Genomic DNA, 48549 nt, shown 5'->3' on the forward strand with positions numbered 1-48549 from the left:
TCCTGTTTATTGATGAGATTCATACGCTTATGGGGGCTGGCGGTGCGGCTGGCACCGGCGATGCGGCCAACCTTCTGAAGCCTGCTTTGGCGAGGGGAACCCTGCGCACGGTGGGGGCGACGACATGGATGGAGTATGCGAAATACTTTGAGAAAGACCCGGCGATGACCCGGCGCTTCCAGCCGATCACCATCGACGAGCCCTCGATTGACCGCGCCTGTTACATGCTGCGCGGTATACTTGCGCCGATGGAAAAGCACCACGGCGTCCGAATTTCCGATGAGGCCGTGGTCGCCGCCGTTAACCTTTCGGCGCGGTATATCCCGTCCCGGCAACTGCCCGACAAGGCGGTTTCCCTACTCGATACCGCCTGCGCTCGGGTGGCGATCAGCCAATCGACCACGCCGGCCAAAGTGCAAGATCTGCGGGTGAAAATTCAGGCCCTGATCTCAGAAATCGCCGCCAAGGAATCGCAGCGCGATCTGGGTGAGGTTAACGAAGACCGCATCAAGGAAGCGCAGGCCGAACAGGCGGTGGCAGAGGCCGAACTGGCCGTCACCGAGGCGATGTATACCGGCGAAAAGACGATGGTCGATGAGATTTTGGCCCTGCGCGCCTCACTCACCGAAGACGGCGCCGATACCGTGGCGTTGCGTGGTCAGCTTGCGGGCAAAATGACCGGGCTGGAGGAAACCAAGCCGGATGATCGGATGGTTTACAGTCATGTTGACGAGCAATCGGTAGCCTCAATCATCTCGGATTGGACCGGGATTCCCGCCGGGCGGATGGTTTCGGACGAATTGCAGATGATCCTGACCTTGGGGGACCGTCTGAAAGAACGGGTGATCGGGCAGGATCACGGGCTAGAGATAATCGCCAAGCGGATCGAAACCTCATCCGCCAAGCTATCGAACCCGAACAAACCGATTGGCGTGTTCATGCTCTGCGGGCCGTCGGGCGTGGGCAAAACCGAAACCGCGCTGGCTTTGGCCGAGGCGGTTTATGGCGGTGAGCAGAATATCATCACCATTAACATGAGCGAATTCCAAGAAGCGCATACGGTTTCGCTGCTGAAAGGCGCGCCTCCCGGCTATGTCGGCTATGGCGAGGGCGGGCGGCTGACCGAGGCGGTGCGGCGCAAACCGCATTCGGTGGTGCTGCTGGATGAGATCGAAAAGGCGCACTCTGACGTGCATGAGTTGTTCTTCCAAGTCTTCGACAAGGGCATCATGGAAGATGGCTCGGGCCGCCCGATCAACTTCAAGAACACCTTGATTTTGTTGACTTCTAACGTTGGCACCGAGGTGATTATGGATATGGCCGAGAAGGGCGAAACCAAGCCAGCGGTCGAAGATTTGACCGAGGCGATGAAGCCCTACCTGACCCGCGTGTTCCCGCCCGCCCTGCTGGGCCGCATCGTAACGATCCCGTATTTCCCGCTGTCTACCGATGTTCTGGCGGGCATTGTGAAGCTGAAATTAAAGGCGATTGTCCGCCGAATGAAGGAAAACCATGGCGCAGTGATGACGGTCTCGCCTGAGGTGATGGCCTATATCGTCGAGCAGTGCAAAGACCCGGATTCGGGTGGCCGCATGGTCGATAACATCATCACCAACACGATTTTGCCCGACCTGAGCCGTGAAGTTTTGTCGCGGATGGTGTCCCAGACCGAGATGAAAACCGTGGAGATTGTGATGAAAGACGGCAAAATTGGTTACGAATTTAATTAACCTATAATGATGCGCGCAAGCACACGACCTTTCGGTAGGTTTGTGCTTGCACGCCCCCGAGCTATTGCCCGCCTAAATTGGCGTGCCCAAAAGCCCCGCGATGATCTTCTGATAGGCCAAAACCTCGGGCGGAGTTGCAGCCACAGCGGGCAGCGAGCCACCGCCCTTCCGGCCCATTTTCAGCTCAGCCCATTCCTTGACATACCCAATCGTGCGGCCCGCGAGGAACGGGTTGGCTTTGATCACGCCGCCGCCCATCACATCGACGACAAACTGATCATCCGTCGCGCTCAGCACCATATTCGCGCCCTCGGCCCCAAGGAAATGGCACAGATAGAGCCGCCCCGCCGTAATTTCATGCCCGCGCGCCCGCAGATAGCTTTCGCCTTCGCGCGCCAAAGCCGTGACCATTTCGCGGCTGATCGTGGGGTCGTTGCGCAAAGCCAGCAGGCTGGCGCGGTCCATTGTGCTCGCCAAATCCGGCCGATATTGGGCCATCATCCTGACCCATGTGCTCTCAATAAACTGCCCCAAGCCAGTCGCCGACGACAGCGGGTTCTTCGCGTCGGCCTTACCGCCCGATTCAACGCGGATGATCTGATCCACCAGAATCTCCACCGCCGAACCGCCGCCTTCCGCCACCACAGTCACCCCACCAACCAGCGGATCAACCGCCTCACCGTTCTCGTACAATTCAAAATGCAGATGCGGCCCGGTCGATTGCCCGGTGGTGCCAATATAACCGATCAACTGGCCAGCGGTAACCACAACCCCGGCTTTGATGCCCTCGGCAAACGCGCTCAGATGCGCATAGCGGGTTTCCAGATTGCCGGGATGGGTGATCTTGATCAGGTTGCCATAAGTGCCGCCATCGCCCGCCGACAGAATACTGCCACCAAACGCCGCCATCACCGGAGTGCCAACCGGAGCCGCCCAATCAGTGCCCTTATGCAGCTTCAGCACCTTCAAGATCGGGTGCATTCGGGGGCCGAACCGTGAAGTTAAAACCCCTTTCGCGGGCGTCACAAATCCTGCCCGCAAGCTTACACCCCCACCCGCTGCACCGCCGCCAGAACTGGTTCCCGGGCCAAAACAGCTATAGTCTTCTTTCCCTGCAGGCTTGTAGACGTGACATTCCAGCACCTTGCCCTCACCCTTGATCGCGGCATAAAGCACCTGACCGGGGCCGGACCCCTCCGTGCCCGCATCGCGTGAATACAGCAACGTCATCTTATCGCCCGGTGCCGCGAAGCTATCCATATCAAAGGCTTGGCTCATCATCACGATGGTTTCGGCAACCACGGCAGACGGCACACCGTTGCGGATCGCTGCAGAATAGAACGCATCGAGCATCCGGTATTTCCGGCTGGTATCGACATCCGCCGCCACCTGATCGCCAGCAAAGCTGAACAGATCTTCCTCGACCCACGGATCGGCGGAGCTGACCACTGTGCCCGTATCATTCAGCGCGACCGAGCCGAAATAGTCGGTCTTGGTGTAAAGCGAAGCCTGCACCGGCACCATCACACCAGACCGATTGGCCGCCCGCATCGCCAGAATTTTCCCCGGCCCAAGGCTGCCAAATTCCGGCACTAATAGCACAGCCGCATCGGCAAATCGCTTCGCCGCCGCCGCCTCCATGCCATTCGCCACCATCAGCCCGGTCAGATCGGTGGTGTCCTTCAGCCGCAGAAACGTATCCTGATAGGGCGGCTTGCGCTGCGTTTCTGGCAGGATAAAATTAACGCTGGTGGTGTTCTCAATGCGGGTTTTGACGTAGGTTTCGGGCGTAGTAGAGCCGTCCATATTCTCACCCCAACTCGCCTCGCCGTCCGCGACAACCACGGTTTCGGCGGGCTGTTCAGCCGGGGCTTGCGGCTTTGGCACCACGGTGGGCGCAGACCGCTGCGCCTGAAAATAGGCGAAATCCTCACGACTTGACGGGAGGGTGGTGATCAGCCTTTCCTCCCCAGTGATCAGATCATCGGTCAGCAGCGACAGATCGTTGCTCACCCGGTCTGCCGGAATATCTATCGGTCGCAGTACTTTACGTGTTTTCTGCGCCGCCCCGGTATCGAAGCGCAACACCATCGGATCGCCGGCCAGATCAACAAAAGCTGAGACATAGGCGGCGGGGGCAGCGTCATCCGCCACCTCCAGAGGATCATCCGGCGTGCCAACCGTCACCACCCCGCCCAGATACAGAGCCACCGCCACGCCGCACAAAGCCAGCAATCCCGCAACCCAAAGCACCACAGGCACCGCCACGGCATTGCGCCGCCGCTGCGCTGACCGCGCCCGCGCCGCCTTGAATCGGGGGTCGATTTCCATGCCAACCTTGTTGGAAAAAACTAAAATATCGTAGATGAACGCCGCCAACCTAACGCAGCAAAACCCAACTGGCTAGCTGGCCAAAATCAATAAAACTTAGCTAAAATTGTCATCCTCTCTGCTCAAATATCCTCCGGGGGTGAGGCGAAGCCGAGGGGGCAGAATGCACCCTACTGCGTGGCCGCCAGAAACAACGTCCATCGCTGAGTCTTCAGCGTATCGACCTCAATAAACCCCGCCGAAATATCCCCCCTAGACCAACATTCCGAAATCCCGCGAATGGAAAACTTACGCGGTGAGACACACATCTGCGTAGTGCCGTTCATAATCGGCTGACCAAACACGTCTTGCGCATAAAGGTAAATATAACGGCTGCTCAGTTCTTCCTTGATGACGTTGGCGCATTGGTTCGGGCCAATCGTCCACCAGCCTTCGGTCTGAAAGTCACCCTCAACATCCTGCCCAATCGCGACGTTCACCACGTCAAAGCTCTGGTTGCACACAGCAAATTCCGCCGCCGCCGGGCTGGCAAGGCAAATTCCAATGAAAATGATCAAGGCGCGCATCATTTGCCTAGTATAGCCGCGCTGCGTCGCTGCGCAAAGTGGCAAGCGGCGACTTAATCTGTCGTAACGCATCGGGCAGCCCGAACATCCTCGGCCACCCATCCGAAACCAAGGAGCCGACCTGCAGAGCAAAGCCATCCGCGCGAGGCGCATCGAGGGCCGTGATCTCGGCATAAGGTCCGGATAGAACGTCGGGTTCTCCCTCGATGTCCGCAAGTCATTCCGATACCGACTGTGCCACGCGCAGCTTGGTTGGCGTCGCCATGCGCGCAGCTCAAAGTGGCATCGAAATCGCGCTGACTCGCTGTCTCCTAGCGTGCATCCTGCCCCATCATTCAAGGTACTCAAGATCCGACTCCGCCGCGGATTGGTTGGGAAGGCCCGTTTTGTCCGAGAACCCCCACGTTTCGCTCCCAAAAAGCCTTGGCCTGGGCCGCCACCTTGGATGCCGATCGCGTCGCTTATTGCGCGCGTCTACGGGAGCTAAACGGCGTGCCGCACAAATACCACGACCCCGACGCTTCCGGTCAAATGCGCCGGATGCCTCTGGTCTCAATCTTGCTGCCGGGTTTGGCTAAGTGATCCTTATAGACTAATAGTCACCCTGCCCAGCAAAGCCCACCGCCCGCAATCAAGGCGCGAATGCGCCCGCCGCTTGTGTGCCGTGCCGCTTGGAACTTCTGCGGCATTGGTTGAGGCAGAATGTGCGTAGAACTGACGTAGCAGCGCCCACCCGGCGCTCAGGCGCTGCCCTTTGTTGCGCCATTTTTAAGCCCACTGAGCACCCTTTTTCAATTTTTGTCATGCTGCGAAAAATAGCCAAAGTATTAAAGATCCAATAACGAAGGCAGCTTAACCCATTGAAATATAATAAGCAGCGTTTTGTCCATGCGTGGACACATCCAAACTCCCCTATTCCTGACCCCAAGCATCCATAGCCGCCACGGCTTCTTCGGCCGTCTCGACAAACTCAAACAGCTTCAAATCCGCAGCCGAGATCACCCCCGCCTCGGCGAGCATTTCCCAGTCGATCAACCGCTCCCAAAACGCGCGGCCAAACAGAAGGAACGGGATGGGCTTCATCCGACCGGTCTGGATCAAAGTCAGGCTTTCAAACATCTCATCCAGCGTGCCAAACCCGCCCGGAAACACACAAATCGCCCGCGCCCGCATCAGGAAATGCATCTTCCGGATCGCAAAGTAATGGAAGTTGAACGACAAATCCGGCGTCACATATTGGTTCGGAGCCTGCTCGTGCGGCAGCACGATGTTCAGCCCGATCGACTGGCCTCCCGCATCGTCGGCACCACGGTTCCCTGCCTCCATCACGCCCGGCCCGCCTCCGGTGCAGATGACGTTTTCATGCCCGTAGCTTTGCAGGCTGCGTTCAGTAATCAGGCGGGCGAAAGTGCGGGCCTCGGTGTAGTATTTGGTGAGGTCGGCCAGCATCGGCGTCTTCGCGGTGGCGGCGTGGACGGGGTCGGGGATACGGGCACCGCCGAAGAGGACGACGGTAGATTTGATGCCGAGTTCATCGAGGATCAACTGGGGTTTCAAGAGTTCCAGTTGCAGGCGGACGGGGCGGAGTTCTTCGCGGGTCAGGAAATCTTGGTCAGCGAAGGCAAGCCTGTAGGCGGGGGCACGGGTTTGGGGGGTGTCGGGAATTCGGTTGGTGGCGGCTACATCCTGGACGGAGTCGCGTAAGGGGTTGGGGCGGGATTCTTCGGACATCGGGGTGGCCTTGATTGGGGCTGTTGTGGGGAGGGGTAGTTGATTTTGTGAGGGTTTGGAAGGGCGCCTATTTTGCGTGCCCACGTGTGGACGCTAATAAAATTGTTTAAAATCAAGGCTACGTTTTGAAATTAAGGCAATATTAGCTTTTGCGGTAGTGCACTTGGTTTCGCAAAAGCAGGTCTGAGATGCCGCTGGGCAAGGCTGCGCCAGCGACATCTGAAACGCAACGGAGCTTTACAGCAGGCGCACTGCCATGCCGCCGTCAACCGCCATTGCCGAGCCGGTTACGAAGCTGGCGCGGTCTGAGAGCAGGAACAATGCGGCTTGTGCGATCTCGGTCGGGGTAGCCATGCGCTTCATCGGATGCAGGCCCGCGATGAAGTCGTGGGTGGCGGTATCTTCGCCTGCCAATGCGGTTTTAGTGCCGCCGGGCAGGATGGCGTTGACTCGGATGCCTGCTGCGGCGTGATCCGAGGCCAAAGATTGCACTAAGCCCAGCAACCCCGCTTTTGACGCGGCATAGGCGGCCATTCCGGGCAAGCCGCCATTGCTGAAACCGACGAAGGTTGCGGTGAACACCAAGGCACCGCCTCCGTTTCTGCTCAGCGCGGGCAGCTGCGCTTTAGCGGCGTAGAATGCGGCGGTGAGGTTAGTCGCGAGGACGTTGTGCCAGTTTGAGGCTTCCATTACGGCGACTGGCCCCATGTCACCGACGATCCCGGCGTTGTTGAAGGCTCCGTCTAGATGCCCGAAGTGGGTTTCGGCCAATTCGACTAAGGACACCGCATAGGCTTCGTCGGTGACATTGCCGGCAAGGCTGATGGCGCGCCCGCCCTGCTGAGTGATTGCATCGACCACTTGCTGCAATTCGGTCGCGCGGCGGGCGCCTAACACAAGATTTGCACCCTCTGCTGCGAACAGCATAGCGGCGGCCTCGCCTATGCCGCTGCTTGCCCCGGTAATCGGGATAGTTTTGCCTTTAAGTTCCATAGTCATGCCTTTCTATTGCATGACGGCGAACTACAGTCTGAGCGCGCGTAACGGCGACCCGTTTCATGCGGGTCAGCCTCAAGCCCCTCACAATAAGCAGGAAACGGGTCGCGGGTCGGTTGCGCGGCGGTGCCGTGCTCAAGCCATCTGGCGCGCGCTACCCCAAGCGATTGCATGGCGAGGCCGTGGCCGTTATAGGGCTGCAACGCTTTTGGGGAGAGTTGTGATGACCTATGCTGCGCTGGAGACTGCGATTGACGCTGCTTGGGAGGACCGGGAAAGCATCTCGACCACCACCAAAGGTGCTGCGCGGGACGCCATTGAAGCCACTTTGACGGCGCTGGATACAGGCGCGTTGCGGGTGGCGGAGAAGCGTGGCAACGATTGGCACGTCAACCAATGGGCGAAAAAAGCCGTGCTGATGTCGTTCCGGCTGACCGATATGTCTGAGGTCTCGGGCGGCAATGGCGGCTCTAACTGGTGGGACAAGGTTCCATCGAAGTTTCAGGGCTGGACCGAGGCTGACTGGCGCAAGGCTGGCTTCCGCGCTGTGCCGGGGTCAATTGTGCGGCGCTCGGCTTACATCGGCAAAGGTGTGGTTCTGATGCCGTCTTTCGTCAACGTCGGGGCGTTTGTCGATGAAGGCTCGATGGTTGACGGTTGGGCGACAGTTGGATCGTGTGCGCAGATCGGCAAGCATGTGCATCTGTCGGGTGGCGTGGGCATTGGTGGCGTGTTGGAGCCGATGCAGGCTGGGCCGACGATCATTGAGGACAACTGCTTTATCGGGGCGCGATCTGAAGTGGTTGAGGGCTGCATTATCCGCGAAGGCTCGGTTTTGGGAATGGGTGTGTTTATCGGCCAATCGACAAAGATCGTTGATCGGGAAACCGGGGCTGTGATGTATGGCGAAGTGCCTGCGGGTTCGGTTGTGGTGGCGGGTTCGATGCCGTCGAAGAATGGCGTGAACCTGTATTGCGCGGTGATTGTGAAGAAAGTCGATGCCAAGACCCGCAGCAAGACTTCGATCAACGAATTGCTGCGGGACTAAGGCGAAGCTCGGGCTGGAACCAAGCCGCGATATACCGGCAGCGGTTGTTGTGCTATAATTGCGCAACCTAGCCCCGGTGAGGTCGCATATGATGAGCGATTTGCTTACTGATAATATAGCGCCTCCCGCTGTTGCGGGGGTGTTGGTTGCCGCTGAAACCGATCGCTTCGGCACTCCGTTTGCATTTCTGGATGCTTGGTTCAACGTGGTGCTGTCGGGCAAGGATACCAGCGGCGCCGCCTGCAGTGTCGATACCAATCGCAAGCTGCGTGGTGGGCCGCCGTTGCACATCCATCCCGATCAGGACGAGTGGTTTTTCGTGCGCGAGGGCGCTTTCGATATTCGCGTGGGCGAGACAATGCATCACCTGAAACCGGGGGATTCGCTGCTTGCTCCGCGTGGGGTGCCGCACGCGTTTGCCAATACCACCGAGACGGGGCGGATGCTGGTGACGTTCTTTCCGGCGGGGCAGATGGAGGATTTTTTCCATATCGCGAGCGCTATGACTTCGCCCACACCGCAACAGATGGCGGAGGTATTTGCGGCGCATGGTATGAAGGTGGTCGGGCCGGGGTTGGTGCCGCGCTGAACCGGGCAGTTTTCGGTCACATTTCCGCCGGGTTTGCTGCGGTCTGGCAAGGGTTTTCTCTGCCATGCGTTGCGCGTAGAAGGGGCAATCCCGTTTCCGCCAAATCCTTGGCCGCCAGAGGTAAGCCGATGACCGAAGTTACCAAACGCCCGCAGCAGGTTTACACTCTCGCCGTCGAAGTTGGCCGCAAGCCGGGTGATGGTTTGCCCGAGAAATCGACTGGCGCGGCGCTGATGTGCTATGCCAGTGGGATTGATGAGGCCGAAGCGGTGCGCGAAACCGTGGCGATTTTGAAGCAGGCCGATCTCGCGCCGTTGGATGTGTCGGGCTACGGCACGCTGGATGAACGGTTGGCGGCAGGGGACGAGGTTGACGACGAGGAACGCGCGCTGATGGCGCGGGCTTTGGCCGAGAACTCGGTCGTGGTGGCCCAGATGACGCCATTTTTTGATTGAATGATTTCAAGGATTTAGCCTGAAAACTGCCCTATTTATGAGCGGTTTATGTTTAATTCTGGCGACACTGCAAAAGTCGCCATATTGCCGCCGTATTTTCATGTTGCTTCGCTTAGGTGTGCAACCAGTTTTTAAGCAGGTAGTGATGCCGTACCGGATTTTACTGAAAACCGCCCGCCATGTTTTGTGCAACACGCGGAGCGTCAAGGCGAAGGGCGGCGGTCGCCCGCGTGCCGATACCACAAACAGCGTTGAAGTCCGTAGCGTCAAAGGGCTTTTGCTGTTTTACCGCCCCGCAAGCGTAGCGCTCAAAATCTGATACGCTGCTGGCTGGCACGTTGGCTGACGCTGGATGCGGCTTATTCAGGCGGCGCGGCGGGGTGTGCGGCCAAGCAAGGTCATCAGCGTAAGCACCTCGTAGGTCTGCAGGCAGCGCAACGGCGAATCGCAGGTCTGGTCGTGGCCGATGGCAAGCAGGCAGCCGTTCGTTTCGATGAGGGCGGGGGAGCCGAGGTCTAGAGCGACCGATCCGGTGATGGCGCGGCGCTGGTCTGACAGTGCGGTGCGGCCATCTGTTACGCTACCGGCGGGCATCAGGACGGCATCGGTGCCGAACAGGTATTCAACCTCGTGGCCACCGATCGCCAGCAACTGATCGGCGGACACCAGCAGGTCTTGGGTGTGGCCGAAGAACGGCGCACGCAGCAGGACGGGCGCGAAACTGCCTCGGGCCGGAAGGGCGAGGCGCTGGGCGGCTCGCAGCGGGATCGGGCCGCGATCTTGGGTGAGCAGAATGTCGCCCGGTTTCAGATGGCCTGCAAGCACCGGGCCAAGGCTGGTTTCAATCGTAGTGCGCAGGCCGATCCAAGGCGCGGCGTTGGGCGGAGCTGCGCCTTCGGTAAAGCCAAGCCATAGCACCGCGCTGGGACGCGGCTGGGTGCAGAGGGATTGCAGATCGGACAGCGGAATCGGCAGCGGATTGCAGCCATGCGCGGTGATTTTCAGGGGGTGCTCGCTGGCCAAGATTTCAAACGACAGGCTCCATTGCCGGGCGGGTGCGTCGAACTGGAACGACAGGCGGGCGGTGCCACGGCCTTGCGGCAACGGGCCGGGCAGCACGTGGCGGGCGACAGCGCTGCCTTGGCGGTGCAGCAGAATTATGCCTGTGTCGCGGTCGTGGAAGATCGCGAAGTGCGCGGCCACCCGACGTTGGCTTGATAGTCCAGCAAGAGGCTGACGTTTTCCAGCGGCAAGGCGAGTTCCATCACGAACAGGCCGTGGTGCAGCAGAGCATCGGGGACCGCAGGGTTAAGAAGGCCGCGATCGGACAGCGCCACCCAACCTTGCTGCGGGGGTGGCGGCATCGGCATGGCTGATTGACCCGAGGATATCGGGGAAGCTGTCGGTTTCGTCGGGGTTCGCAAGCCGCCCGTTATCATTTTGCCTCGGTTGCCATTGCGCTGCGCGTTGCCGCTTTAAGGGCTCGTTGGCCCCAGCACATGGTATTGACGTTAGGGTAAGGCGGATTGAGGTCGCGCGGCCATTTTATTTTGAGCCGGCGGGTGCGGGCGAGCAAGATGGTGGCGGTGCGGCCACAGATTTGCTGGCGTTGCATTGGTTCGGGCAAGGCGGTATCCCGAAGCGGCATGAAATTTCAGCGAGAAGGCTCCCGTCATGGTTGTTTATGCACCGGTTGATCCGGAAAAACTGACGGCTGATCTGATCCGCTGTGCTTCGGTGACGCCTGATGAGGGTGGCGCGTTGGTGCTGCTTTCGAAAGTGTTGGAAGCTGCGGGCTTTGCCTGCACCCGGGTGGATCGCGGTGGCATTGCGAACCTTTATGCGCGCTGGGGTGTGGCGGGGGCGAATAAATCGTTTGGGTTCAACGGACATACCGATGTGGTGCCGGTGGGCGATCTCGCGGCTTGGACCAAAGACCCGTTCGGCGCGGAAGTTGTCGATGGCTGGATGTACGGTCGGGGTGCTACCGATATGAAATCCGGAGTGGCTGCGTTTGCGGCGGCGGCGGTGGATTTCGTGCGGCAAACGCCCCCCGATGGCGCGGTGATTTTGGCGATTACCGGCGATGAGGAGGCCGACGCTGTCGATGGCACGGTGGCCCTGCTGGACTGGATGGCAAGCCATGGCGAGCGGATGACGCATTGCTTGGTGGGCGAGCCGACGTGTCCGAACGAGCTAGGCGATATGATGAAGATCGGACGGCGCGGCAGCATGACCTGCTATTTCACCGCCGTTGGCGTGCAAGGTCATTCGGCCTATCCGCATCGTGCCAAGAACCCGATGAGCGCCTTGGTGGCGCTGATGGCGCGGCTGGAGGCGGAGCCTTTAGATCAGGGGACGGCGCATTTTGATGCCTCGACCTTGGCGATCACCACAATTGATTGCGGCAACAAGGCGACAAACGTGATCCCGGCGCGGGGGACGGCCACGGTGAACATCCGGTTTAATGACAGTCATTCGGGGGCGTCATTGACCGCGTGGTTGCAGGGCCATGCAAGTGCGGTGCAGGCGGAGACGGGGGTAGAGATTGCGCTGCGGGTGACGATCTCGGGCGAAAGTTTTCTGACACCGCCGGGAGATTTCTCGGCTTTGGTGGCGAAAGCCGTACAGGCGGAAACCGGGCGGGTGCCGGAGTATTCGACCAGTGGCGGCACCTCGGATGCGCGGTTTATCAAGGATCACTGCCCGGTGGTGGAGTTTGGTTTGGTCGGCCGCACCATGCATCAGGTCGATGAGCGGGTCGAGGTGGCACAAATCCATGCGCTGAAAGCCATCTACACGCGGGTTTTGCGAGATTATTTTGCGTGAGGTTGGGCCGGAAGTTGCAGGTGATCCAAGTAAGGCGTGCTGATGCCGCTTACCCTGTTAGGGGGTTGCGGCATCAGCACTTTGACCAAACTACAGAGGTAAATTTGGCCACCGAAGCGGAATATCTGATCTTTTCGGCGTAATTGCGGCGGGGTTATTTGCCGGAGCCTGCGGTCTCAGACCCGTTGCGGGTCAGGTAGTAGGCCAGCAGGATTGGGAAGAACGTCGCGGCGAAGACTATCATGGCGACGACATTGGTGACGGGGCGTTGGCGCGGGCGGATTAATTCCTCCAGCATCCAGATCGGCAGGGTGGCTTGTTGGCCTGCGGTGAAGGTGGTGACGATGACTTCGTCAAACGACAGCGCAAAGGCTAGCATTCCTCCGGCCAGCAGGGCTGTGCCGAGGTTCGGGAGCAATATGTGGCGAAAGGTTTGGAAGGCGTTGGCGCCGAGGTCGGCCGATGCCTCTAGGATGCCGCCCGACAAGCGGCGGAAGCGGGCGACGGCGTTGTTGTAGACGATGACGATGCAGAAGGTGGCGTGGCCTAGGATGATGGTGAGTGTCGAGAACGGGATATCCATTAGACCGAAGGCGGAACGCAGGCTCATGCCGGTGATGACGCCGGGGAGGGCGATGGGCAGGATTATCAACAGGGATATTTGCTCACGTCCGAAGAAGCGGGCTTGCGCCATCGCGGCGGAAATCAGGGTGCCGAGGATCATCGCGAGCAGGGTCGCGGCGGTGGCGACTTGCAGCGACAGGGTGAGGGCTTGCCAGATATCGGCACGCTCCCATGCGGCGGCGAACCATTTCAGGGTCAGGCCGGGGGGCGGGAAGGCGTAGGTGCGTTCCTCGGTGGTGAAGGCGTAGAGAAAGATGATCAGGATTGGCAGGTGCAAGAACAGCAGCACCGCGGTCGCGGCGGCTTTTAAGGCGAAGGGGGTGCGGTTGGGGTTGGCGTCAGAGGGCATCGAAAGCTCCGGCGCGTTTGGCGAGGCTGAGGTAGATCAGCATGATCACGATGGGGATTACCGCGAAGGCGGCGGCTAGGGGGGTGTTTCCGGCGGTGCCCTGCAGTTGGTAGACTGCCATGCCGATGAAATTGGCCGAGTTGCCGACGATTTGCGGGATGATGTAATCGCCCATGGTGAGCGAGAAGGTGAAGATTGAGCCGGCGATTATTCCGGGCATCGCGAGCGGTAGGATCACGGTGCGGAAGGTTTGGGCCTTTGTCGCGCCGAGGTCTTGGGAGGCTTCAAGCATTGAGGTGGGGACGCGTTCGAGGGCTGCCTGCATCGGCAGGATCATGTAGGGCAGCCAGACATAGGTGAAGACAAGGAACATGCCGATGTAGCTGGTGGAGAGCGAGTTGCCGCCTATTCCCGGTAGCGCAAGGGCGGCGTCGAGGACGAAGTTGGTGTGGGTTTGGGTGGCGGCCCAGGTCAGGATGCCCTCTTTGGCGAGGATCAGTTTCCAGGCGTAGACTTTGACGAGGTAAGACGACCACAGTGGCAGCATGATGCCAAGGTAGAACACGGCTTTCCAGCGGCCTTTGGCGTAGCGGGCGGCGTAATAGGCGATGGGGAACGCGAGGATGGCGGAGCCTAGGGTGACGGCGGCGGACATCAGCAGGGTGCGCAGGATGATGTCGTAGTTTTGAGGGCGGAGCAGTTCGCCGTAGGTTTTCAGGGTGAACTCGCGGACGACCATGCCGGAGAATTCGTCGATGGAGTAGAAGGATTGCAGGAGCAGGGCGGCGAGCGATCCAAGGTAGATCACGCCGAGCCAGAGCAGCGGCGGGGTGATCAGCAGGGCAAGCAGTAGGTTGGGCTTGCGCCAGAACAAGGTGGTGAGGCGGTCGGCGAGCGATTTGGCGGGGAGGATGGCGGTCATGGGGTGGCGCAGCCTGAACGCGACGCCTGACGGCGGGGGGGTTGGCTGCGGTGGGAGCCTCCGGCGGGGATATTTATCGCCAATGTGAAATTGGGGCGCATCAGGCTTGGTCCATGATGTGCAGGGCGTTGGCGGGGAAGCTGAGGCGGATTTGTTGGCCGGGTTCGGGGAGTTCGGTGCCTGTGGGCAGGATGGCGGCGATGTCTTGGCCTTGGGTGGTGATGGCAATGCGGTGGCCCGAGCCTAGGTAGCGCAAGGATGTGACGGTGCCTTGCAGGGGGCCGGCGGGGTCTAGGTGCAGGGTTTCGGGGCGCAGGCTCGACCATTTGGCGGGGCCGCCGAGTGATTGGGTGAGGGCGGGGGGCAGGACGTTGGAGGAGCCTACGAAATCGGCGACGAAGCGGGTTTTCGGTTGGGCGTAGATCTCAGCGGGGGTGCCGATTTGGGCGATTTTGCCTTCGTTGAACACGGCGAGGCTATCGGCCATTGAGAGGGCTTCGTGTTGGTCGTGGGTGACGAAAACGAAGGTGATGCCAAGGCGTTTTTGCAGTGATTTCAGCTCGTCCTGCATGGCTTCCCGCAGTTTTAGGTCGAGCGCGCCGAGGGGTTCATCCAGCAGCAGCACTTTCGGCTCATTCACCAAAGCGCGGGCGAGGGCGACGCGTTGGCGTTGGCCGCCAGACAGTTGGCCGGGTTTGCGGCTGCCGTAGGCGTCGAGGTGGACGAGGGCCAGCATTTCCTCGGCTTTGGCATAGCGCTGGGCGCGGGCCATGCCTTTGACCATCAACCCGTAGGCGACGTTGTCGCGGACGTTCATATGGGGAAACAAGGCGTAGTCTTGGAACACCGTGTTGACGTTGCGCAGGTGGGGCGGGGTGTTGGAGACGTTCTCGCCGAAGATGCAAATCTCGCCAGCGGTGGGGGATTCGAAGCCGGAGATCAGCCGCAGGCAGGTGGTTTTGCCAGAACCGGACGGGCCGAGCATGGCGAAGAATGCGCCCTCGGCTATGGTCAGATCGACGCCATCGACGGCTTTGATGGGGGCTGTCGTGGGGCCGAAATGGCGCGACACGCTGCGAAATTCTACGGCTGCGGGCATAGAGTTAGGGCCTTTATCCGCGGAAGCGGTGAGGGTGGCGCGATATAAAAGCCGCGCCGGTTTGGGCATAAGTTGGGTGCGTGATGCCACGCACCCTAAGCTTGGTTCAGCGACCGCCGATCACGCCGATGTAGTCCGAGACCCAACGGTAATACGGCACGCAGGCGGCTTCACCTTGGGCGCAGTTTGCGGTGGGGGTGGTCCAGAACTTGATCTTGTCGAAATCATCCAGACCGTTGGCGGTGCAGCCCTCTGCCGTCTGCATTCCCGATTTATCGGTGCAGGCGGCGGGCACAACTGGGTTACCGCCGAACCAAACCGACAGATCGGATTGCAGGTTGGAGTTCAGCGTATGCTCCATCCATTTATAGGCGCAGTTCGGGTTGGCAGCATCGGTCGCCAGCATCGACGTGTCGGCCCAGCCAGTTGCGCCTTCTTGTGGGATGGTCGAGGCGATTGGCAATTTCTCGGCCTGCAACATGCCAACTTGGAACGGCCACGAACCGGAGGCCACAACGCCCTCATTCTTGAAGTCATCCATCTGGATATAGGCGTCGTGCCAGTAGCGGCTGACCAGAGTGCGCTGGGTGCGCAGCAGGTCGAGCGCCGCTTTGTATTGATCTTCGTTCAACTCGTAAGGCGAGGTGATTTTCAGCTCGGGCTTGTGGAACATCAGGTATTGCGCGGCGTCGGCGATGTGGATCGGGCCGTCGTAAGCCTGCACCCGGCCTTCGTTGGTCTTGCCATCGGGCAGGTCCATCTTCTCAAACACCACGTTCCACGACTTCGGCGCTTCTTTGAACACCTCGGTGTTATACATCAGCACGTTCGGCCCCCAGAGGTAGGGCACGCCGTAATGCACGCCATCAACGGTGAACCATTTGGCATCTTGCAGACGTGGATCGACCTTCGACCAAGACGGGATCAGCGCAGTGTTGATAGCCTGCACGCGCTTACCAGCAACCAGCCGCAGCGAGGCGTCGCCCGAAGCCGTCACCAGATCGAAGCCGCCTTCATTCATCAGCGCGACCATTTCATCCGAAGTGTTGGCGGTCTTGACGTTGACCTTACAGCCGGACTCGGTCTCAAATTTCGTCACCCAGTCATAGGCTTTGTCGGTTTCGCCGCGCTCGATATAGCCCGGCCACGCGACGATATTGACTTGGCCTTCGGAGGCACCAACCTCGGTCATTTGTGCAAAAGCCGGGGTGATTGCGGTGGCGAGGCTGGCAATAAGTGCGGCAGCGGTCGCCGCTTTGTTGGTTTTGGTCATTGAAAGCTCCCTGTGGATTGGCGCAAGCCGGGTTCCCGGTCATGTCATCAGGGTAACGGCGTGCGGCTGTTTCGCAACAAAAAATCGCTTGGACGGGGTGGTTTTTTGATCAAACGATAAAGTGGGGGGTGCGGTATGACGGGTTGACCGGGGGCTAGCCCCCGGACCCCCAGGATATTTGTGCAGAGAGGATGACCGGAAGCGTTAGCCTTTGGCGAGTTCGGCTGCGAGGGCGGCGTGGTGTTGGCGCACGAGTGCTTCGTAAGCTGCGAGTTTTTGCGGGGTGAAATGGTGTTCTTCTGCCAGTAGATTGACGGTGCCGAGCACTTCGCCATCTTCCACCAGCGGGATGTTGACGCAGGAGCCAAGACCCAGTGAGGTGATAAGAGCGTGGTCAAAGAAATACTTGGCAAACTCGGGCGTGGTGTTGGCCACGAAGGTTTGCTGGCCTGTGATGCAGTAGTCATACCAGCCGTCGCGGGTCAGCGGCTTGGTGCCGGACACTGGATATTCCAGCGGATGCGAGGTGTAGGCGCGGCGGGCAACGTCGTGTTTGATGTCTTGCACGGTGACGGTGAACAGGCGGGTGCCAAGGGCGGCGCAGGCTTGGTGTAATGTATCGTAAACATGGGGCATCGGAGTCTCCGTAGGGTTCAGGCGGGCATGTGGCCCGACAGCAGGGCGATCATATCAGAGCGGGTGATCAACCCGACGAGCGTGCGGCCGTCCAGGATCGGAACGGCTTGCTGGCTGCCATCGGCAAGCAGCGTGATCAGTTCTGCGAGGGGTGTGGCGGGCGTGGCGAAGCGCGTGTCAGGGTCGGCGAGCATCTGAGCGGTGAGGCTCGGGTCAGCGCGACCCACGAGGGCTGCTTGCGAGACGAGGCCGCCGAAGCTGCCATCTGAGTTGCGAATCGGCAGGGTCTTAAAGCGATGGCTGCGAAAGTTTTCGGCGAGGTCGGGCAGGGGTGTTTCGGGGGCGACCTGGATCAGGTCGCGAGACATCATCTGTGCTGCGCTGGCGGGGCCAAGATTGCGGGCGTTGGCTTCGGTCTCGGCAGTTTCAATCAGCCGGGCGAGGTCTTCGACGCCAAGGTTGGAGCCAAGACGCAGGCGGGTCAGGGTGGCCGCGAGGACTTCAGGCGATGGAATGAAGCGGCGGTCAGGCGCGGGGTCTTTGGTGCCATGTTGCGGCGGCTCGGCGGTGAGGCGGAAAGGGTAGCGGCGGCCCGTGGCATGTGCCCAAGCGATGCCGAGGGCAATGAGGGCGATGCTGCCGCTCGCGACTGGGAGCAGGAGGTAGTGCAGACCGGGGAGGGAGTCGGGATGGGCGGAAAGCACGGTTGCGAGGGCGACGGCTCCGCCCGGTGGGTGCATGGCACGCAGGGCGGCCATGGCGAGGACGGCCAGCATGACCGCAAGGGCAGCCGTCGGCAGTTGGGGCAGGCTCGTGTGCAAGATAAGGATGGCGGCGAGGGCAGAGGCGGTGTTGCCGATCACCGCCGACCACGGCTGCGCCATCGGGCTGTTTGGCACCGCGAAAATCAAGAAAGCCGAGGCTCCGAATGGGGCGATCAGCGCGGGATGCGCCATTAGGCTGGCGGTCGGGTTCAATAGCCAAAGGATTGCGGCGGTGAGTGTCAGGCCAAAGGCAGCTCCGGTGGCGGCGCGCAAAGCTTCGGTCGGCATTGGCGCGGGCATCGAGGGGCCGAGGCCGTGCAGGAGGTGTTTCAGGGCTGTGATCAGCTGGGCCATGTGGCGCTTGCGATCAAAGTGAGGCCGAGTTCGGGGGGTGGCAAGGTTAGCTGTTCGGTTTGCCAGAAGAACAGCCGGACATGCGCGGGGTCTTTTGGGGCATCTGTGTCCGCTAAGATTTGGTAGTGCATCTGGAAGCCTTCCAGCAGCAAACCTTCAGCGTAGAACGAGATTTCCTCGGCTTCGAGCAGGGCATCGGTGCCCGATTGCGGTTCCCATTCTTGGCCATTGGCCCAGATCACCTCTGCCTCCACGGCGGGGTGTTTGAGGCCGAGTTTGGTCAGCGGGGCGAGGAAGGTTTCGATGGGAGAAAGCGGTTTGGGCATGGGTGCCTGCTGTGGTTTCATTAGGGTTGAAGCAGGTGGGGCTGGCGAGGTCAAGGTTGGGCGTGGGGTTGAGGTGGAACTGGGGGTTTCACACCCCCAGACCCCCGTGGGATATTTGAGCAGAGAGGATGACAATTTTAGATAAGTTTTAAGGGGTTAGCCGCGTTTCATCATGGCGAGCCGGATGAGCGCGCGTTCCATCACGGCCATCGCGGGGGCGCGGGAGGTGGAGCGGAGGGTGAGGTCGGTTTCGACCAGCAGGTTCAGCGCGGCTTCCAGGCGGAACATGCCCCAAGTGGAGGCTTGGCGCTGCATCGCGTCGCGGCGGGGGCCGAAGATGCGGGCTTTCATGATGCCGGCACCGATGCCGCCGGGGTCGGATGCCATGATGTGCAGGCTGCGGAAGTGTCGGAGTGCTCCAATGCAGAGGGTGACGGGCAGGATGCCTTGACCTTCAAGGCGACGCAGCAGCGGGCCGATCAGGTTGGGTTTTTGATCAGCGGCGGCGGCAATCAGATCATCCACCTCGGCCTCTATCGTGGCGGGGGCGAGGGCGTGGATTTCTTCGGGGGTCAGCGGGGTCGGGTCGTTGAATTTGTAGAGCGCGATCTTTTCCAAGGTTTGGCGGAAATCGCCGGGGTCGAGGGCGCGGGCAAGGGTGGCGAGGTCGGCCATTGCGGCGGGGGCGAAGTTTTTCAGGCCAGCCTTGGCGAGTTCGGATTCGATTTCTTCGCGGGAAGGCGGCTCGTCGTAAAGGCCGATGCTGACGGCGTTCAGATGCTTTTCGAAAAGCGTTTTCAGCGTGGATTTGCCGGTGAGATTGCCCGCCGTGACCACGATCTGCGCATCACCTGCGCGCCAGTCTTGCAGGGTGGCGGCGATGCTTGCTGTCAGGCCATCGGTGGCGTCTTCGAGAAACGCCACGCGGGGGCCGGGGAAGAAGCCGGCTTCACGGGTGGCATCGGTGAGCAGGCTGGGGGATTTGCGTAAGTCGCCCGCCTGGATACGGGTCAGCCGCATTTCAGCCTCGCCTTGCGGACCGATCAACGCGGCGACGGCCTCTTGGCGTTTCAGCGCCACCCGCATGGTATCGGCACCGAAAATCAACAGCCCGGCGCGTTTGGGGTCGGGTTTGGCGCAATAACGGGAGGCTTCGATGCCGGCGAGTTTCATTTGTTCCAAGTGCCAGAGGTTGCCAACAAGCGGGCGGTGATCTGGTCGGCGAGGATGCGCATCAGGCGGCGGGCGGCGTCTTCTTGGGCAGCGAGGCCCGCGACGGTGGAACCAGTGGCGGAGTAGGAGGTGAAGCTGTGGACTTGGCCGCCGGTCACGCGGGCATTGGTGGCTCGGTTCAGCAATGCCCAGTCGATTGTGCCGTTCAGATTGTAGCGGGTGATGGCGTTGTCGGGGGTGATGCCAACTCCGGTCGCGGTGGTTTTGATGCTGTAAGTCAGATCGAATCGCTCGGCGTTGGGGCGGCCCAAGCGTTCTTCCAGACGCTCGACCAGATCGAAGGCGTTCTTGTCGGAGGGGTCAGCCACGCGGATGCTGGTTTGGATGTTTTGCGCCGGGCCGCCGGGGCCATAGGCGGGTGTGAAGCCGCAGGCCGCGAGGGCCAGCGGTGTCAGCAGGAACAGGCGACGGCTAAGGCGGGTTGCAGTCATTCAAAATCACCTTTTGGATTGTGAAGTCGCGGTGTGAACCCGAAACAGCGATTTCATTACAACCGTGATCGGGTTCGCAGGCGACTTCAACGTAACGCCACTCTAGACGACGACATTGATGATGCGCCCCGGCACGACAATGATTTTCTTCACAGGTGCACCTGCAAGGAACTTGACCACAGCTTCATCCGCAAGCGCGATCTTTTCAACCTCGGAAGCGGGCATGTCTTTCGGCACAGAGATTTCCGCGCGGCGTTTGCCGTTGATCTGGATCGGCAGGGTGACGGTATCGTCCACCAGCAGGGCTGGGTCGGCTTTCGGCCATGGCGCGGTGGCGCAAAGGCCCGCGCCGCCTTGGAAGGTCCAGATTGATTCGGCGATGTGGGGGGTCATTGGACACATCAGTTGTGCCAAAGTGCGGATGGCTTGTTTCATCGCGAGCGTCGAGCCGTTGGCTTTGGCGAGGGTGTTGGTCAGGCCATACAGTGCCGCGATGGCCTTGTTGAAGGCGAAGGTTTCGATGCTGCGGGTGACTTCCTCGACGGCCTTCGCGGTGGCTTTGGCGATGTCTTGGTCGCCTACGCCCTGATGGTCGGCGGGCATGTCACCGATGCGCGAACACAAAGCCCAGACGCGGGACAGGTGTTTGAAAGTAGCATCGGCACCCGAGGCTGTCCATTCTACATCACGCTCTGGCGGCGAGTCGGACATCACGAACCAACGAGCGGTATCCGCGCCGAAAGCTTCGATGATGTTCATCGGATCGACGACGTTTTTCTTCGATTTCGACATTTTGGCGGAGGGGATTACCTCGACCAATGCGCCTTCGTCGTTAAGGGCCTGAAGCCATGCGTCAATATCCGCAATCATATCCGGATCGGGCGGCGGCACATCGCCCAGCACGGTGACGCGGCGGTCGGCGAGGCTGAAACTCGTCACATCTTCAGGCAGGTGATAGATCGGACGGCCTGCGGCGTCGGTGGTTTTGTAGATCTCATGCGTCACCATGCCTTGGGTGAACAGGGCGTTAAACGGCTCGATCGCTTTGGCGGGCAGATGGCCGGTGGCGTGCATGGCGCGGGCGAAGAAGCGGGAATAGAGCAGGTGGAGAATCGCATGTTCGATGCCGCCGATGTATTGATCGACGTTCATCCAGTAATCTGCATCTTCGGCGATGGTGGGCGTTGTCGCATGGGGCGCGGTGAAGCGGGCGTAATACCAGCTGCTATCGACGAACGTATCCATCGTGTCGGTTTCGCGGCGGGCGTCGGCTCCGCAATTCGGGCAGGTGCAGTTGCGCCATGTCGGGTGACGGTCGAGCGGGTTGCCGGGGATGTCGAAGGTCACGTCATCGGGCAGGCGGACGGGGAGGTTCTCTTTCTTCTCGGCCACCACGCCGCAGGTTGCACAATGGATCACCGGGATCGGGCAGCCCCAATAGCGTTGACGGGAGATACCCCAATCGCGCAGGCGGTAATTGGTGACGCCTCGGCCAACGCCTTGGGCCTCGCAGGCGGCGATTGCGGCGGCGATGGCGTCTTCTCCGGTTTGCAGATCGTTGCCCGCGAAACCACGGATATACTGCACACGCTCGGATTTCATCGGGACGTAGGCTTCGTCAAGCGTCACTTCTTCTGCGCCCTCGGGGATGAAAACCGTTGGGATCGGCAGGCCGTATTTGGTGGCAAACTCAAAGTCACGGGCGTCATGCGCCGGGCAGCCGAAAATCGCGCCGGCGCCGTAATCCATCAGGATGAAGTTGGCGATATAGACCGGGAGTTCTATAGAATTATCGAACGGATGCAGCACGCGGATGCCAGTATCCATGCCGATCTTCTCGGCGGTCTCCATTGCCTCTGCCGTGGTGCCACCTTTGCGACAGTCGGCGACGAAAGCCTCAACTGCCGAGTCGTGGCGTTCGAGATGTTTTGCCAAGGGGTGATCGGGCGAGATCGCCGCAAACGACGCGCCAAGCAGGGTATCCGGGCGGGTGGTGTAGACTTCCAGCCGGTCAAAACCCTCGGGCGCGCCCGTCGTTGTAAACGCGAATTGCAGCCCGCGCGATTGGCCGATCCAGTTGGCTTGCATCAGGCGGACTTTTTCGGGCCAATCCTTCAAGCCGTCCAAAGCTGACAGCAGTTCTGCCGAATAATCGCTGATCTTGAAGAACCATTGCGTCAGCTCACGGCGTTCAACGGCGGCGTTCGAGCGCCAGCCCTTGCCGTCGATCACCTGTTCATTGGCGAGCACGGTCATATCGACCGGATCCCAGTTCACCACCGCATTCTTGCGGTAAACCAAGCCCTTGGCCATCATGTCGATGAACATCGCCTGCTGCTGGCCGTAATACTCCGGGTCGCAAGTGGCAAATTCGCGGCTCCAGTCAATCGACAAGCCCAACGGTTTCATTTGCTTGCGCATCTCGGCGATGTTGGCGTAGGTCCATTCTTTCGGATGGCCGCCCCGTTCCATCGCGGCGTTCTCGGCGGGCATCCCGAAGGCGTCCCAACCCATCGGATGCAGCACGGAAAACCCCTGCGCGGCTTTATAACGCGCCACCACATCGCCCATCGTGTAGTTGCGGACATGGCCCATATGGATGCGACCCGACGGATACGGGAACATCTCTAGCACATAATACTTTGGGCGGGCGGGATCGCGCCGCGCCTTGAATGTTTCGGCCACGTCCCAAGCCGCTTGCCATTTCGGTTCGATGGTTTTGGGTTCGTAGCGCGACATTATTGGCCCCTTGGTCAGTTCCTTGGCGCAATTACACCGCCAAGGGGGGCAAGGTCCAGAGTTAGCGCAAATCGCGACCGATTCGGTTTTGCTCTGACATAAGACAGGCCCCAAAGCAGTGCCTTGGGGCCCCTAAGCTTTGCTACAGATCAGACTGGTTAAGTGCGTTTGCGCCGTTTGGTGGCAGCGAGTGCGCTTAGACCGGCCAAGATCAACCCGGCTGTTGCTGGCAGCGGCACTTCGGACGGAGGCAATGTGCCTTCCTCGATCAGCGCATAACGTACCTCGCCGCCGAACACCAAGAATTCGCCAACGCCATTGCCCCAGAAAGATACCTTCTTGAACGAGTCGGAATCGTCAAAAGCAGCCACGAAAATCTCGTTTACTATATTAAATGGTGAGGCTTGTGATGGGAAAAGCCCCTCGGTCAGATTAAGCGCAGAAGCGACATTGATAGGTGTGCCATTATCGAACGAGATGAAAAGGTCGGTGGTTGGAGCATTGCAGCAGGTCGCCCAATCGCCTACTTCGAAGCCTATAGAATTCAAAGCGTTGGCGAAAGTCAGGGTTACGCCGCTGGCGAAATAGTCGAGCGGATCGGTGCGCGGGTTTGCTCCGCCGCCGGCAGGGTTGATGTTGACAACCTCGCCCGACATGGTGCCGTAAAGCTCCGGAGAGAACGAACCTCCGTTGTTCCGCGTGATCTTATAGTCACCACGGTCGATCGATACACCTGGGGTCAGATTGGCCCATGTGTCGACATTCACCACGCCGTTTGCGGCGGCGACGGTTTGATTGAAGGTGTTGCGACCTTTCGCGATGCCATCAAAGATGGCAACAACGGTAGCACTTGCCGCTATTGCGGAGGCTAAGAACAGGGCGGCAGCACCCGTGAGTGTTTTGATTGCTTTCATGTTTGACCCATAAATTAAATTGGCAGCGCGGAAAGTTGCAGCACTGGCATTTCACAATCGAAGACGGACTCTGCGATGAGAAAATAATTTAACCGTCTCCCGACACAATCATGCCGAAAATTTGACTAATTTGCAATAGTTGAGCCATGCGGACATGAGTCCGCAGCGTTCTAACGCACAGGTTGCATTGCGCAGTTCACTTCGCGTTTTGCGGGTTCGGCTGCAGGCAGATACCTGCGTAGCTATGTACCGGGAGGGCTGCTTAAAGCCCGCTGTCCTGAATGCGCAGCTGACGCGCCCGGGTCATAATCGCGTCTTCGACCGCGCGGATGGTTTCCGGTGAGACAGAGCTGCCACCGCTGCCCTGCATCGCAATCTTCAGGCTGCGCGCATCAAGCGCCGGATCTTGCACATAGATCGTCGCGCGCACCGAACGACCACCACCCGGAGGCGTTCCGTAGCCGGTGACGATAACGCCGGTGAACGGGTCCACCGATTCGATGGGCAGGAAGTTCAGCACATCAAGGCTGGCCTTCCAGAGATACTTGTTCACCTCAACCGTGGTGTTGGGATTGTCGGATTTGCGGAACAGCGCGCCGATGCCGGTCTGACGACCCTTGGCAACATCGCGGTTTTCGCGTGACAGCTGCGCCTGTACGTTGGGATCATAGGATCGGCTGCCCATCATCCCACAGGCGGAAGTCCAGGTTAAAAGCGCGGTCATCAAGCCGAAGTTCAGCGCTTTAAGTGCGAAAGGACGCAAGATCATCCGGTTTCCCCATTCCAACCTGTCGCTGTTTATACTGACAGCTTCGGGCGTGCCAAGGCTTTTCCCACCCGAGGCGACTTTACGGCGTCGCAGACGCTAAGATTGATGCGAAAACCGTGGGCTAGGTCGATAGCTGACTGTGGCAAGGGTGCATCACCGCTGCCGTGATTGCCCGGATTGGTGCGGCAGCCGTTGCAATCGAAGCCGTGGAAGAGGAAAACAGCGTCATACCTGCTTCAGGCTTGCTTGAGTATGGTCGCGTCATTGAGAAAAACGAGGAAACACGATGAAAAAGATTCTTCTTTCCACAACCATGCTGGCTTTGTTTGCTGGCGCAGCTTCGGCTGAAGTTACTCTGAGCGGTACCGGCCGTTTCGGTCTGGACTATGCTGAAAACCGTGGCGGCGCTACGGAATTGAACGAAGTTCAACTGAACTACCGTTTGCGTATCAACGTTGACGCAAAGTTTGAAGCTGACAACGGCGTCACCTACGGCGGTCGTATCCGTTTCCAAGACCGTAACGGCGATGGCGGCGCAGCTTTCAGCCCAGCAATGCTGTACGTTGAAGCAAGCGGCGTTCGTGTTGAAGTCGGTAACGCTAACACCGCTTTCGACTCGGTTGCTCTGATGTACAACCCAGAAATCGGTTTCCAAGAACGTTCGTTTGGTGACCCGCTGGGTTCTTACTACTCGTTTAACAGCGGCCCATACGGCTTCGGTGAAAACAACCGCGTTGGCATCTATGCTGCTTACTCGGTTTCGGGTGTAAACCTGAAAGCTTCGTTCATTCAACCTGATCAGTCCGACACCGACAGCGGCCCAGCGGGCCAAGACGAAATGTCGATTGCTGCTGACTACCAAGCTGATCAATTCGCTGTCGCCGCTGCTTACGTTAAAAACGGCCTCGGCATCGAAGACAACGACCAAACCTTCGTTGGTGTGGCTTACAAATTCAGCGACATCGCGTCCGTTGGTTTGAACTATAACGACAACGGCGACACTTCCTCCGTTGGCGGTGGCGAAATCGGCTCGAGCTACACCTTGTATGGTAACTACACCATCAATGGTATCGGCTTGGCTGCATACGTTTCGGACCTGGACGTTGATGGTGCAGACACCGCTTACGGTCTCGGCGCTACCTACGACCTCGGCGGCGCGACCTTGGCTGGTGCCATCGAGTCGGGCTTCGACGGCAACATGCGCGGCGATCTCGGCGTGCGTATGTCGTTCTGATCTTACCGATCAAAACACTTTGGAAAGAGCGGGCCTTGTGCCCGCTCTTTTCTTTTGGAACATCCTGTGGCGAAGTGCCATGCAAAGCAGGCGGGCAGAATAGCGTGGGGATGCCATGGCATTGCAGGCGATTTTAGCGCGGGTGCGCGCGGCAGAGGTTTCGGCTGGGCGGCCTTCGGGTTCGACCAAACTGATCGCGGTCAGCAAAGTGCAGCCGGATGCGCGGGTGCGTGACGTGCTGCTGGCTGGTCATCGGCTGTTCGGTGAGAATTATGTGCAGGAAGCGGCAGCGAAATGGCCGGGCTTTCGTGCCGAGTTTGACACCCCGCTTGATCCTGTCCAGGTGCATATGATCGGCCCGCTACAAACCAACAAAGCGAAGCAGGCGGTCGAGCTGTTCGACGCGATCCACACCCTAGACCGGCCATCCTTGGCGGAAAAGCTGGCGAAACTGGCGCAAGCGCGCGGGGTTTGTCCGCAATTGTTCGTGCAGGTCAACACCGGAAGCGAGCCGCAAAAGGCCGGAGTGTTGCCCGAAGCATTGGACGCTTTCATCACCAACTGTCGCGCGATGGATTTGCCGCTGAATGGGTTGATGTGTATTCCGCCCGAAGCCGAGGATTCGTCGCCTCATTTTGCGTCGCTCGCCGATATGGCCGCGCGTAACGGCCTTAGCGGGTTGTCGATGGGGATGAGCGGCGATTTTGAGGCCGCGATTGCCGCCGGGGCCACGCATGTCCGGGTCGGCTCGGCTATTTTCGGCGCGCGGAGTTACGGCTGATCAACGCAGCTACCGCACAATCAGACGGCTTTCGGGCGTCAAATGCTTGGCTATCCACAACAAATCTTTCCGCGCAAGCCCAATGCAGCCAGCCGTAGCATGGCTTGGGCTGCGCCATGTATGAATGAAAATGGCGGAGCCCAGACCCGGAACAGGGTCTTCCCAGTTCCAATCGGTGATCAGCACCAGATCATACTGCCGGTCAGCGCGGGTCAGCCGTTCGTGGCTGTGTGGATAGGGCGCGCGGACCATCTGGTTATAGTCGAAATCGTTGGGATCGTCGGACCACAGATCACCGGGGCGGATCGGGCGCGCCCAATCGGGCAGGCCGCTGCGGGCTATGCGGTCAGGCCGGTAAAGCATCCCGACAATGCGATGCGCACCCATCGGCGTGCCGCCATCGCCTTCGCGTTTATCATCCACAATGCCGCTGCGACCTAAGGTGCAGGGGAAGCGACGGTTCAAAAAACGCACGCCCATCGGGGTGACGATAAGATCGGTTGGTTTCATGCCAGATGCCCGGATTTGGCGGCTTTGGTGGCGAGATAATCCCGGTTCTGCGCGGTTTGGCCGACGTGCAGCGGCACGCGCTCGGTCACAATCAAGCCGCAGGATTGCAACATGGCGAGTTTTTTCGGGTTGTTGGTCAGCAAGCGCACCTGCGAAAACCCCATCTTTTGCAGGATTTCCGCACCGATGCGAAAATCGCGCTCGTCATCCTCAAACCCAAGGCGATGGTTGGCCTCTACGGTGTCAAAGCCTTGATCTTGCAGTGAATAGGCGCGGATTTTGTTGGCAAGACCGATGCCGCGACCCTCTTGGTTCAGATACAGCAGCACGCCAGCGCCTTCGTGACCCATCCGCGCCAAGGCGGCATGAAGTTGCGGGCCGCAATCGCATTTCAGCGAGCCCAACACGTCTCCGGTAAAGCAGGCAGAGTGCAGGCGGGCCAGCACAGGTTTGGCGCGATCAGGCCGGCCGATTTCGATGGCGTAATGCTCGGCGCTGCCATCGTCGGGGCGAAAGATGTGCAAACGACCCGCCTCGGCAGCGGCCATCGGCAGGCGGGCGGAGATCACTGGCGCAAGCGGGGCAAGGCGTTCAAGATCGGTGCAATCAGTGTTGGCAAGCAGCGTCAGGTTGTTGCGGGCGGCAAAGGCGAGGCCGTCTTTCACGGGAACCAGCAGCATCGCGGGCAGCAGCTGCACCGATTTCGCCAGCGCGATGGCGGTACGGTGCAGGGTGGCGGGGCCATCTCGCAAAGCCACCAGCGGACCTTTCATCGGCACGTTCAGATCGTCGGCAGGGTCAGCGACAGCGCGCAGCCAACGCAAATCGGCATCGGGTGGCACACGAATACGCGCAAGATCGCCGTCATAGGGCACAGCCTTCAGCGTCTCGGCCCGCCTCGCTGTCAACACCAATTCCGGCGCACCCTCCGCCTGCAAAGCGGCGAGGCGGGGGGCGGTCAGCTCCTCCACCGCGGCGCAAAGCATGGCTTGGCCGCCACCTGTGAGCACGATGGCAAGGCCCAGCCGCAGATCAGCGCGGGCGCGGGCAAGGATTTCGGGGGTGGAGGGGCGCAGGCTCATCGCGCCTACATACGGTAAGGTGTAAGGAATTGAAACATTTCCCGAGCCAGCGACACGAGCGCGTGAGAGTATTGTAGCAAATCTTGCCGGAACCAATAGTGGGGCGCATGTGTTTGGGCAAGAGCAGTGTGCTCGGCTGATGGAGGCCCATATGGCGACGTTGCGGAAGATTTTGCTGGTCGATGACGACGACGATCTGCGCGAGGCGCTGAGCGAACAACTGGTGATGACCGAAGATTTCGACGTGTTTGAGGGTCGCACTGGGGCCGAGGGCATGGAGAAAGCCAAGGCGGGGCTGTTTGACTTGGTGATCCTGGATGTCGGTTTGCCAGATACGGATGGGCGTGAGCTGTGCCGCAGGATGCGTAAATCCGGGGTGAAATGCCCGATTATGATGTTGACAGGGCATGACACCGACGCTGACACCATCTTGGGGCTAGACTCGGGTGCCAATGACTACGTGATCAAGCCGTTCAAGTTTCCGGTGCTGTTGGCGCGGATTCGGGCGCAGTTGCGCACACATGAACAGTCCGAAGATGCGGTGTTCCAGATGGGGCCTTACACGTTCAAGCCAGCGCAGAAAATGCTGATTGATGCCAAGGATAAGAAGGTCCGGTTGACTGAAAAGGAAACCAACATTCTCAAATATCTGTATCGCGCCCAGCAAGGCGTGGTGGCACGAGATGTACTGCTGCACGAGGTTTGGGGGTACAATGCCGGGGTGACGACGCATACTCTGGAGACACATATTTATCGGTTGCGGCAGAAGATTGAGCCCGATCCGGCGAATGCACGGCTGCTGGTAACTGAGAATGGCGGCTATAAATTAGTCGCTTAGGGGCGAAGGGTTTCGTCACCAATCGGTGGCAAGACTGACCACTTGGAAGATTACGTTATTCAGAAATAAGTTACCTAGTTCAGTTGCCGAAAGATCCCCTTGCTGTGTCGGGGTTATGGCACAGCACCTCCCTGTTGGACCTGACCGGGCTTCGCGCCCGGTCTTTTTTTATCTGCGATCTGTCTAGCGTAATTGCAGACGGGCGGCGGCGTAGACGGTGAGGGCTGCTCCGATTGCGGCGGCGACGGCGTAGGGCAGAAGAACGGCCTGCGCGCTGCCCCAAGGCTCTGCCCACGAAATCAGCCAGCCAAAGGTGAAGGCGCCGAATGCCGCGGGGCCAGTGCCGATGAAGCGGAAGGCAGCGTTGACGCGGCCCAGTAGCGGCGCGGGGATGTGGCGTTGGCGGTAGCTGACTTGCGCGATATTCCACAACATGCCGGAAAAGCCATCCAGCACCATAAATACGGCGATCAGCCAGAGCGGGGCTTCCAAGGCGAGCGCGGTCGCGGCCATCGTGAACCCGACCATGCCAAGCAAGATTGCTGACCGGGGACGGATGCGGCGCAAGATCAGTGGGCCGATCAGGGTGGCCGCGAGTCCTCCACAGGCTGCTAGGGTCAGGAAGGCGCCGAAGCCGAAGGCGTCAAGGCCGAGGACTCGTTGGCTGTAAAGTACCAGAACGGCGGCAAAGCCGTAGCCAATGAAATTGAAGCCGCCCAATACGAATGCCAGTCGGCGCAGCGGAATGTCGCGCCATAGCCAGAGCATCCCCTCTTTGAGCGCAGCAAACATTGGCAAATGCGGGGTGGTTTGCACCCGGCGTGGCAGCGACATCGACAGGATCAGCGCCACCGCGCCCGCCAGCATCGCGGCTTGGGCACCAAAAGGCAGCGCCACGGAAATGCCGATCAGCAGCCCGGCAAGCGGTGGCCCGATGAACTGACCCGCGAGTTGCTCGGTGCTCCACAATGCGCCGTTGGCTTGCTCTAGCTGCGGTTTCTCGACCACCGAGGGCAGGAAAGTTTGCGCGGTATTGTCGCGCAAAACCTCTGCGCTGCCGAGCAGGAACGTCAGTGCCGCCATCACCAGAACCGGCGTCGTGCCGGGGGTGGCCGTCAGCGCCAAGCTGAGCAGCGCGAGAGACAAAGCGATGCGCAGGCAATCGGCGCTGATCAGAATGCGACGATGATCGAGGCGGTCGGTGATCACGCCAGCAGGCAGCGCGAACAGGAACCACGGCAGATGGCGGGTGGTGGCGACGAGGCCAATCAGGATCGGATCATGGGTCAGCAGGGTGGCAAGCCATGGCACTGCAACGGCGATCAAGCCATCGCCCAGATTGGTTGCGGCGGCTGAGGCGAACAGCATCCGGAAATTGCGGGTTTGCCACAGCGGACTTAGGTTCATTGCGGCAGAGTGCAGTGGTGGTGCGGTTCGGTCAAGCTAAGGCTCGCACGGTTTAGCTGGGTTTTTTTGAGCTGTCGATTAGTCGAGTCAAAGAATCAGATTTACATTTCCGAGTGAATCCATCAGTTAATATCGCAAATCGAGTAGTGAAGCTGGGGTAGAGATGCGCCCTTACCTTAACGGAGAGATGCAATGCAGACCGCCGAAGAAATTGGCCGCGCTGCGCTTAAGACCCTACCCGCCCAAAGCCTGTCGGTTCGGGCCAAAGATTTCGACGTAACTATCACGTGTCATTAGGAAAGAGCCCGTATGCGCAATTCGTTTTTCATGCTTCTCGCCACCACAGCCTTCGTCTCGGCTGTGCAGCCTGCGCTTGCCGCTGATCCAGCAGCCGTCGCCAAGACCTACGCTGATATCGCTGCGGCGGGCTATGAAGACAGCCTGATCCAAGCGAAAGCGTTGCAGGCGGCGGTGGATGCGCTGATCGCTACGCCGTCCGAGGATACGCTGAAAGCTGCCCGGGCTGCGTGGATCGCCTCGCGTCCGGCTTACATGCAGACCGAGGCGTTTCGGTTTGGCAATGTCGCGGTCGATGATTGGGAGGGCAAGGTCAACGCGTGGCCGCTGGACGAGGGTTTGATCGACTACGTTGACCGATCTTACGGCAAATCGGAAGAAAATGACCTTGCGACGCTGAACGTGATTGCGACGCCTAAGTTCAACATCTCGGGCGTCGAGGTCGATGCGACCAATATCACGCCGGAATTGATCTCGGGCACATTGCAAGAAGCGGGCGGTATCGAGGCCAACGTGGCTTCGGGTTATCATGCGGTAGAGTTTCTGCTGTGGGGTCAGGATTTGAACGGCACCGGGCCGGGGGCGGGTGATCGCAAGTTCACCGATTATGTGCAGGGCGAGGCTTGCACCAACGGCAACTGTGACCGTCGCGCGGCCTATCTGAAGGCGGCGACTGATCTGTTGGTGACGGATCTGGCCGATATGGCCGGGCAATGGGCCGCCGGTGGCGCTGCGCGTGCGACGATTGAGAGCGATCCGAAAGCCGCGTTGTCGGCGATTCTGACCGGGATGGGCAGCCTGTCTTACGGTGAAGTCGCGGGCCAGCGGATGCGCTTGGGCTTGATGTTGAACGACCCGGAAGAAGAGCATGATTGTTTTTCGGACGACACCGCTCACAGCCATTACTATGACGGCGTGGGTATTCAGAACGTCTACCTCGGCAGATACACTCGCGTTGATGGCAGCGTCGTTTCGGGTGCCTCGGTGTCGGAGTTGGTGGCTGCGGTGGACCCTGCGGTTGATACGCAGTTGAAGGGCGAACTGGCTGCAACCGTGACAGCACTGGGTGCGATCAAGGCGGCGTCCGAGGCGGGTATGGCTTACGATCAGATGCTGGCTGCGGGCAACAAAGAGGGTGAAGCTTTGGTGATGGGCGGCGTTAATGCGCTGGTCACACAGACCGCTTCGATAGAGCGCGCGATCACCACTTTGGGGCTGACTGGCACCAGTATTGAGGGTTCCGATAGCCTCGATAATCCGGGTGCTGTGTTCCAGTAACGCTTGCGTCAGCGCGCTTTGAAGGCTGTGTGTCGCAGTTGACAAAGCGCGCTGAAAACCACTCTGAGTAGGCAGGCAGCGCAAAGGGTCCGGGCATGAATCGGGACACGGCACTGCCAACTGATATAGGGAAGACCCGGATGCTGCGCGTCCTTCTGCTACTGCCGCTGCTGGCGGGACCGGCCCTTGCGCAAGGTCCACAGGATCAGCCTTTGACGGTGATCGCGCGCACCAAGGCCGAGGTGGCGCGGATTGCCCGGGTGCTGGCGCCGACCACTGATTTTAGCAAACCTGAGACGTTTGAGGCCAAATCCGGTGGAGCAGCGACGGTGCGGGCGCGGCCTACGGGTGATGCGTTCTCGCAATTTTCCGGCAACATGCCGTTTGAGCGGCAAATGAACTTCAATCTCGGCAATGCGCTGTTTACCAAATCTTGGGTGCCTGCGCCTGCATCGACGCTGGCCTCTGACGGGCTTGGGCCGTTGTTCAATGCGCGTGGCTGTCAGGATTGCCATCTGAAAGACGGGCGCGGCCATGTGCCGGAAAGTCCAGACGAAAGTGCCGTGTCGATGTTTCTGCGGCTATCGGTGCCGGGTGGCGCTAACCCTGCCGAGATCAAAGATTGGCTGGCGACGCAGGATGAGCCGACCTATGGCGGGCAGTTTCAGGATTTCGCCTCAACCGGCATCGCCGCTGAGGGCAAGATGCGCATCGACTATACCGAAGTCCCGGTGACGCTGGGCGATGGCAGCGTGGTGTCGCTGCGCGCGCCTAAGTATTCGGTGGTGGATTTGGCATATGGGCCTATGGCGGCGGACGTGATGCTGTCGCCGCGTGTCGCGCCGCAGATGATCGGGTTGGGCTTGCTGGAGGCTATTCCCGAGGCAGATATTTTAGCGCGTGTCGATGAGGATGATGCCAATGGCGACGGCATTTCGGGCCGCGCCAGCATTGTGCCTGCGGGTTCTGACGGTAAGGCGATGCTGGGGCGCTTTGGCTTCAAGGGCGGCAAGGCCAGCATCCGCGACCAGTCGGCGGCGGCTTTTCAGGGCGACATGGGGTTATCCACGGCGCTCCACGCCGATCCGTGGGGGGATTGCACCGCAGCGCAAGACGCCTGCCGCGTGGCCATTAGCGGTCAAGAGCCGGGCGTGCGCGATGGACTTGAAGTCGATCACCAAAGCCTTGATCTGGTGACATTCTATGCTCGCAATCTTGGCGTGCCAGAGCGGCGCAACCTCGACGACCCGAAGGTTTTGCGCGGTAAACAGGTGTTCTACGATCTGAACTGCACCGCCTGCCACACGCCAAAATACGTTACCGACCGCCTGAAAGATCAGCCAGAGCAAAGCTTCCAACTTATCTGGCCCTATACCGATTTGCTGCTGCATGACATGGGGCCGGGTCTTGCTGACAACCGGCCTGAAGGCCGCGCCACCGGATCGGAGTGGAAAACTCCGCCGCTATGGGGCATTGGCATGACCAGCCAAGTCTCGGGTCACACCGAGTTTCTGCACGACGGTCGGGCGCGCAACCTGCTGGAGGCAGTGCTGTGGCATGGCGGTGAAGCGCAGACTGCGCGCGACGCCGTGGTGGCTCTGCCAAAAGACGACCGAGACGCTATCATCGCATTTCTGGAAAGCTTGTAAATCATGCTGCTTCGCCCCCTGCTGCTGTTGTTTTGCTGCGCCACTCCGGCGCTGGCGGATTTTGAAGATACGGTGAAGTTGCACATTCTGCCTGGCTATGCCGCCTTTGCCGAAACCACGCAGGCGCTATCGGACAGCGCGGTTAAAAGTTGTGACGCTGAAAGTTTGAAGCCCGCGTTCAACGCCGCCTATGATGCGTGGCTGGGGGTGCAGCATCTGCATTTCGGTCCGGCAGAGGCGGACGGATTGTCGGTTGCGATCGCGTTTTGGCCGGACCCAAAAGGCTCGGGTGCCAAATCGCAACGGGCGTTGTTGCTCGGCGATGCCGCCGCGCTCACGCCCGAAAACTTTCCCGACCAGTCGGTTGCAGCGCGCGGTTTGACCGGGTTGGAGCGGTTGCTTTACCCGGCAACCCCGCTGCCCGCCGACCCTTGTGCGCTGATCCGGGCGACCACGCTTGATCTTGCCCGCATGGCAAAGTTGATCAACGACAACTGGGTCAACAGCTATGCCAACACGGTTTTGACAGCGGGCGATGTCGGCAACACCACCTATCAACTGCGGCCAGAAGTGCGGCAGGCGCTGTTCACGCAGATCGTCACGGCGTTGGAGTTTGATAAAGATCAACGGCTTGTCCGCCCGCTCGGCAGTTTTGACAAACCGCGCCCGGAGCGTGCCGAGGCAATTGCTTCAGGCCGCAGTCTGCGCAATGTGCTGCTGTCGTTGCAAGCCCTCCGGGCCATGGTAGTGACGCTGACGCCGGATGCGCCGCTGACGCTGGCCGGGTTTGACCGGGCGATCAAGCAGGCCACCGCGCTGAACGATCCGGTTTTCGCCGGGGTTGCAACGCCGCAAGGGCGGCTGAAAGTTGAGATTTTGCAACAGACCATCAGTGCGCTGCGCGATACGGCGATGGGTGAGCTTGGGCCCGAACTCGACGTCAGAGTCGGCTTTAACGCGGCGGATGGAGACTGACATGGCGACGCGGCGCGCGTTTCTGGCAGGGTTGGCTGCGGCCAGCCTGCCCCGGGTATCTTGGGCGGAGGTGGGTTCTCCGGCTTGCTTAGCTGCGGGCAAACTCGGTGATGAGTTTGTGCTGCATGGCCTAAGTGCGGTGGGTGAAAGCCTGTTTGAAATCGGCCTACCAGCGCGCGGCCATGCCGCTGCGGCGCATCCAACCGAGGCTTTGGCTGTGGCGTTTGCGCGTCGTCCCGGCACGTTTGCTTTGGTGTTGGACTGCCTGACTGGGAAGACTCGGCACCAGTTGACCCCGCCGGAAGGTCGGCAGTTCAATGGTCACGGCGCGTTCTCGGTGGATGGCGCGCTGCTGATGACGTCGGAAGTTGTGGCGGAAACTTCTGCAGGGCGTGTTGGTCTGTGGGAAACCGCAGGCTTTACCCGCATCGGTGAGTGGGACAGCCACGGTATTGGTCCGCATGAGATCAGGCGGCTGGCTGATGGTCGGATTGTGGTGGCGAATGGCGGGATCGAGACCGATCCGAACGACCGCACCAAACTGAATATCGACACGATGCGGCCCAATCTGACGCTGCTGTCGGCGGAGGGGGTGCTATTGGATCAGGTCGAACTGAACGCCGAGTTTCACCAAAACTCGATCCGCCACCTGGCGCTGCACGGGGAGGGCGTGGCTTTTGCGATGCAGTGGGAGGGTGACAAGACCGAAGCCGTGGCGCAGTTGGGGCTGTGGGTGCCGGGGCAGGCCGCGCAGCTTTGCCCGCCACCGGATACCGAGGCTTTCGCGATGAAGGGCTACGCCGGGTCTATTGCGGTCAGTCGCGACGGCGATCTGATTGCGCTGACCTCTGCGCCTGCCGGGGTGGTGATGCTGTTCGATGGCGCGGGGGAATGGCTGGCTACGCACCAGCGCGCCGATGCCTCGGGTGTCGCGGCATTGGCGACGGGCCTGCGAGTGACGGATGGGCAGGGCGGCGTTTGGAACTATGGTCGGGATGGGCTTGTGCGGCTTACACGAAATGCGACGCAATGGGATAACCACCTGATTTCGCTTACGTAAGCTTACTGGCCGACGAATTCAGTCGAGAGCGATACTTTGCCGCCGTCCGGTGGTGGCGGGAACGGTGCTGCGCGTTTGATATGATCGAGCGCCGCCGCGTCCAGTGCGGCCACGCCAGAGCTTTGCACGATCTTCACCAGAGACAGCCCACCATTGGCCGAGATCACAAAGCCCACCACCGCCCGCCCTTTGCCAACGCCCGAGCGCTTTTTGACACCGCGGATCTTTTTCAGCACCGCCTTGTTGTAAGCCTTTGGCGATTGGCCCTGCGCCGCCGCTTTAGAACCCTTGGCCTGCGCTGAAGCTGCGCCCGCAGCGGGGGCGGCGCTGGCCTTAGTGGCTTTTTTCGGGGTAGGCTCATCAGCCTTTTTTGATTTGGTCTTTTTGGCTTTTTCGGGCTTTTTCTTCGGTGTTTCCGGTTTAGCCTCGGCCTTCCTTGGCGTTTGCTGTTCGGCCTTGGGCTTTGCGGGCTCTAACGGTTTTGGTGGCGCATCGGCTGCTGCTGGCAGTGCGTCAGGCGTTGGCAGCGGATCGGGTGGCGGGGGCTCCGCGTCGGTTTCGGGTCTGGCGTCGGTCAGTTGCTGTGGTTTTTGCAGCGGAGGCGGGGTTTTCTGTGCCACGGGTTCTGGTTTTGGCATATCTGGCAGCGGTTCCGGCTGCGGCGCGTCGGCCTGAAGCTGCGGCGGAATAGGTGCTTCGGAACTGGCAATCGGCGCAGGATCGGTCATCGCGGCCATGGTATCTGCGGCGGCGGGGGCGGGGGGCAGCGTCAGATACACAGGGGTTTCCACAATCGCCGGCATCTGGTTCGAGGTCAGCGCCAAGGCACTGGCGGCACTCAGGATCAGCGCGGTGGTGGTCGCGGAAAGCGTCCAGCTGACCCAACTGCGCTGTGGCTGCGCCGAAGCGGCAATCGGGTAAGACACCGGGCAATTGCGGAATTGCTGGCTCATGGCGTGGCCCCCATGGGTGCGATTGGCGTGGAAAGACCGGGCGTTTGCGTGGTGCTTTGCAGCCCGACGAGGGCGACGTGCAGATATCCCGCCGCGCGCAACTGATCGAGCACGGCCATCAGATCGCCGTAAGCGACCACGCGGTCAGCGCGCAAAAACACCTGCGCCTCACGCTTGCCTTTGCTTTGTATGTCCAACGCGGCCTGCAGATCGGGCGCGAGCAGCGCCTCGTTGCCCAAAGTCAGCGTCAGATCTTCGCCAAGGCTTAGCCAGATCGGTTCTTCCGGGCGCTGCGTCGCTTCCGCCGAGGAGGTTGGCAGATTGACCGGCACATCGACGGTTGAAAGCGGCGCTGCGATCATAAACACGATCAGCAGCACCAGCATCACGTCGATGAATGGCGTGACGTTGATGTCGGCCATCGCGTCTTCGTCGTCGTCATCGCGGCGGTTGCTGGTGACGATTGCCATGATTTAGCCTGCCGATGGCGTAAGACGGGCGGCGCTGCGGCGGTCGAGATCGCGGCTGAGTAGGCGTTCGATCTGGGCGGCGGCGTCAGCAAGCCTGCGGCGGAAAGCGGAGATCTGGCGCGACAGGGCGTTGTAGATCAGCACGGCGGGGATAGCTGCAAGCAGGCCGATCGCGGTGGCAAATAGGGCCTCGGCAATGCCGGGGGCGACCACGGCAAGACTGGTGGTCTTGGTTTCGGCAATGGCGAGGAAGGCGTTCATTATGCCAAACACGGTGCCGAACAGGCCGATAAACGGCGAAGTCGCACCGATAGATGCCAGAAAGCCAGAGCCCGCGCGCAGTCGTGCCAAAGCACCCGCCTCAATTCGGTCCATCGCAATCCGGGTGCGTTGCTGGGCAGCGTGGGCGTAAGCCGGCTCGGTGGGAAACTCCGACAACGCAGAAAGTTCGTCATGTGCAACGCGCGCCATCATGGAGGCCGGATCGCGCTGGGCGGCCATAGAGCGCACTGCCGAGGGCAAATCGCTGGCAGCCGTTAGCTTCTGCGCGCTGCGACGCAAAGCCCGGAACGCCAGCGTAAGCTCGGCGATTTTCTGCACCATGATCGTCAGGGCGACGAAAGCGGCGAGTGCTAGAATTGCCATCACCACCTGCACGACCCAATGCGCGGAAAGAATGATGCCAAACAGATCGGTTCCCGGCGGGTGTGGTGCGGCCAGATCGGTGGCGATGCTTTGGGCAAACGCGGGATGGGCCAAAAGGCCCACCCCAATTATAATGGCGCAACGATTGCGCATTACCAACTCACCGATTTTGCAATCGAGAGTTTGTAGTTGCGGCCTACGCCGTTATCGAGCGCCAGGTTATTTTTGTACTTTTCGTCGAACATATTCTCGACCGCAAAGTTCACGTCCAACCCCTTGAGAACGCCTTCGTCCGGCGACCATTTCACGAACATATCGTGGGTCTGGTAGGAATCTCCCGTGGTAGTCGCCGACGAGGTTTTGATGTTGTCGTAATAATACCCGGTCCAGCCGATGTTCAGATGCTGCGCTGGCAATTTGGCCCCAATGGTCAGCGAAATCGCTTCCGCTGGCGTGTCGGGCAGGGTTGTCGAAATAGCCCCAACCGCCGGGTTTTTGTTCTTGGTGCGGACTTTGCTCCACGACAGATTGCTGAACCAACGGTCGGCATCGTAGCTGGCCTCAAGTTCCGCGCCCCAGAGTTCTGCGGCGGTAATGTTGGAGTAATACGGCACAGCCGGGCCACCGGGAAGGCGCGGCGTCGTGGCGATCATGTTTTTCAGATCATTGTGGAATCCGGTCAGTTTCAGTTGCAGGCTGTCGCCGTCTGACAACAAATCTTGCCGTTTGAACGTGAACCCGAGCTCGACCGAATCAGCTTCTTCCTTGGCGAGCCCCATGCTGGCCAGCCGCTCTGGCAAGGTGCTTGCGGCTTCGGTGGAATAGCGTTCGTCCAGTGTCGGCATCCGTTCGGTATGCGCCAGCGAGCCAAACACTGAGAAGCTGTCGTTGATTTTATACATCACCGCCAGCTTCGGCGAGATTGCGGTATCGTCGCTATCCAGGCCGCCTGCGATATCGCCAGCGCTGAACTGGCCGAAATCAATCCGCACGCCGGGAATCAGGGTCAGGCGTTCGTCGTAGACAAATTCGCCCTGCGCATAGATGCCAACTTTGGTGTCGGTGCCTTGGGGGTGGAAGCTGTAGGCGCCAACGCTGGAATGCGCACTGCGCTCTTGCCGCGAAAGCTGCACCCCGGCGATCACTCGGTTGTCCCAACCGCCGCCGCCGAATTCAGCAGTGTTTTCGACTTTGAGCGTGGTGGTGGCGTAACCGAAATCACCTTCGCAAAGCACTTGCGATTGGCCCGGCGCGCAAGCCATGCCCAACGAGAAGTTGCTCTTATCAACTGTGGTATTTGTATACGAAAGCTGCACCGAAAGATCGAGCAGCGGGTTGTTGGCAAAGCTGTTGTTCCATTTGAGCGACACGGTATCGTCAACGGAATGGATGTCAGCGGTGCCAAAGAATGCCGCAGCCGCGCCACCAGTTTGCGCGACCAAAGTATCATCCAGATCGGTGTCAGTGCGCGACAGCGACAGGGTCAGGCTTTGATCTTCATCCTGCCCAAGCGTCCACTTGCCTTTCAGCAAGCCAGACATGCTTTCATGCGCCGTGCCTGCCAGCACGGTGCCGCCGCCGTCTTTGATCTCGCCGCCGCTGGAATAGTTCAGTGAGCCCAAATATTCGGCGTTACCTTGTTTGGTCGCAAAAATCACACCGAGCTTTCTGGTATCGCCATTGCTGTTGTAACCCGACTTGAAACGCAAGGTGGTGGTTTTGCCGTCCTCAAGAAAATCGCCGGCGTCTTTGGTGGTGAACGCAATCGCTCCGCCAATCGCACCCGCGCCATAGAGCGTTGATGAGGCTGGGCCACGCAGCACTTCGACACGCTTGAACAGCTCAAAGTCACCAAAGAAAGAGCCGAGACGGTATTGCTCGAAGAATTTCGGTGCGCCATCGACGCTGACCGCGATGCGGGCCTCCGAAGCTGTTTGCTCGGTGTTGCCGATGCCGCGAATGTTGAACGCCTGCCCCAAAGGACGCGCCGAAGACCCTGTCGCCTGCACACCGGGGATACCTTTCAGCACATCGCCGATGGTGTTTGGCTGCGCGCGATCAAGATCGGCTTGCTCGCGTGCGGTGACGGCCTGCGGCGTATCAATCGCCACCTTGGCCGTTCCTGCGCCGAAAATGATCCGGCCGAGCATTTGGAACACGCCGCCGTCCGTAGCAGTGGCATCTTGGGCGGCTGCGGGCGAGGCGACCAGTGCAATCGCGAATGTAGATATCAAAAGTTGTCCGCGTAAGGCGGAGGTGCGGCGAGGCAGCATGAGCTTTCCTTGTTAAGGGTCTGCGAATGGCTGGCTTTGCCGGTGCAAGCTGGCGGGCAGAAATATTCTGACTTGATCTGTCAGGTATAAGCTAATAAAAATCCAGACTATAACTGTCAAGTATATCTATGCAGATATATCAGACCCTTGCGCTCCAGCCACGCCCCAACGGCCCGCCAGAACCGCGCTTCCCTGCAAATGTTAGGATTCGTCATGGCTCATACGCACACCCCCGAACAGATTCGCGCCTTGCGTGATGAAAATCCCAAGGCCCGGGCTCGAGACTTTGCGGGGATGCAGGGAATCACCGAAGCTGAACTGGTCGCGGCCTATGTCGGCTTGACGGCTACGGCGATCAACGCCGCCCCGGATGCGTTGTTTCCGCTGATCGGTGAGTTGGGCGATGTGATGGCGCTGACACGTAATGAGTCCTGCGTGCACGAGCGGCGCGGCGTCTACGAAGATTACCGCGCAGGGCCTCATGCGGCGATGGTGCTCGGGTCCGAGATTGATATGCGGATGTTTCCGAGCCATTGGAAGTTCGGCTTTGCGGTGGTTGAGGCGGGCGAGGATGGCCCCAAGCGCAGCCTGCAAGTGTTCGATGCGGCGGGCGATGCGGTGCATAAGGTGCATCTGAAGCCCGAGTCGAACGTGGCCGCATTCGATGCTTTGGTTGCAGCTTTGCGGCTGCCCGAGCAATCGGGTCAGCTGAGCCTTATTGCGCGCGCGCCTGTTGAGGGGCCGAAGGGCGACCCGGCCCGCGTCGCTGATCTGCGCGCCGAGTGGAAAACCATGACCGACACGCACCAGTTCTTGAAGCTCACGCGTCGGTTGAAGTTTAACCGTTTGGGCGCGAACCGCGCGGTTGGTCCGCAGTTCGCAGCTCAGGTCGAAAACGACACGATTACCAAGGTGTTGCACGCGGCTGCTGACCAGAAGATTCCGCTGATGATCTTTGTCGGCAACGCGGGTTGCATCCAGATCCACGGCGGGCCGATTGAAAAAGTCGTGCCAATGGGGCCGTGGATTAACGTGATGGACCCGCGCTTTAACCTGCATTTGCGCGCTGATCACATCACCGAAGTCTGGCGCGTCACCAAGCCTACTCAACGTGGCGATGCGATCTCGGTTGAGGCGTTTGATGCCGAGGGCGGCTTGATCCTGCAAATCTTCGGTTATCGCAAGGATGCGCCGCCGGTGGCTTGGGATGCCTTGATGGCGTCGCTGCTGGTTCTGGAACAGGTGATGGCATGATGCGCATCACCAAAACTCTGCGGGTAGGTCTGGCGCTGGCTTTGTCGGTTGCTGTGATCACTCCAGCTGTGGCCGAGGATGCTAAGCGGGTCGTGACGCTTGGCGGCTCGGTCACTGAAATTGCCGTGGCCTTGGGTGCGGGCGATCGGTTGGTGGCGCGGGATTCGACCTCGAACTATCCGGCGTCGATCACCGCTTTGCCGGATGTTGGTTATATCCGCGCGCTGTCGCCGGAAGGTGTGCTGTCGGTGGACCCCGATCTGATCTTGGCCGAGGCTGATGCGGGTCCGCCCGCTGCGGTCGATGTGCTGAATGCGGCAGGCGTGCCATTCCTGCGGATGCCGGGCGATCCGACTCCGGCAGGCGTGGTGGCGAAGATCAAAGCGGTGGCCGAGGCTTTGGGGCGTAAGGCCGAAGGTGAGGCGTTGGCGGCGAAGGTTCAGGTTGGGTTGTCCGAAGCCGAAACCCGCGCTGCCGCCGTCACCGACAAAAAGCGCGTGCTGTTTGTGCTGTCGTTGCAAGGTGGGCGCTTGATGGCGGGTGGCGAAGGATCTTCGGCGGAGGGGATCATTGCGCTTGCTGGGGGGATCAACGCGGCCGAGGGCTTCAAGGGTTACAAACAAATGACGGATGAGGCGGTTCTCGCCGCAGCCCCCGACCTGATCCTGATGATGGACCGCGAAGGCGATCTGGCTATCGGCAACCCGGATGTGATGGCGCATCCGACCCTGTCGCAAACTCCTGCCGCACTGTCGGGCAATATCGTGCGGATGGACGGCATGATGCTGCTGGGCTTTGGGGTGCGCACGCCGGATGCGGCGAAGGCGCTGTATGATGCGCTGTATCCGAAGGCGGGCTAAATGGTGTCGCTCGGTATGGCGCGGGTGATGATTGGCGATGACCGCGAGGCCCGCGCCGCCCTGATGACCAAGCTGCTGATCGGGCTGCTGGTCGTGGTATCAGTGCTGTCGCTGGGCACCGGGGCGGCTGGTCTGTCGCTGATTGATCTGGCGCGCGCCGCGATGAAAGGTGAGCTTTCGACTCGCGATCAGGTGATCTTGTGGAACATCCGTCTGCCGCGTTTGGCGATGGGCATGTTGATCGGCGCGGCTTTGGCAGTGTCGGGCGCGCTGATGCAGGGGCTGTTTCGCAATCCGCTGGCCGATCCCGGCATCGTTGGAGTTGGCGCAGGCGCAGGTTTGGGCGCGGTGATGGCGATTGTGCTCGGCGGCCTGCTGCCCGCCAGCATTGCCGTGCATTTTGGCGGCCAGTTGGTGCCGGTTGCAGCATTTGTCGGCGGCTGGGTCACGACGTTGCTGCTTTACCGCGTCGCTACCCGAGGCGGGCACACGTCGGTTGCGACCATGCTGCTGGCGGGAATCGCTTTGGGTGCGTTGGGTGGAGCGGTGATCGGCGTGCTGGTCTATCTTGCCGACGACCGCCAACTGCGCGATCTGACGTTCTGGGGCATGGGTTCGCTTGCGGGGGCGGGTTGGGGCAAGATTGCCTCCGCACTGCCGCTGATTTTGCCAGTGCTGGTGTTCTCACCCCTGATGGCGCGGGGGTTGAACGCGCTGGCGCTGGGTGAGGCGCAGGCGGCGCATTTGGGCATTGAGATTGAGCGGTTGAAGCGCCTGACCATCTTGGCGGTGGCTGCCGCAACGGGCGCTTCAGTGGCGGTTTCAGGCGGCATCGGCTTCATCGGCATCGTGGTGCCGCATTTGCTGCGGATTTCTACTGGCCCGAACCATCGCTATTTGCTGATCAACGCGGCTTTGCTGGGCGCAAGCCTGCTGCTGGCCGCCGATATGATCGCGCGGACCATTGTCGCTCCGTCAGAACTGCCGATTGGCATTGTGACAGCCCTGCTGGGTGCGCCGGTTTTCCTGTGGATTTTGATACGGCGTCAGGGCCTGATGGGAATGTAGCCGATGCTGGTTGTTGACGATATTTCGGTAGCCCTTAGCCGCAGCCCGGTGCTGCATAACATTAGCCTGACCGCGCGTCCCGGCACATTGACGGCGATTGTTGGGCCGAATGGCTCGGGGAAAACCACGCTGATGCGGGCGATGACGGGCGAGGTGGCTTATCAGGGCAAGATCAGCCTGAACGATCTCGACGTCGCCCGCGCTAGGCCGTGGCAATTGGCGGGGATGCGCGCGGTGATGGCGCAGGAAACCCAACTCGCGTTTCCTTTTACAGTGCTGGAGGTGATCCAACTCGGCCTAACCTCGGGCGAGAACGCCGATGCGCGCGATTTGCCGTTGCGCGCTTTGGCCGAGGTAGATTTGTCCAAACACGCCAGCCGCAACTATCAGGATCTCTCGGGCGGTGAGCGTCAACGCGTGCAACTCGCTCGCGCCTTGGTGCAGGTGTGGAATCCGATCGGTACCGCTGGCGCGCGCTGGCTGTTTCTGGATGAACCCGTCGCCAGCCTCGATCTCGGCCATCAGTTGCAAGTGATGCGGTTGGCGCGGCGTTTTGCCGATGCTGGCGGAGGCGTGATTGCGGTGATGCACGACCTCAACCTGTCCGCGATGTTTGCCGATAAGGTGGCGTTGCTGGCTGAAGGTGCGCTGGTTGCTGCGGGGCCGCCTGATGCAGTGTTGACCGATGCGCAGCTTTCGCGGGCTTACGGTTGCGCGATCAGGACAAATGTGATGCCAAGCAGCGGCACTTGGCTGCTGCCGCAGGCCGTGGCCGGGTAGTCGAGCAAATTTTGCCGCTTTGTTAAAGCTAACTAAAAGAATCAGGATTTACATTTCCGACTGATTTGATAGGTTTAGCTAACGCCAAGCCACCCGCCTGTTTTGGGAAGCCGGTCTTTCAGAGCCAATCCTAGCTGTAGCGGAGCACATCATGTACGAAACTCAAATCCTGTCGCCCATGCACCCAGCACCGGAACTCGTGCCGTCTGATCGCACATTGCGCTACGATGCACGCACGCTGACTGGCGGCGCTGGCACGGCTTACATTGAACTTGATGGGCAAGTTTATACCCTGCGCATCACCAGATCGGCCAAGTTGATCCTGACCAAGTAGTCACACGCATTACCTTTGCGACGCGCGCACTGTCCTTCTTCGGAACGGCCCTCGCGGAAACAGCGCGTTATACGCTTCCCATGCAATCTCGGGTTGTGGCGAAAAAACCATGGTCTCGGTATTTTGTAACAACTGCGGACCAAGTACGGCGATCTATGGTATGTATTGGGCATTACCTCCCTGTTGGACCTAACGCCCGGCCGCCTTGGCTGGGCGACTTTTTTTTGCGGTGGCTTCATGTGGCCACATTTAAGAGAGGCAAAACACTTCCGCTTTGGCCCCTTGAGAACACATGCGGCCGAGCATAGTCTCCCGCGTCTGAACAAGGAGCATCCGATGACCTTCACCCTCGCCACATGGAACATCAATTCGGTGCGTCTGCGCGAAGGGTTGGTTGCCAAGTTGATGGCGGACGAATCGCCGGATGTGCTGTGCTTGCAGGAATGTAAAAGCCCGGTAGAGATGATCCCGGTCGAGCAGTTTCGAAGCCTTGGCTACCGCTACATGGTGGCGCGGGGGCAGAAGGGTTACAACGGCGTCGCGATCATCTCAAAGCTGCCGATTGAGGATGTTGGCGGGCGCGATTTCGTCGCGATGGGCCATGCTCGGCACGTTGCGGCGCGGATGGAAAACGGCGTGGTGATCCATAATTGCTATGTGCCGGCGGGGGGAGACATTCCAGATCGGGAGGTCAATGTGAAGTTCGGGCAGAAGCTGGATTTTCTGACCGAAATGCGCGATTGGTTTCATGGGGAGAAGCCGTCGAAGTCGATTTTGGTCGGCGATCTGAACATTGCGCCGCGTGAAGATGACGTCTGGAACCACAAGGCGCTGCTGAAGATCGTCAGCCATACGCCGATTGAGGTCGAGCATTTCGGTGCGGTGATGGACTCCGGCAACTGGGTTGACGTCACCCGCGCCGATATTCCGACGGGCAAATTGTATAGCTGGTGGAGTTATCGTTCGCCCGAGTGGGATACCGCTGACAAAGGTCGGCGGCTTGATCACATCTGGGCTACCCCGGACATTGTCAGGGCCGCACATGCCAGTCGGATTCTGCGTCCGGTGCGGGGATGGGTGCAGCCTTCGGACCATGCGCCAGTGTTCGCGACGTTTGATCTTTAGGGCGATTCCTGCGCGTCTCCCAGTTGGGAGTGACTTGGGTTTGTGTGAGTAGTTCTGGCATTTTTTACAACATATTGTGTTTAGCGATGCAACGACCCGGTTAACGGCCAATTCGTCAACGACCGCGCGTCCAGTCTTGACCAGACTTGAGACGCACCGCCAGCGATACGGCGGCATAGGTCGCAAAACCCACCGGATCGCGTAGCGCCAGCGCCAGCAGGCGGGCTTTGCCGAGGGGAGCTTTGGCCTCGCGCGCCAGAAGGCCGGGAAAAAGCCTGTCAACCTCGGTAACGCCCGCATCTTGCCGCCTGCGCACCCGGGTCAGGGCGGCAAAGCCTTCAATCATCGGCCATTGGTATGTCGCTGGCACTTGCAGGCGTTCGTGCGGTTCAAATTGCAGGCGCGCGAAGGTGTCGTCCGAAATGATCGCCGGGAAATCCCCCCAGCGCGCGCGGCCTGCGGCGTTGGTGGCAAATAGACCATAACCCGGGGCGGAGCTTGTGGCGAAGGGCAGGCGTTGCCAGAACCGAGCATAAGAGCGGGTGACGGCGCTTTTGGCGCGGGGGATTTGGGCGGTTCCGGTGGCGTATAGCGCGGCAGTGCCGCCAAGGGCTGCGATCAGTTCGACCATAAGATTGGGCGAGACGATCACATCCGCATCAAGATAGACCCGCAGCGGCGATTTGGCGATTTTGTCGCCCGCGTTCAAAGCGTTCGGTTTGCCGCCTTGCGGTAGGTCCAGAATGACCAATGCCCATCCCGCTGCCGCAGCTTGCGCGGTATAGCCCCGCGCCACCTCTGCAGTCGCATCGCGGCATCCGTTGGCAACGACGATACATTCGGCATTGATCGGGCCAGAGGCGAGCAACGCCGCGAGACAATCGCCAATGTATTCCGCCTCATTTGATGCCGGAATAATCACGCTCAATCGCGGGGTCAGCACGTGATGCAGCCTTTCGCCAAGGCATCCCAACGCGGATTGTTGTCGCCAAGATGCCGCAGCGCCCCCCACGAGCCCCATTTATTGGGCCGATACACATCGACGAAAGCATTGAACGGTTGATCGGAGATCATCTGCCAGCCCGCCAACAACTCCGCATAAAGCGCGCCCATTTCGGGGGTGAAATTGAAATGCGTGAAAAATGCCGTCAACTGCTCATCATCGACCGCAGAGCCATAGCCCACCACATGACTGCCGCCCTCATACATCATCAGTTTTAGCCCACGCTCGGCGGCAATCGCGGCGTGATGGGGCAAAGTTTCAGCCAGCATCTGCGTCAGGCTGTTCGCGGGGTTGCCCGTCACCGAGCCATCGCGCAACTCTTGGCCTGCCAGTTTATCGGCGAGATCATAGCGATGTGCGGCGAAATAGGGTTCAGCTTCGAGCCCGGTAAGGCGTTGCGCCGCGATATCTTTGCGAGCGGCATCGGCGGATTGCTTTAGCCAATCTTTCACCGTGACATATTTCTGATCACCACCCAGTTCAGCGCTGAAATACCCCGTCACCGCATAGGCATCGAAGCTTTCAACCGGCGCTGGCAAGCCTTCGGCGACCACCAAGGGCGCGTCCAAGATCTGCCCCTCTAACCCGAGCCAGCCGGTCTGCACCGCGACAATACGGGTCAGGCGGTTGGGGGCGTCTTTGAACATCTCAGACCAAATACCCATCACCTGCGCCGCGCGCAGACCGTAGAATTGCACCCAAGTTTTATCCTGCCCCCAGCGCGCAATGCCTTGTTCCTCGGCCCAACGGGCTTGGGCGAACTGCCAGTTCCAGACTTCGTTGGAGTATTCCACTTGCGCTTTAAGTGAGGGGTCTAACTGGTCATGCGCGATCTGGGCATAGGTTCGGATCAGATCATCCGAGGCCAGATGCGGCATTGTGAACCACGGGTCGGCGTGCAGTTCATTGGCCAGAGCGACCATGACTTCGACGGGAACGCCATTGCGGGCATAGGAGTAATCGTCGGGTTTGGGGCGATCTTTGGTTTCGGAAAGGGGGGAATCGTTGGTCATCATCCAGTCCATGAAGCGGACGCCTTTGACGCCACGGATGCGAGCCAGCCAATCGGGGTTGAAGATTGCACCCCCCGCAAGCATTTGCGCACGTGAGGCGCGGACGACGACGATATCATGGATCGGATCGGTGGCATCCAACGCGAGCAAAGTGATCGCGACGAGGCCCTCGCCGGGGGTATAATCGAACAGCACGCGGCCCGGAGTTTCTTCGACAACCTGCGGGCGGCCTTCGACTTTCAGGGTGCCTTTGCCTTGATAGGTCAGCAGATAGCGCCCGGCGACCCCCGCAGCATCTTCGGGCAGATCAGTCAGGATGAGCGTGGAGATTTTCGCCAGCTGGGGCGGGATTTTGGTGGGCCAGCCATGCGGCCCTAACGCCCCGGCTTTGGCGAGATCGGCCTCGGTCCAGCCGCCGAATTGATCTGGCAGATGGCCGATCCATGGCCGTGCGGTTTTCATCAGATTTAAGAAAGGTTGTTGGACAGACCAATCGTTTACGCCCGCCAGACCCAATGCGAGATGGGTGTTGGTGATCGGCTTGAATGCAGGGAAGGGAGGGTCTTGTGTATCTGGCGCTGTTGCCACGGCAACAACAGGCTGCACTATTGCAGGCGCAAGCCGGGCCGCGATTTGACCGGGCACGTAAGCCTCCAACGCCTCCCAAGCGATGCGTTGAAACGCTTCCGCCTGCTGTTGCGTGATCACCGCATCGCGAGAGGTCCACGCCCGCGTCACCTTGGCAGGCACGCCTTGCGGGCTTTTACCAACAATCGCAGCCGCTTGCACCATGGCGACGAAATACAGACCCTTGCCGCTCAGGTGAATGTCATCGCTGAACATCTCTTTAATGTCGCTGACACCCGGCATATGCCCTGCTTTGATCTCATCGGCGAGATGCCCCATCGCCTGACCCACCGGCAGCAGTTTCACCTCATGCCCAGCTTTGGCC

46 protein-coding genes are annotated in these 48549 nt (G+C 60.0%); 19 read left to right on the top strand and 27 right to left on the bottom strand.

Annotation, left to right across the window (positions count from 1 at the left end; all coding sequences use genetic code 11):
* Positions 1-1730, top strand: a 1730-nt coding sequence (locus JWS10_RS02645; protein ID WP_299504497.1) for an AAA family ATPase, incomplete at its 5' end; no start/stop codon positions are given.
* Between the two features lie 72 nt (positions 1731-1802).
* Here the strand turns inward: JWS10_RS02645 and JWS10_RS02650 are convergent.
* The 4 genes from JWS10_RS02650 to JWS10_RS02665 form a co-directional block, all read right to left on the bottom strand.
* Entirely contained in the window at positions 1803-4061 is a 2259-nt protein-coding gene (locus JWS10_RS02650) for a peptidoglycan DD-metalloendopeptidase family protein (protein WP_299504499.1), read from the bottom strand.
* A 170-nt stretch (positions 4062-4231) separates the two neighbouring features.
* Complete coding sequence (locus JWS10_RS02655; protein WP_299483052.1) at positions 4232-4627, bottom strand: DUF1036 domain-containing protein; 396 nt, start codon at positions 4625-4627, stop codon at positions 4232-4234.
* A gap of 912 nt (positions 4628-5539) precedes the next feature.
* Complete coding sequence (locus JWS10_RS02660) at positions 5540-6358, bottom strand: TIGR00730 family Rossman fold protein (protein ID WP_299504501.1); 819 nt, start codon at positions 6356-6358, stop codon at positions 5540-5542.
* 237 nt (positions 6359-6595) lie between these two features.
* Entirely contained in the window at positions 6596-7351 is a 756-nt protein-coding gene (locus tag JWS10_RS02665) for an SDR family oxidoreductase (RefSeq protein ID WP_299504569.1), read from the bottom strand.
* Positions 7352-7577: 226 nt separating this feature from the next.
* Between JWS10_RS02665 and dapD the strand changes: the two genes are divergently transcribed.
* From dapD to JWS10_RS02685, 4 genes are all read left to right on the top strand, one after another.
* A complete protein-coding gene (gene dapD / locus JWS10_RS02670) occupies positions 7578-8402 on the top strand; it encodes a 2,3,4,5-tetrahydropyridine-2,6-dicarboxylate N-succinyltransferase (protein ID WP_299504503.1) in 825 nt (274 codons plus the stop codon).
* Between the two features lie 91 nt (positions 8403-8493).
* A complete protein-coding gene (locus JWS10_RS02675; RefSeq protein ID WP_299504505.1) occupies positions 8494-8991 on the top strand; it encodes a cupin domain-containing protein in 498 nt (165 codons plus the stop codon).
* Positions 8992-9119: 128 nt separating this feature from the next.
* Positions 9120-9446, top strand: a complete 327-nt coding sequence (locus JWS10_RS02680) for a hypothetical protein (protein WP_299483042.1) — start codon at positions 9120-9122, stop codon at positions 9444-9446.
* 145 nt (positions 9447-9591) lie between these two features.
* Positions 9592-9765, top strand: coding sequence for a hypothetical protein (locus JWS10_RS02685; protein ID WP_299504507.1), 174 nt, complete (start codon positions 9592-9594; stop codon positions 9763-9765).
* 44 nt (positions 9766-9809) lie between these two features.
* Here JWS10_RS02685 and JWS10_RS02690 read toward each other — a convergent pair whose 3' ends face one another.
* Positions 9810-10649, bottom strand: a complete 840-nt coding sequence (locus JWS10_RS02690) for a Hint domain-containing protein (protein WP_299504509.1) — start codon at positions 10647-10649, stop codon at positions 9810-9812.
* Positions 10604-10810 (bottom strand): hypothetical protein, encoded by a 207-nt coding sequence (locus JWS10_RS02695; protein WP_299504511.1) that lies wholly within the window; start codon positions 10808-10810, stop codon positions 10604-10606. Before JWS10_RS02695 ends, JWS10_RS02690 begins: the two co-directional genes overlap by 46 nt.
* A gap of 310 nt (positions 10811-11120) precedes the next feature.
* Between JWS10_RS02695 and dapE the strand changes: the two genes are divergently transcribed.
* Positions 11121-12275 (top strand): succinyl-diaminopimelate desuccinylase, encoded by a 1155-nt coding sequence (gene dapE / locus JWS10_RS02700; protein WP_299504513.1) that lies wholly within the window; start codon positions 11121-11123, stop codon positions 12273-12275.
* A 154-nt stretch (positions 12276-12429) separates the two neighbouring features.
* On the opposite strand, the gene JWS10_RS02705 is transcribed toward dapE, so the two are convergent.
* The 12 genes from JWS10_RS02705 to JWS10_RS02760 all read right to left on the bottom strand — a co-directional run bounded on the left by JWS10_RS02705 (position 12430) and on the right by JWS10_RS02760 (position 24708).
* Positions 12430-13248 carry an ABC transporter permease gene (locus JWS10_RS02705; RefSeq protein WP_299483036.1) on the bottom strand — a complete coding sequence of 273 codons (819 nt, stop codon included), beginning with the start codon at positions 13246-13248 and terminating at the stop codon, positions 12430-12432.
* Positions 13238-14170: an ABC transporter permease gene (locus tag JWS10_RS02710; protein ID WP_299504516.1), complete on the bottom strand. Its 933-nt coding sequence runs from the start codon at positions 14168-14170 to the stop codon at positions 13238-13240. The genes JWS10_RS02705 and JWS10_RS02710 overlap by 11 nt, the downstream gene beginning before the upstream one ends.
* Positions 14171-14270: 100 nt before the next feature.
* Positions 14271-15269 carry an ABC transporter ATP-binding protein gene (locus tag JWS10_RS02715; RefSeq protein WP_299504518.1) on the bottom strand — a complete coding sequence of 333 codons (999 nt, stop codon included), beginning with the start codon at positions 15267-15269 and terminating at the stop codon, positions 14271-14273.
* A gap of 106 nt (positions 15270-15375) precedes the next feature.
* A complete protein-coding gene (locus JWS10_RS02720; protein ID WP_299504519.1) occupies positions 15376-16542 on the bottom strand; it encodes an ABC transporter substrate-binding protein in 1167 nt (388 codons plus the stop codon).
* Between the two features lie 204 nt (positions 16543-16746).
* Positions 16747-17178, bottom strand: a complete 432-nt coding sequence (locus tag JWS10_RS02725; protein WP_299504520.1) for a GAF domain-containing protein — start codon at positions 17176-17178, stop codon at positions 16747-16749.
* 17 nt (positions 17179-17195) lie between these two features.
* Entirely contained in the window at positions 17196-18296 is a 1101-nt protein-coding gene (locus JWS10_RS02730) for an HPP family protein (RefSeq protein WP_299504521.1), read from the bottom strand.
* The gene (locus JWS10_RS02735) at positions 18284-18622 is read right to left on the bottom strand and encodes a hypothetical protein (protein ID WP_299504522.1); all 339 of its coding nucleotides are present in this window, start codon (positions 18620-18622) and stop codon (positions 18284-18286) included. Before JWS10_RS02735 ends, JWS10_RS02730 begins: the two co-directional genes overlap by 13 nt.
* Positions 18623-18778: 156 nt before the next feature.
* Positions 18779-19795, bottom strand: a complete 1017-nt coding sequence (gene holA / locus JWS10_RS02740) for a DNA polymerase III subunit delta (protein WP_299504523.1) — start codon at positions 19793-19795, stop codon at positions 18779-18781.
* Positions 19792-20286 carry an LPS assembly lipoprotein LptE gene (gene lptE / locus JWS10_RS02745; protein ID WP_299480733.1) on the bottom strand — a complete coding sequence of 165 codons (495 nt, stop codon included), beginning with the start codon at positions 20284-20286 and terminating at the stop codon, positions 19792-19794. The genes holA and lptE overlap by 4 nt, the downstream gene beginning before the upstream one ends.
* A gap of 102 nt (positions 20287-20388) precedes the next feature.
* Positions 20389-23025: a leucine--tRNA ligase gene (leuS, locus tag JWS10_RS02750; protein ID WP_299504524.1), complete on the bottom strand. Its 2637-nt coding sequence runs from the start codon at positions 23023-23025 to the stop codon at positions 20389-20391.
* A 158-nt stretch (positions 23026-23183) separates the two neighbouring features.
* On the bottom strand, positions 23184-23939 hold the full coding sequence (locus JWS10_RS02755) for a VPLPA-CTERM sorting domain-containing protein (RefSeq protein ID WP_299504526.1): 756 nt from the start codon (positions 23937-23939) through the stop codon (positions 23184-23186).
* A gap of 262 nt (positions 23940-24201) precedes the next feature.
* Positions 24202-24708 (bottom strand): DUF3576 domain-containing protein, encoded by a 507-nt coding sequence (locus tag JWS10_RS02760; protein ID WP_299504528.1) that lies wholly within the window; start codon positions 24706-24708, stop codon positions 24202-24204.
* Between the two features lie 286 nt (positions 24709-24994).
* Between JWS10_RS02760 and JWS10_RS02765 the strand changes: the two genes are divergently transcribed.
* Together JWS10_RS02765 and JWS10_RS02770 are read left to right on the top strand one after the other, a co-directional pair.
* Positions 24995-25942, top strand: coding sequence for a porin (locus JWS10_RS02765; protein ID WP_299504530.1), 948 nt, complete (start codon positions 24995-24997; stop codon positions 25940-25942).
* 115 nt (positions 25943-26057) lie between these two features.
* On the top strand, positions 26058-26723 hold the full coding sequence (locus tag JWS10_RS02770; RefSeq protein ID WP_299504532.1) for a YggS family pyridoxal phosphate-dependent enzyme: 666 nt from the start codon (positions 26058-26060) through the stop codon (positions 26721-26723).
* 9 nt (positions 26724-26732) lie between these two features.
* On the opposite strand, the gene JWS10_RS02775 is transcribed toward JWS10_RS02770, so the two are convergent.
* Both JWS10_RS02775 and ribA read right to left on the bottom strand, forming a co-directional pair.
* On the bottom strand, positions 26733-27233 hold the full coding sequence (locus JWS10_RS02775; protein WP_299504534.1) for a L,D-transpeptidase family protein: 501 nt from the start codon (positions 27231-27233) through the stop codon (positions 26733-26735).
* The gene (gene ribA, locus JWS10_RS02780) at positions 27230-28315 is read right to left on the bottom strand and encodes a GTP cyclohydrolase II (RefSeq protein ID WP_299479103.1); all 1086 of its coding nucleotides are present in this window, start codon (positions 28313-28315) and stop codon (positions 27230-27232) included. Before ribA ends, JWS10_RS02775 begins: the two co-directional genes overlap by 4 nt.
* Positions 28316-28466: 151 nt before the next feature.
* On the opposite strand from ribA, the gene JWS10_RS02785 reads away from it, so the two are divergent.
* Positions 28467-29153 (top strand): response regulator transcription factor, encoded by a 687-nt coding sequence (locus JWS10_RS02785; RefSeq protein WP_299479100.1) that lies wholly within the window; start codon positions 28467-28469, stop codon positions 29151-29153.
* A gap of 183 nt (positions 29154-29336) precedes the next feature.
* On the opposite strand, the gene JWS10_RS02790 is transcribed toward JWS10_RS02785, so the two are convergent.
* Positions 29337-30560, bottom strand: a complete 1224-nt coding sequence (locus JWS10_RS02790; protein WP_299504536.1) for an MFS transporter — start codon at positions 30558-30560, stop codon at positions 29337-29339.
* Between the two features lie 309 nt (positions 30561-30869).
* Here JWS10_RS02790 and JWS10_RS02795 point away from each other — a divergent pair, with 309 nt between their 5' ends.
* The 4 genes from JWS10_RS02795 to JWS10_RS02810 all read left to right on the top strand — a co-directional run bounded on the left by JWS10_RS02795 (position 30870) and on the right by JWS10_RS02810 (position 35819).
* Positions 30870-32135: an imelysin family protein gene (locus JWS10_RS02795; RefSeq protein ID WP_299504538.1), complete on the top strand. Its 1266-nt coding sequence runs from the start codon at positions 30870-30872 to the stop codon at positions 32133-32135.
* 140 nt (positions 32136-32275) lie between these two features.
* Complete coding sequence (locus JWS10_RS02800) at positions 32276-33784, top strand: di-heme oxidoredictase family protein (protein WP_299504540.1); 1509 nt, start codon at positions 32276-32278, stop codon at positions 33782-33784.
* A gap of 3 nt (positions 33785-33787) precedes the next feature.
* On the top strand, positions 33788-34759 hold the full coding sequence (locus JWS10_RS02805; protein ID WP_299504543.1) for an imelysin family protein: 972 nt from the start codon (positions 33788-33790) through the stop codon (positions 34757-34759).
* 1 nt (position 34760) lies between these two features.
* Complete coding sequence (locus tag JWS10_RS02810) at positions 34761-35819, top strand: DUF1513 domain-containing protein (RefSeq protein ID WP_299504545.1); 1059 nt, start codon at positions 34761-34763, stop codon at positions 35817-35819.
* A gap of 2 nt (positions 35820-35821) precedes the next feature.
* Here the strand turns inward: JWS10_RS02810 and JWS10_RS02815 are convergent, their stop codons facing one another.
* The 4 genes from JWS10_RS02815 to JWS10_RS02830 are packed head-to-tail and all read right to left on the bottom strand — an operon-like array spanning position 35822 to position 40160.
* Positions 35822-36772 (bottom strand): energy transducer TonB, encoded by a 951-nt coding sequence (locus tag JWS10_RS02815; RefSeq protein WP_299504547.1) that lies wholly within the window; start codon positions 36770-36772, stop codon positions 35822-35824.
* On the bottom strand, positions 36769-37242 hold the full coding sequence (gene exbD, locus JWS10_RS02820) for a TonB system transport protein ExbD (RefSeq protein ID WP_299504550.1): 474 nt from the start codon (positions 37240-37242) through the stop codon (positions 36769-36771). Before exbD ends, JWS10_RS02815 begins: the two co-directional genes overlap by 4 nt.
* Before the next feature lie 3 nt (positions 37243-37245).
* Positions 37246-38001: a tonB-system energizer ExbB gene (gene exbB / locus JWS10_RS02825; RefSeq protein ID WP_299504553.1), complete on the bottom strand. Its 756-nt coding sequence runs from the start codon at positions 37999-38001 to the stop codon at positions 37246-37248.
* Between the two features lie 38 nt (positions 38002-38039).
* The gene (locus JWS10_RS02830; protein WP_299504556.1) at positions 38040-40160 is read right to left on the bottom strand and encodes a TonB-dependent receptor; all 2121 of its coding nucleotides are present in this window, start codon (positions 40158-40160) and stop codon (positions 38040-38042) included.
* A gap of 213 nt (positions 40161-40373) precedes the next feature.
* On the opposite strand from JWS10_RS02830, the gene JWS10_RS02835 reads away from it, so the two are divergent.
* The 6 genes from JWS10_RS02835 to JWS10_RS02860 all read left to right on the top strand — a co-directional run bounded on the left by JWS10_RS02835 (position 40374) and on the right by JWS10_RS02860 (position 45581).
* Positions 40374-41414, top strand: coding sequence for a ChuX/HutX family heme-like substrate-binding protein (locus JWS10_RS02835; RefSeq protein ID WP_299504559.1), 1041 nt, complete (start codon positions 40374-40376; stop codon positions 41412-41414).
* On the top strand, positions 41411-42274 hold the full coding sequence (locus JWS10_RS02840; RefSeq protein ID WP_299504561.1) for an ABC transporter substrate-binding protein: 864 nt from the start codon (positions 41411-41413) through the stop codon (positions 42272-42274). The genes JWS10_RS02835 and JWS10_RS02840 overlap by 4 nt, the downstream gene beginning before the upstream one ends.
* Positions 42275-43342 (top strand): iron ABC transporter permease, encoded by a 1068-nt coding sequence (locus JWS10_RS02845; RefSeq protein WP_299504563.1) that lies wholly within the window; start codon positions 42275-42277, stop codon positions 43340-43342.
* Positions 43343-43345: 3 nt separating this feature from the next.
* Entirely contained in the window at positions 43346-44122 is a 777-nt protein-coding gene (locus tag JWS10_RS02850; protein WP_299504564.1) for a heme ABC transporter ATP-binding protein, read from the top strand.
* Positions 44123-44300: 178 nt separating this feature from the next.
* A complete protein-coding gene (locus tag JWS10_RS02855; protein ID WP_299504570.1) occupies positions 44301-44456 on the top strand; it encodes a hemin uptake protein HemP in 156 nt (51 codons plus the stop codon).
* A 336-nt stretch (positions 44457-44792) separates the two neighbouring features.
* Positions 44793-45581: an exodeoxyribonuclease III gene (locus tag JWS10_RS02860; RefSeq protein WP_299504565.1), complete on the top strand. Its 789-nt coding sequence runs from the start codon at positions 44793-44795 to the stop codon at positions 45579-45581.
* 115 nt (positions 45582-45696) lie between these two features.
* Here the strand turns inward: JWS10_RS02860 and JWS10_RS02865 are convergent, their stop codons facing one another.
* Both JWS10_RS02865 and JWS10_RS02870 read right to left on the bottom strand, forming a co-directional pair.
* Positions 45697-46524: a glycosyltransferase family A protein gene (locus tag JWS10_RS02865; protein WP_366943507.1), complete on the bottom strand. Its 828-nt coding sequence runs from the start codon at positions 46522-46524 to the stop codon at positions 45697-45699.
* Positions 46518-48549: hypothetical protein (locus JWS10_RS02870; protein ID WP_299504567.1), on the bottom strand; the 2032-nt coding region annotated here is incomplete at its 5' end. The genes JWS10_RS02865 and JWS10_RS02870, both read right to left, overlap by 7 nt.

Origin of the sequence: Cypionkella sp., from assembly GCF_028290025.1 — a bacterium.
Taxonomy (GTDB): Bacteria; Pseudomonadota; Alphaproteobacteria; order Rhodobacterales; family Rhodobacteraceae; genus Cypionkella.

What these genes read in the sequence shown, in the direction of transcription:
- leuS (WP_299504524.1), bottom strand. Translation starts at nt 23,025, where the DNA reads ATGTCGCGCTACGAACCCAAAACCATCGAACCGAAATGGCAAGCGGCT.
- JWS10_RS02715 (WP_299504518.1), bottom strand. Translation starts at nt 15,269, where the DNA reads ATGCCCGCAGCCGTAGAATTTCGCAGCGTGTCGCGCCATTTCGGCCCC.
- JWS10_RS02810 (WP_299504545.1), top strand. Translation starts at nt 34,761, where the DNA reads ATGGCGACGCGGCGCGCGTTTCTGGCAGGGTTGGCTGCGGCCAGCCTG.
- JWS10_RS02665 (WP_299504569.1), bottom strand. Translation starts at nt 7,351, where the DNA reads ATGGAACTTAAAGGCAAAACTATCCCGATTACCGGGGCAAGCAGCGGC.
- JWS10_RS02855 (WP_299504570.1), top strand. Translation starts at nt 44,301, where the DNA reads ATGCACCCAGCACCGGAACTCGTGCCGTCTGATCGCACATTGCGCTAC.
- JWS10_RS02660 (WP_299504501.1), bottom strand. Translation starts at nt 6,358, where the DNA reads ATGTCCGAAGAATCCCGCCCCAACCCCTTACGCGACTCCGTCCAGGAT.
- JWS10_RS02850 (WP_299504564.1), top strand. Translation starts at nt 43,346, where the DNA reads ATGCTGGTTGTTGACGATATTTCGGTAGCCCTTAGCCGCAGCCCGGTG.
- lptE (WP_299480733.1), bottom strand. Translation starts at nt 20,286, where the DNA reads ATGACTGCAACCCGCCTTAGCCGTCGCCTGTTCCTGCTGACACCGCTG.
- JWS10_RS02720 (WP_299504519.1), bottom strand. Translation starts at nt 16,542, where the DNA reads ATGACCAAAACCAACAAAGCGGCGACCGCTGCCGCACTTATTGCCAGC.
- JWS10_RS02795 (WP_299504538.1), top strand. Translation starts at nt 30,870, where the DNA reads ATGCGCAATTCGTTTTTCATGCTTCTCGCCACCACAGCCTTCGTCTCG.
- JWS10_RS02760 (WP_299504528.1), bottom strand. Translation starts at nt 24,708, where the DNA reads ATGATCTTGCGTCCTTTCGCACTTAAAGCGCTGAACTTCGGCTTGATG.
- JWS10_RS02710 (WP_299504516.1), bottom strand. Translation starts at nt 14,170, where the DNA reads ATGACCGCCATCCTCCCCGCCAAATCGCTCGCCGACCGCCTCACCACC.
- JWS10_RS02830 (WP_299504556.1), bottom strand. Translation starts at nt 40,160, where the DNA reads ATGCTGCCTCGCCGCACCTCCGCCTTACGCGGACAACTTTTGATATCT.
- JWS10_RS02860 (WP_299504565.1), top strand. Translation starts at nt 44,793, where the DNA reads ATGACCTTCACCCTCGCCACATGGAACATCAATTCGGTGCGTCTGCGC.
- JWS10_RS02685 (WP_299504507.1), top strand. Translation starts at nt 9,592, where the DNA reads ATGCCGTACCGGATTTTACTGAAAACCGCCCGCCATGTTTTGTGCAAC.
- JWS10_RS02705 (WP_299483036.1), bottom strand. Translation starts at nt 13,248, where the DNA reads ATGCCCTCTGACGCCAACCCCAACCGCACCCCCTTCGCCTTAAAAGCC.
- JWS10_RS02790 (WP_299504536.1), bottom strand. Translation starts at nt 30,560, where the DNA reads ATGAACCTAAGTCCGCTGTGGCAAACCCGCAATTTCCGGATGCTGTTC.
- ribA (WP_299479103.1), bottom strand. Translation starts at nt 28,315, where the DNA reads ATGAGCCTGCGCCCCTCCACCCCCGAAATCCTTGCCCGCGCCCGCGCT.
- JWS10_RS02755 (WP_299504526.1), bottom strand. Translation starts at nt 23,939, where the DNA reads ATGAAAGCAATCAAAACACTCACGGGTGCTGCCGCCCTGTTCTTAGCC.
- JWS10_RS02800 (WP_299504540.1), top strand. Translation starts at nt 32,276, where the DNA reads ATGCTGCGCGTCCTTCTGCTACTGCCGCTGCTGGCGGGACCGGCCCTT.
- JWS10_RS02765 (WP_299504530.1), top strand. Translation starts at nt 24,995, where the DNA reads ATGAAAAAGATTCTTCTTTCCACAACCATGCTGGCTTTGTTTGCTGGC.
- dapD (WP_299504503.1), top strand. Translation starts at nt 7,578, where the DNA reads ATGACCTATGCTGCGCTGGAGACTGCGATTGACGCTGCTTGGGAGGAC.
- holA (WP_299504523.1), bottom strand. Translation starts at nt 19,795, where the DNA reads ATGAAACTCGCCGGCATCGAAGCCTCCCGTTATTGCGCCAAACCCGAC.
- JWS10_RS02775 (WP_299504534.1), bottom strand. Translation starts at nt 27,233, where the DNA reads ATGAAACCAACCGATCTTATCGTCACCCCGATGGGCGTGCGTTTTTTG.
- JWS10_RS02650 (WP_299504499.1), bottom strand. Translation starts at nt 4,061, where the DNA reads ATGGAAATCGACCCCCGATTCAAGGCGGCGCGGGCGCGGTCAGCGCAG.
- JWS10_RS02730 (WP_299504521.1), bottom strand. Translation starts at nt 18,296, where the DNA reads ATGGCCCAGCTGATCACAGCCCTGAAACACCTCCTGCACGGCCTCGGC.
- JWS10_RS02725 (WP_299504520.1), bottom strand. Translation starts at nt 17,178, where the DNA reads ATGCCCCATGTTTACGATACATTACACCAAGCCTGCGCCGCCCTTGGC.
- JWS10_RS02680 (WP_299483042.1), top strand. Translation starts at nt 9,120, where the DNA reads ATGACCGAAGTTACCAAACGCCCGCAGCAGGTTTACACTCTCGCCGTC.
- JWS10_RS02735 (WP_299504522.1), bottom strand. Translation starts at nt 18,622, where the DNA reads ATGCCCAAACCGCTTTCTCCCATCGAAACCTTCCTCGCCCCGCTGACC.
- JWS10_RS02835 (WP_299504559.1), top strand. Translation starts at nt 40,374, where the DNA reads ATGGCTCATACGCACACCCCCGAACAGATTCGCGCCTTGCGTGATGAA.
- JWS10_RS02845 (WP_299504563.1), top strand. Translation starts at nt 42,275, where the DNA reads ATGGTGTCGCTCGGTATGGCGCGGGTGATGATTGGCGATGACCGCGAG.
- JWS10_RS02815 (WP_299504547.1), bottom strand. Translation starts at nt 36,772, where the DNA reads ATGAGCCAGCAATTCCGCAATTGCCCGGTGTCTTACCCGATTGCCGCT.
- JWS10_RS02675 (WP_299504505.1), top strand. Translation starts at nt 8,494, where the DNA reads ATGAGCGATTTGCTTACTGATAATATAGCGCCTCCCGCTGTTGCGGGG.
- exbD (WP_299504550.1), bottom strand. Translation starts at nt 37,242, where the DNA reads ATGGCAATCGTCACCAGCAACCGCCGCGATGACGACGACGAAGACGCG.
- JWS10_RS02770 (WP_299504532.1), top strand. Translation starts at nt 26,058, where the DNA reads ATGGCATTGCAGGCGATTTTAGCGCGGGTGCGCGCGGCAGAGGTTTCG.
- JWS10_RS02805 (WP_299504543.1), top strand. Translation starts at nt 33,788, where the DNA reads ATGCTGCTTCGCCCCCTGCTGCTGTTGTTTTGCTGCGCCACTCCGGCG.
- dapE (WP_299504513.1), top strand. Translation starts at nt 11,121, where the DNA reads ATGGTTGTTTATGCACCGGTTGATCCGGAAAAACTGACGGCTGATCTG.
- JWS10_RS02785 (WP_299479100.1), top strand. Translation starts at nt 28,467, where the DNA reads ATGGCGACGTTGCGGAAGATTTTGCTGGTCGATGACGACGACGATCTG.
- JWS10_RS02655 (WP_299483052.1), bottom strand. Translation starts at nt 4,627, where the DNA reads ATGCGCGCCTTGATCATTTTCATTGGAATTTGCCTTGCCAGCCCGGCG.
- JWS10_RS02695 (WP_299504511.1), bottom strand. Translation starts at nt 10,810, where the DNA reads ATGCCGCCACCCCCGCAGCAAGGTTGGGTGGCGCTGTCCGATCGCGGC.
- JWS10_RS02840 (WP_299504561.1), top strand. Translation starts at nt 41,411, where the DNA reads ATGATGCGCATCACCAAAACTCTGCGGGTAGGTCTGGCGCTGGCTTTG.